Here is a 57,671-nt window from a genome sequence, read left to right as displayed (position 1 = left end):
GGGCGGTGCTGCTCCTGCTCACGCCGGTGGGCGCGGTCGTGCTGGGCGCGGTGGTGCTGGGGGAACGGCTGTCGCCACCGCAGCTGCTCGGCTGCGCCCTGGTGCTGGCCGGCGCGGTACTGGCTACTAGATCACCAGCAGCGTCTTCCCCTTGCCGCAGCGGGACTCCAGCGCGCGGTGCGCGTCCGCGGCGCGACTCAGCGGGAAGGTCTGCCCGATGACCGTGTGCACCGTGCCGCGGGCGGCCAGGCGCAGCATCCGTTCGATGCAGGCGCGGCGGCCGGGCTCGTACTCCCGCAGCTGCTCCAGGCCGTAGGCCGTCACCTCCCGCCGCACCTCGTCCACCGCGACCGGCGCGCCGCCGGCCCACCCGTAGTTCGAGTACCGGCCGCCCGTCACGACCAGCTTGGCCGCGGCCCGGCCCAGGTCGCCGCCGACTCCGTCGAACGCCACGTCCACCGGTCCCACCTGGTCGGTCCAGCCGGGCTCGCTGTAGTCGGCCACCGCGTCCGCGCCCAGCGCGCGCACCATCTCCAGCTTCTCCGCGCCCCGCGCCGCGCCGGTCACGTGCGCCCCCGCCGCGTGCGCGAGCTGCACCAGCAAGGTGCCGAGCCCGCCCGCGGCCGGCTGCACCAGCACCCGCTCACCTCGCCGCACCGCGGCCCGCTCGAACACCGCCAGCGCGGTGGATCCGTCGTGCAGCAACGCCACCGCCTCCCGCAACCCCACACCGGGCGGGACGCGGATCAGCTGCTCGGGCGTGGCCAGCACCTGCTCGGCGTACGCGCCGTCGACGTCGGCCAGCACCCACGCGCCGCACCACGACGGGTCCGCCCCCGCGCCGAGCTCCGTGACCTGCCCGGCGGCCCCCGCGCCGGGTACGTACGGCGGCGTCACCCCGAACAGGTGCCCGGCCTCGCCGCGGCGGATCGCCGTGTCGATCCACAGCACGCCGGCCACCTTCACCTCGACCACGACCTGCCCCGGCCCCGGGTGCGGATCCGGCACCGCCTTCACCCGCAGCACTTCGGGGCCGCCGAACCGCACCGCCTCGATCACGCGCATGCGGCCAGGCTGCAACCTCCACCGCGCTGGAGGTCAAGCGTGAGTAGCGTGGGCGGCATGGCGGACGAGATCGTGGTCGGGGTGGACGGTTCGGCGGCGGCGCTGGACGCCGTCCGATGGGCGGCGGGCGAGGCGGCGCTGCGGAAGCTGGCGCTGCGGCTGGTCTACGCGGCCGACGTCACCGGTGGCCGGTTCGACGGCGGGCTGCCGGTGCCGCAGAGCTTCTTCGACGAGCTGCAGCGCGCCGGGCAGCAGCTGCTCGCGGACGCGGCGGCCGTGGCGGGCGAGGTGACCGTGTCGACCGAGATGCCGCTGGAGCCGGCGGTGCCGCTGCTGCTGGAGTGCTCCCGGACGGCGCGGATGGTCGTGCTCGGCTCGTCCGGGCGGGGCGGGTTCAGCGGGATGCTGGCCGGGTCGACGGCCGTGTCGGTCAGCGCGCACGCGTCGTGCCCGGTCGCGGTGGTGCGTGGTCGCCCGGACGCCGCCGGCCCGGTCGTCGTGGGCGTCGACGGCAGCCCGACCAGCGAGGAAGCGCTGAAGGTGGCGTTCGACGAGGCCGCGTGGCGGGAGGTGCCGCTGGTGGCGGTCCACGCCTGGAGCGACGCCGACTACGGCGTCCCCCTGCCCGCCGCGGACCTCGACTGGGCCGAGGTGGAGCGCGAACAGCGACGCCTGCTGGCCGAACGCTTGGCGGGCAGGCAGGAGCGCTACCCGGACGTGCGCGTGGAGCGCGTCGTGGTGCGGGACCGCCCGCGGGACGAGCTGCTGGCCCGCAGCCGCGACGCGCAGCTGGTCGTCGTGGGCAGCCGCGGCCGCGGCGGGTTCCGGGGGCTGGTGCTGGGGTCGACGAGCCAGGCGCTCATCCACCACGCCGACTGCCCGGTGCTGGTGGTGCGGCCGCAAGCTGCTTGATCGCTGGTCGCGCGGCCGCGGGTAGTGGGGGTGCCTGCTGCGCGGGGGCTGAGCCCGGTAGCGGCGGGCGGTGCGGCCGGTACGCCCCACTGTGGGGGTGCCTGCGGCCGGTAGGCCCCGCTGTGCGGGACAACCGGGAGGGGGTGCGGCTGGGCGGCCGGTTCACCCCGCTTCGCGGGGCGGAGGTTGACCCGTTGGTGGGCCCGCTCGGGGCTGGTGCGGCGCGTGGCGGCCCCGCTGTGCGGGCTGCCGGGAGGTGGTGCGGCCGGCGGTGATGCCCCGCTGCGCGGGGCTTGAGTGCGGGAGGCGGCGCGTCCGCGTGGCCGGTGCGCCCCGCTGCGCGGGGCTGCGCACGGCGGTCGTCGCGCATACCATCCCGCTTCGCGGGGTGTGTCCCAGGGAATCCGCGCCCGCCGAGGGGTAGGGCCAGCCCCACCGGGGATTCGGTGGCCGGCACCGCTGACCGGCGCCCCGATCCGCGATGGGATCTAACCCATGACAACGCCTCTGGAAACCGCCGTCGCCGGCAGGCATCGGCCGCACGGGCAGCCCGCCGTCGAGCTTCGGGCCGTTTCCCGCACCTACGCCGCGGGCCAGCACGAGGTCCGCGCGCTCGACGGGGTCAGCGTCGCCTTCCCCGCCGGGTCCTGGACCGCCGTCATGGGGCCCTCCGGCTCCGGCAAGTCGACCCTCCTGCACTGCGCCGCCGGCCTGGAACGCGTCACCACCGGGCAGGTGTTCCTCGGCGGCGAGGACATCACCACCGCCGACGACGCCCACCTCACCGCGCTGCGCCGCAGCGAGATCGGCTTCGTCTTCCAGAGCTTCAACCTCATCGGCTCGCTCACCGCGGAGCAGAACGTCGCGCTCCCACTCCGGCTCGCCGGCACCCGGCCGTCCACGAAGGACGTTCGCGCGGTGCTCGCCGCCGTCGGGCTCGACGACCGCCGCCGGCACCGGCCCCGCGAACTGTCCGGCGGCCAGCAGCAGCGCGTCGCGATCGCCAGGGCCATGGTCACCCGCCCGCGCGTCCTCTTCGCCGACGAACCCACCGGCGCCCTCGACTCCACCGCGGCCCGCAAGGTCCTCGGCCTGCTGCGGGACCTCGTCACCGCGGGCCAGAGCATCGTCATGGTCACCCACGACCCGTCCGCCGCCGCCAGCGCCGACTCCGTGGTGTTCCTCCGCGACGGCCGCGTCGTCGACCACGCCGTCACCCCGACCGCCCGTGAGGTCGCGGACCGCCTCGCCCGGCTGGAGGCCTGACCGTGTTGCGACTGTCCTGGAACACCTTCACCGACCGCTGGCCGCTGTTCCTCGGCGCCATCCTCACCGTCTGCCTCGGCGTCGCGCTCGTCCAGTCGTCACTGCTGATCCTCGTCTCCGCCGCGACCGCGGGCGGCGAGGTCGTCGAGGCCGTCACCCTGCTCGGCCTGACCCTGGGCATCTCGGTGTTCCTCGCGGTGTTCATCGTCAGCTCCACCTTCGCCTTCACCGTCGCCCAGCGCCGCCGCGACCTGGCGCTGCTGCGGCTCGTCGGCGGCGGCCGCGGCCAGGTCCGCCGACTGCTGCTGTCGGAGGCCCTGCTGCTGGGCGTGCTCGGCACCGCCTTCGGCGTCCCGCTCGGCCTGCTGGTGATGCGGGTCCAGACCTGGCTGCTGCGCGAACTCGGCTTCGTCCCGTCCGCGTTCACCCCGCGCTGGCAGGACTGGATCCTCAGCGTGTCCGCGGGCATCGGGCTCGGTGTCGCGATCGCCGGGGTGCTCGCCGCGTCCCGGCGCGCCGCCAAGGTGCGCCCGCTGGAGGCCCTGCGCGAGACCGGCGCGGCGGCCCGCGTCATGACTGGCGTCCGCTGGTTCTTCGGCGTGCTGTTCCTGGCCGGGGCGGTCGCCATGGCGATCGTGTCCGCGTTCGCCCCGCCCGAGGGCGCCATCGCGCTGTCGATCAACACCGCGCTCGCCGCCGCGGTCGCCCTGACCGCGCTGAGCCCGCTGGTCGTGCCCGCCGCCGGGCGCCTGGCCGGGCTGGTCCTGCGCGGGCCGCTGGGACGGCTGGCCGAGGCGAACCTGCGCGACGGCGTCCGCCGCAGCGCCTCCACCGCCGCGCCGCTGATCGTGCTCGTCGCACTGCTGGTCGCCCAGGCGGGCACGCTCGCCACCATCGGCAAGGGTGCCGAAATCGAGCAGCGCGCCGACCTCCGCGGCGACCTCGTGGTCACCACCACCGGACCGTCCGATCTGGACGTTCCCGGCGTCGCCGCGGTGTCCCCGCAGACCCGGGTGCCGGTGTCGGTCGTCACCTACAGCGACGACGACACCGACACCGAACAGGGCTACGCGGCCGCGATCGACCCCGCCGCCTACGCCGCGACCCACGTGCGCGTTCCGGAGCAGGGATCGCTCGCCGACCTGACCGGGCCGGCCATCGCCGTCGCCGACGGGTTCCAGCCGCTCGGCAGCACCGTCACCGCCAGGATCGGCGACAGCGAGCTGGACCTGCGGGTCGTGGCCGTGCTGCCGGCGACGCTCGGCGGCGGCGCGGACTTCCTGCTGCCGCGCGAGATCGTGCCTGCCCCGGTGCTGGCCGCCACGCCCACCGAATCCATCGTGCGCCTGGCGCCCGGCGCGGACCCGAGCGCGCTCGCCGGCCGCGGCGAAGTGACCACAGTGGACGACTGGATCGCCGCCACCAGCGCGAAGCGGCAGGACACCAGCACCGGCATCATGACCGTGATCATGGGCCTGTCCGGGCTGTACGCGCTGATCGCGGTGGTCAACGCCGTGGTCATCGCCGCAGCCGACCGGCGCCGCGAGTTCGCCGTGGCCAGGGTGACCGGGCTGACCCGCGCGCAGGTGGTGCGGTCCGCGGTGCTGGAGTCCGGCGCGGTCACCGGCATCGGACTGGTGCTGGGCGGCCTGGCCGCGACCACGACCCTGATCGGGATCTCCGCCGCGGCGGGCCGGATCGCCGGGCAGAGCGTCCTCGTGGTGCCGTGGGCGCTGATCGCGATCGTGGTGCTGGGCGCGTTCGCGGTGGTCGGCGCGACCAGCGCGTGGACGGCGTTGTCCGCGACCCGGCCCAGCCCGGTGTCGCTCACCGGCGCGGCGGAGTGAGGTGCAGCCGCATCGGCAGCGACTGCCACGCGCGCAACGTGTTGTTCAGGTGGCGGGTGCCCGGGCCGAGCAGTTCGAACCGGCGCACCCGCTTCGCCAGCGCGGTCAGCAGCGCCTCGGCCTCCAGCCGGGCGACGTGCTGGCCCACGCACTGGTGCAGGCCCATCCCGAACCCGACGTGGCCGGACGGGTCGCGGCTCAGGTCGAAGACGTCCGGATCGGCCCAGCGGCGCGGATCCCGGTTCGCCGCGCCGAGGAACATCAGGATCTTGTGCCCGGCCGGGATGGTCACGTCCGCGACGCGGGTGTCCCGGGTGGCCGTGCGGAAGAACGTCTGCACCGGCGACTGCCAGCGCACCGCCTCGTCGAAGGCCGCCCGGGCCAGCCGGGGCTGCTCGCGCAGCCGATCCCACTGCCCCGGGTGGGTGGCGAAGGCGTAGAGCACGGCGGCCAGCCCGTGCACCGTCGTGTCCACGCCGGCCGTGAGCAGCGACCGGACCACCAGCGGCGCCTGTTCGTGGGTGATCTCGCCGCGGTCGGCGGCCGCCCAGATCGCCGCGCCGAACCCGTCGGCGGTGAGGCGGTCGCGGGCGCACTGCTCGTTCACCCACCCCGACCACCGCGGCATGTCCGCGGCCAGCGAGGTGACCAGCTCGTTGCGCGGGCCGAACGCGTTGAAGGCGAAGTTGCCGTAGGGCAACAAGTTCTCGCGCCCCTCGCGGCCGATCCCGACCGCGTCCGGGAACACCCGCAGCGGGAACGCCTCGGCGAGCGCGGGGACGACGTCCAGTTCGGTGTCCAGCGCACGCTCGACCAGGTCCTCGGCCGCGGCGAACCAGTCCTCCCGCAGTTTCCGCAGCGCGCGCGGCCCGAGGATGCCGGACAACACCCGGCGCGGGGCGTCGTGGCGCGGCGGGTCCGTCTCAAGCAGCAGACTGGGCGGCCGCCACGGCTCCTCGACGTGGAAGTCGGCCAGCCCGACCCCCGCGGCGGAGGAGAAGTCCTGCCAGTTCACCAGCGCGGCGTGCACGTGCTCGTAGCGGGCGAGGGCGTAGACGTCGTAGCGGCTCAGGCGCACGACCGGGCCGGCGTCGCGCAGCTTGGCGTGCAGGGGTTCCGGTTCGGCCAGGACCTCGGGCGCGAACGGGTCGGTGTCGTCGGTGATCACGGGAGTCTCCTCAGGTCACAGGTCGAGGACGAGGCGGTCGGTGCACGAGCGGGACACGCACACGAACATGACCTCGCCCGCGGCCCGCTCGTGGTCGGCGAGGATCGAGTCGCGGTGGTCCGGAACTCCGGCCAGGACACCGGTTTCGCAGGTGCCGCAGGTGCCCTGCCGGCACGACGACAGCACGTCCACGCCCGCGCCGCGCACCGCTTCCAGCACCGAGATCCCCGGCGTGACGGTGACGGTCGCGCCGGTCCGCCGCAGCTCGACCTCGAACGGCTCGTCCCGCGCCGGCGCCTGCTCGCGTGCCGTGAAGCGCTCGACGTGCAGCGAGAACGGCGGCCAGTCGCGGCAGGCGGATTCGACCGCGGCCAGCAGGGGAGCGGGCCCGCAGCAGTAGACCTTCGTGCCCGGGCGCGGGGTGCCGAGCCAGGACGCCAGGTCGAGCAGGCCGTGTTCGTCCTCGGGCACCAGGTGCACGCGGTCGCCGTACGCGGCGAGCTCGTCGGTGAAGGCCATCGACGCGCGGCGGCGACCGCCGTAGAGCAGGGTCCAGTCGGCGCCGAGCAGGTCGGCCTGGTGGATCATCGGCAGCAGCGGGGTGATGCCGATGCCGCCCGCGACGAACAGGTAGCGCCCGGACGGCACGAGCGGAAAGTTGTTGCGCGGCCCGCCGACGCCGACGCGGTCGCCGGGCCGCAGCCGGTCGTGCACGTAGGCCGAGCCGCCGCGACCCGCGGGCTCGCGCAGCACGCCGATGCGGTAGCTGTGCGCGTCCCACCGGTCGCCGCACAGCGAGTACTGCCGGGTCAGCCCGTTCGGCAGCACGAGGTCGATGTGCGCGCCGGGGGCCCAGTCCGGCAGCCGGCCGCCGTCCGGACGGGACAGGGTCAGCGCCACCACCCCCTCGGCGCGTGCTTCGCGGGCGGTGACCTCCAGGGTCACGACTTGGCTCACCGGACGCCTCCTTGCGCTGGGTTGCTGACACGCAGGATGCGGTTCCGCGGCGACGGGCGGCGACCGGGTTCTCAATGAATGAGAGGCGAGGGCGGCAGCGAGCGGGTGATGCCCCGCGCGGCGGCCATCAGGACGCCGGTGACCGCCCTGCTCTCGGCCGTGTTCGGCACGATGACCGACAGGGCCGCGACGACGCCGCCACGGGCATCCTTGACCGGCACCGCGACGCCGAGCGCTTCCTCGTGGATGTGGCCGGGGCACCAGGCGAAACCCTGCTTGCGGATGTCGGCGAGCGTGCTCCGCAGGCGGTCCGGGGTGGTGATCGTGTTCGCGGTGTAGGCCCGCAGCGGCCCGGCGAGCACGCGGTCGCGCAGGTCGGCGGGCCCGTGGGCGAGCAGGACGAGCCCGGAGGAGGACGCGTGCATCGGCAGCCGCCCGGCGATGCGGGTGTAGTTGATGACCGCCTTCGGCGCGGACAGGCGCTCCAGGAAGATCACCTCGTCGCCGTCGCGGACCCCGAGCTGCACGTGGTGCCCGACGACCGCGTGGACGTCCTCCATGAACGGCATCGCGGCGTCGCGCAGCGTGGCCGTGGGCGAGGCACGAAGGGCCAGCTCCCACAACCGCACGCCGATCCGCACCCGGCGGTCGTCGTCGCGGGTGAGCAGGCCGTGGCCGGTGAGCTCGGCGACCAGGCGGGACGCGGTCGCCAGGTGCAGCCCGGTCCGGCGGGCGATCTCGGAGACCTGCAGCACCGGCTCCTCCGGCGTGAAGGCCTCGAAGATCCGCACCGCGCGGGAGAGGACGGATTCACCGGTCGGCTGCCTGGCCACGGCCCGAGTGTGCCACGGATCCGCGGCCAACCCGGCCCACCTGCCGGGACGCGATTGACCGGCCCGCGCCGGCGTGGCTTGCTGGGATCATGACGCGGTCCCTCACCCGGGTCGACCGGCCGGACGGCGCGGTCGAGCTGCACATCGTGGTCCACGGCGATCCGGACCGCATCGGCGCCGTGATCGGCGAAGCGCTCGGCGCGCTGGAACCCGCGCCGGAACCGGCACTGCGCATCGACACCACGTCGCGCCGTGTCCGCTCGCACGGCGCCGAGGTCGAGCTGACCCGGCTCGAATACGAGCTGCTGCTGTTCCTGGCGCGCCATCCCGGCCGGGTCTTCGACCGCGCGGCCCTCACCGAGCACGTGTGGCGACTGCCCGGGCCGAGCCGCGGCCGCACGATCGACGTGCACGTCCGCAAGCTCCGCAGCAAGATCGACCGGTTTTCGATCACCACCGTGCGTGGCGTCGGCTACCGGTTCGACGGCCGCGCCGACATCACCTGAGGACGCGCCCCACCTCCGGCGGCGGCGCCTTGAACTCCAGCCACCGGCTGTCCGTCACCGCCGCGACCGTGTGCCGCACCCCGCGCGGGTGCACCAGCGTGTCCCCGGCGCCGAGCCGCGCCTCCCGCCCGTCCACTGAGCCGGTCAGCTCACCGGACAGCACGTAGATGAAGCTGTCGTGGTCGTGGAAGTGCTCGGGCGAAGCCACCCCGGCGGGGTACTCCAGTTCGAGCAGCAGCCCGCGCTCGGTGTTCTGCAGGACACGGAAGCGGCCGGAACCGCCGAGGAGCGGGAGTCCCTCGACGGAGGTCAGTGGCTGGAAGTCGGTCACCGGGGCAGCCTGACCGCCGATCACCTGTCCTGTCAACGTTTCCCCAAGCGGTGAAAGAAACTCCGGCCTGCTCAGCGGAACCGGTTCCGCGATCCGGGAGCACATTGACCCACCCGATCGTGGGAGGAAGCATTTTCGGTGAAACCCCCGAAAAAATGGGAGAAGATCCGTGTCGCTTTCCGCAACGGACGTTCTCGCGCGCCCGGAGGAGGCAACCGGGACGCGGCCGCGTCCGGCCCGGAGACGCCGCCTGCCCGACCTGCGCCGCTGGATCAGTCCACTCGCGCTGCTCGCCCTGTGGCAGCTCGCGTCCTCGACGGGCGTGCTGTCCCCGGACAAACTGAGTTCACCGTGGACGGTCCTGCAGGCCGGTGTCGAGACCGCGCGGTCCGGCGAACTGGGTGAGGCGTTCGCCGTGTCGATCGTGCGCGTCGGCCTCGGCTTCGCGTTCGGTGCCGGCGTCGCGCTGGTGCTGGGCGTGGTCGCGGGCCTGTCCCGCTGGGGCGGGGTGCTCATCGACCCGCCGGTGCAGATGCTGCGCACCCTGCCGTTCCTGGGCCTGATCCCGCTGTTCATCCTGTGGTTCGGCATCGGCGAGGAACCGAAGATCGTCCTGGTCGCGCTGGGTGTCGCCTTTCCGCTCTACCTCAACATCTACTCCGGCATCCGCAACGTCGACGACCACCTCGTCGAGGCCACCACAGCGCTCGGCTACACCCGCTGGGAACGGCTGGTCCACGTGGTGCTGCCGTCCGCGGTGCCGCAGACGCTGGTGGGGCTGCGGCAGGCGCTCGGCGTCGCGTGGCTCGCGCTGATCGTCGGCGAGACCGTGAACGCCGACGCGGGCCTTGGCTACCTCATCAACAACGCGCGCGAGTTCCTGCGCACCGACGTGATCGTGGTCGGCCTGATCGTCTACGCCGCGCTCGGCCTGATCACCGACGCGCTGGTCCGCCTGATCGAACGGAGGGCGCTGCGGTGGCGCGGGAACTGATCGCCAGGGTGCACGGCCTGACCAAGCGCTTCGGCGAGCGCGCCGTGCTGTCCGATGTGGACCTCGAGATCGGGCGCGGCGAGTTCGTCGCCCTGCTCGGCCGCAGCGGCTCGGGCAAGTCGACGCTGCTGCGGATCCTCGCCGGGCTGGACACCGCCATCGAGGGCGAGGCCAGGGTCGAGGGCGCGGTGTCCGTGGCGTTCCAGCAACCGCGGCTGCTGCCGTGGCGGCGGGTGTGGCGCAACGTCGTCCTCGGCCTGCGCGACCGCGGCCGCGACCGGGCGCTGGCCGAACGCGCATTGGCCGAGGTGCGACTCGCCGACCACGCCGACGCCTGGCCGCGCACCCTCTCCGGCGGTGAGGCGCAACGGGTCTCGCTCGCCAGGGCGCTGGTGCGGGAACCGGACCTGCTGCTGCTCGACGAGCCGTTCGGCGCGCTGGACGCGCTGACCCGGCTGGCGATGCACCGGCTCGTCGAGGACCTGTGGCGCGAGCACCGGCCGGGCGTGCTGCTCGTGACCCACGACGTGGACGAGGCGCTGCTGCTCGCCGACCGCGTCCTCGTGCTGGGGGAGGGGCGGATCATCGCCGAGCACGTCCTGGACCACCCGCGGCCCCGAGCCGTCTCCGACCACATCGACGTTCGCGCCAGAGTGCTGGCCGATCTGGGAGTGACCGACCATGCGATTGTCTAGAATCCTCGCCGCCGTCACGGCGCTCGCGCTGAGCCTCACCGCGTGCGGTGGCGGGAGCGAGCCGTCGTCCAGCCCGTCCGTCCCGCCGCCGGTCAGCGCGGCCGACCTGGCGAAGGTGACGTTGAAGGTGGGCGACCAGAAGGGCGGGTCGCAGGCCCTGCTCAAGTCCGCCGGCCTGCTGAACGACCTGCCGTACAAGATCGAGTGGTCCACCTTCACCTCCGGGCCGCCGCTGCTGGAGGCCGCCTCGGCCGGCGCGATCGACATCGGCGGCGTCGGCAACACGCCGCCGATCTTCGCCGCCGCCGCGAAGGCGAAGATCTCGATCGTCAGCTCCGCGCAGGGCAACGTCGCCAGCGACGCCCTCTTGGTGACCGCCGACTCGCCCCTGCGGACCGTCGCCGACCTCAAGGGCAAGACCATCGGCGTGGCGAAGGGCAGCTCGGCGCACGGCCAGATCCTGCTGACCCTGGCCAGGAACGGACTGTCCACGAAGGACGTGAAGCTGTCCTTCCTGCAGCCCGCCGACGCCTACGGCGCGTTCACCCAGCATCAGATCGACGCGTGGGCGGTCTGGGACCCCTACACCTCGCAGGCCAAGCTGGAGGCCAACGCCCGCGTGCTGGCCGACGGCACCGGCGTCGCCAACGGCTACACCTTCCAGGTCGCCGGGCACAACGCGCTGTCCGACGCCGGCAAGAACGCCGCGATCCGCGACTACGTCGTGCGGATCGCCAAGGCGCAGCAGTGGGCCGACACCCACCGCGAGCAGTGGGCCCAGGCCTGGTCCGCGGAGACCGGGCTGAAGCCGGAGGTCACGCTCGCGGCCGTGCAGAGCGGCCCGGACCTGCCCGTGCCGCTCGACGACAAGGTGATCGCCTCCGAGCAGGAGCTCGCCGACGCGTTCGCCGACGACAAGGTGCTGCCCGGCAAAATCGATTTCGCGGAATTCACCGATACCCGGTTCGCCGCCGACCTGGCCGCCGCGAGGGGATGACGATGACGATCACACCACACTGGTTCCTGCCCACCACCGGCGACGGCCGGACCATCGTGGAACGGTTCCACGCCAACCGGTCCCTCGGGCCGGTGGCACAGCGCGAACCCACCATCGACTACCTGGCGCAGGTCGCCCGCGCCGCCGAGCAGCTCGGCTTCGAGGGCGTCCTCACCCCGACCGGCACCTGGTGCGAGGACGCCTGGCTGACCACGGCGGCGCTGATCCGCGAGACCAAGCGGCTCAAGTACCTCGTCGCGTTCCGCCCCGGCGTCATCTCGCCGACCCTGGCCGCCCAGATGGCCGCCACCTACCAGCGGATCTCCGGCGGGCGGCTGCTGCTCAACATCGTCACCGGCGGCGATTCGATCGAGCAGAAGCGGTTCGGCGACTTCCACGACCACGACCAGCGCTACGCCCGCACCGACGAGTTCCTCACCATCGCGCGCGGGGTGTGGAGCGGCGAGCCGTTCGACTTCACCGGCGAGCACCTCTCGGTCGAGGGCGCGACGGTGCTCGCCCCGCCGGACCCGGTGCCGCCGCTGTACTTCGGCGGCTCGTCCCCGGCCGCGCTGCCGGTCGCGGCCAGGCACGCCGACGTCTACCTGACCTGGGGCGAGCCGCCCGCGCAGGTCGCGGACAAGATCCGGCGCGTCCGGGAGCTGGCCGAGGCGCAGGGGCGGACGATCCGGTTCGGCATCCGGCTGCACACCCTGTCCCGGGACAGCTCGGCCGAGGCGTGGGCGGAGGCGCAGAAGCTGCTCGACGCGCTGAGCCCGGAGCAGGTGGCGAAGGCGCAGGCGCAGCTGGCCGCAAGCGAGTCCGAGGGGCAGCGGCGGATGGTCGCCCTGCACGGCGGCGGCCTGGACCGCGGCGTGCGCGGGCTGGAGATCCACCCGAACCTGTGGGCCGGAATCGGCCTGGTCCGCGGCGGCGCGGGCACGGCGCTGGTGGGCAGCCACGGCGAGGTCGCCGACCTCATCGAGGAGTACCACTCGCTCGGCATCGAGGAGTTCGTGTTGTCCGGGTACCCGCACCTGGAGGAGGCGTACTGGTTCGCCGAGGGCGTGCTGCCCGAGCTGGCGCACCGCGGTCTGCTGCGCGGCACCCGCGACCAGCGAACCGCACTGCGTGAGGAGCGGCACGTCGCCGCTCAGTGAATCCAGGGCCGCGCGATAAACAGGTGAGCCGATTCCCTCCACCCGGCAGGATGGTCCGGGTGGAGGGAATCGACGCGCTCGTGGACGAGACCGGGTTCTCCGGCGTCGTCCGGGTGGACTCCGGTGGCCACACGTTCGCCCGCGCCTACGGCTTCGCGCACCGCGGGCTTGAGGTGCCCAACACCGTCGGCACCCGGTTCGCCCTGGCCAGCGGCACCAAGGGGCTGACAGCGCTGACCATCGCCGCGCTCGCCGAGCGCGGTGTCCTCGGCCTGGACACCACCGCCCGGTCGCTGCTCGGCGACGACCTGCCGTTGATCGGCGACGAGGTCACCGTCGAACACCTGCTCGCCCACCGCTCGGGCATCGGCGACTACTGCGACGAGGACGTCGACCGGCCCATCACCGACCACATCCTGCCCGTGCCGGTGCACGAGCTGGCCGCCACCGAGGACTACCTGCGCGTCCTGGACGGGCATCCGCCGAAGTTCCCGCCCGGGGAGCGGTTCTCCTACTGCAACAGCGGTTACGTGGTGCTCGCCCTCCTCGCGGAGCGGGCCGCGGGCCGCCCGTTCGCCGGCCTGGTGCACGACCTGGTGTGCGTGCCCGCGGGCATGACGGACACGGCGTTCCTCCGCTCCGACGAGCCCGCGGCCGGGGTCGCCCTCGGCTACGTCGGCGAGCGGCGGACCAACGTGTTCCACCTGCCCGTGCTCGGCAGCGGCGACGGCGGGATCTACGCCACCGCCGCCGACGTCCACGCGTTCTGGACGGCGTTGTTCGCGGGGCGGATCGTGCCGCTGTCGCGGGTGCGCCAGATGACCGCGCCCCGCAGCGACGTCCCGGAGGAGGGCCTGCGGTACGGGCTCGGGTTCTGGCTCGACGGCGACGCGGTCCGCCTGGAGGGCTACGACGCAGGCGTGTCGTTCCGGACCGTCCACAGTGGCGCGACGACCTGGACGGTGCTGTCCAACACCTCCGACGGCGCGTGGCCGCTCGCCCGCCGGATCGCCGAGCTCACCGCGTGACCAGCGCCCGGAGGAAGAACGCCAGGTTCGCCGGACGCTCCGCCAGGCGGCGCACGAAGTAGCCGTACCACTCGTCGCCGTAGGGCAGGTAGACCCGCACCGCGTGGTCGCGTGCGAGCCGCCGCTGCTCGGCGTCCCGGACGCCGTACAGCATCTGGAACTCCCAGTCCGGCCGGTCCTTCCCCAGTTCCGCGGCGATCGCGATCATCCGCGGATCGTGGGTGGCGACCATCGGATGCCCCGTGCCGTCCATCAGCACCCGCAGGCAGCGCACGTACGACCGGTCCACTTCGGACTTGTCTTGAAATGCGACGGACGCGGGCTCGGCGTACGCGCCCTTGCACAGCCGGACCCGCGAGCCCGCGTACGCCAGGTCCCGGCAGTCCTGCTCGGTGCGCCGGAGGTAGGCCTGCAGGACCGCGCCGACCCACGGGAAGTCCACCCGCAGCTCCCGCAGCACGCCGAGGGTGGCGTCGGTCGTGGTGTGGTCCTCCATGTCCAGCGTGACCGTGGTGCCCGCGGCCGCCGCGGCCGCGCAGATGCGGCGCGCGTTGTCCAGGGCGACGCGGTCCCCGTCGGGCAGGCGCAGCCCGACGGCGGACAGCTTCACCGACACCTCGGCGTCCGCCGCCAGACCGTGGTCGGCCAGCAGCGTCAGCAGCTCGGCGTAGGCCTTCACCGTCGCGGCGGCCATCGACGGGTCGGTGGTGTCCTCGCCGAGGTGGTCGAGCGTGACCGCCCGGCCGCTGCCGATCAGGCCAGCGGTCACGGCCAGTGCGTCGTCCACAGTGGATCCGGCGACGAACCGGCGGACCACGGGGCGGGTCAGCGGGGTCCGCTCGACGAGGGACCGGCAGGCCGGCGACCCGGCCGCGGCGAGCAAAGCGGTGCGCAGCACGGCGGTCCTCCTCAGCCCTGGTGCGGGTAGCCGGCGGTGGTCGGCGGCACGAAGGTCTCCTTGATGGAGCGCGGGCTCACCCAGCGGAGCAGGTTGTGGATCGACCCGGCCTTGTCGTTGGTGCCCGACGCCCGCCCACCGCCGAAGGGCTGCTGCCCGACGACCGCGCCGGTCGGCTTGTCGTTGACGTAGAAGTTGCCCGCGGCGAACCGCAGTTCCTCGGTGGCGTGGGCGATCGCGGCCCGGTCGGTCGCGATGATCGACCCGGTCAGCCCGTACGGCGCGACGCTCTCCAGCTGGCGCAGCACGGTGTCGTAAGAGGCGTCGTCGTAGACGTGCACCGCGAGTACCGGCCCGAAGTACTCGGTGGTGAACACCTCGTGCTCCGGGTGGTCCGAGGCGAGCACGGTCGGGCGCACGAAGAAGCCCTCGCTGTCGTCGGCGGTGCCGCCGGCGAGGACCTCCAGCCGGTCGTCGGCGCGGGCGCGGTCCAGCACCCCGGACAGCCGGTCGAACGCGCGCCGGTCGATCACCGCGCCGAGGAAGTTGCGCAGGTCGGTCACGTCGCCCATGGGCAGCGACTCGACCTCGGCCAGGAAGTCGTCCCGCATCCGCGTCCACAGCGAGCGCGGGACGTACGCCCGTGAGGCGGCGGAACACTTCTGGCCCTGGTACTCGAACGCGCCGCGGACGAGCGCGGTGCGCAGCACGTCGATGTCGGCGGACGGGTGGGCGAGCACGAAGTCCTTGCCGCCGGTCTCGCCGACGATCCGAGGGTAGGTGCGGTAGTTCGCGATGTTCGCGCCGACCTGCGACCACAGGTGCTGGAAGGTCCGGGTGGAGCCGGTGAAGTGGATGCCGGCCAGATCGGGCGAAGCCAGCGCGACCTCGGAGACGGCCAGGCCGTCACCGGGCAGCAGGTTGATCACACCCGGCGGCAGGCCGGCTTCTTCGAGCAGCCGCATCGTCAGGTGCGCGGCGAAGCTCTGCGTGGGGGAGGGTTTCCACAGCACGACGTTGCCCATCAGCGCGGGCGCGGTGGGCAGGTTGCCCGCGATCGCGGTGAAGTTGAACGGGGTGATCGCGTAGACGAACCCCTCCAGCGGCCGGTGGTCGGTGCGGTTCCAGACGCCGGGGGAGCTGGCGGGCTGCTCGGCCAGCAGGCGGCGGGCGAAGGCCACGTTGAAGCGCCAGAAGTCGGCCAGCTCGCAGGCGGCGTCGATCTCGGCCTGGTGCACGGTCTTGGACTGGCCGAGCATGGTGGCGGCGTTCAGCTTCGCGCGCCAGGGGCCGGTGAGCAGATCGGCCGCGCGGAGCAGGATCGCGGCGCGGTCGTCGAAGGACAGCTTCCGCCACGCCGGGGCGGCCTCGCGGGCGGCGGCCAGCGCGTCGCGGGTGTCCTGCTGGGTCGCGGAACCGAGGACGCCCAGCACGGCGCGGTGGTTGTGCGGCTGTACGACGTCGATCCGCGGCCCGCCGCCCATCCGCTGCTCGCCGCCGATCGTCGCGGTCAGCTCGAGCGGCTCCTTCGTCAGCTGGGCGAGCGCCGCCTGCACTTCGGCTCGCTCCGGGCTGCCCGGCGCGTACTGCAGGACCGGCTCGTTGGCCGGGGTGGGCACGGTCGTCACGGCATCCACGGCAGCTCCTCCTCGGTGTCGGACGTCTCAACGGTAGGAACGCCGTGGTCGCGGAAGGTTGTGAGTTCGGCCAGTTTCGCGACTACTGTTTGTCCGGTGGCACAACTGCGACAGGTGCTGATCGCGCTCGGCGATCCGCTGGTCGAGGTGGAGGTCGCGCCGGACGGCCTGGACGGCGAGGTCGGCGACGTCGTGGTGCTGGAACCCGACGACGACCCGGAGCTGCGGCGCGGCGACCTGGCGCTGGTGATCGGGGCGCGCGGGCGGGCGGCGGTGCCGTTGATCCGCGCGGCCGGCCGCCGGGGCGCGGCGGCGGTGGCGGTCAAGGTGGAGTCCGAGTCGGCGTTGCCACTGCTGCGGTCCGCGGCGACCGACGCCGGGGTCGCGTTGCTGGCCGTCGCGGCCGACGTGCGGTGGGAGCAGCTCGCGACGCTGGTGCGCGGGGTGCTGGAGGCCGCCCGCGGCGCGGCGGACGAGGACGCGGGGGAGACGCTCGGCGACCTGTTCTCGCTGGCCCAGACGATCGCGGCGCTGACAGGCGGGATCGTCAGCATCGAGGACACCGCGAGCCGGGTGCTGGCGTACTCGCGGTCCGACGACGAGGTGGACGAGCTGCGGCGGCTGTCGATCCTGGGCAGGCAGGGGCCCGCGCCGTACCTGAAGATGCTGCACGAGTGGGGCGTCTACCAGCGGTTGCGGGCGACGGAGGAGGTCGTGCGCATCGAGGAGCGGCCGGATCTGGGCATCCGCACGCGGCTGGCGATCGGGGTGCACGCGGGCGGGCGGCCGCTCGGGTCGATCTGGGTGCAGGAGGGAGCGGCGCCGCTGGCCGCCAGGGCGGAGCAGGCCCTGATCGGCGCGGCTCGGGTTGCCGCGCTGCACCTGGTCCGGCGGCGCAGCGCGGCGGGCACACGGTTCCGGGAGAACCTGCTGGCCGGGATGCTCGACGGGCGCAGCGACCCGGTGTCGGTGGCCCGGCAGATCGGGGCCGACCCGGCGAAGCCGGCCGCCGTGGTCGCCTTCGCGCCGCGGGAGGCCGAGCCGGTGGACCGGTCGGAGCTGGAGCTGCGGCGGTCCGCGCTGGCGGCGGTGATCTCGGTGCACGCCGCGGCCTACCGGCGCAGCGCGATGGTGACCCAGCTCGGCGACCGGACGTACGCGTTCCTGCCCGACCTGCCCGCGGGGGTGTCGCTGCTGGACCTGACGCGGGAAATGGTGGCGTCGGCGGAGATCCCGGTGCGGGCGGCGGTCGGCCGGGTGGTTGCGGTGGCGGACGTGGGGGTGTCGCGGCAGGAGGCGGACCGGGTGCTGGACGCGATGGCGCGCGGACTGGACCTGGAGGTGGCGACGCTGGCGGACGTCCGGTCGCAGGTCCTGGTCAGCGAGACGCTCGCGATGCTGGCCGAGCAGCCGCGCCTGCGTGACCCGCGGCTGACGGCGTTGCGCGCGGAGCACCCGGACCTGGCGTCCTCGCTGCTGGCGTACCTGGACACCCTGGGCGACGTCCGTTCCGCGGCGCGCGCACTGAACGTGCACCCGAACACGGTGCGCTACCGCGTCCGCCGGGCGGCGGAGGTCGCCGGGATCGACTTGGCGGACCCGTTGGAGCGGCTGTTCGCGTCGCTGCAGCTGAGGCTGCCGCCCGGTGTCTAAGCTGGCGCGATGACCGAGCTGCCGCCCGCCGTCCAGCAGGTGTTCGACGCCACCAACCGTGGTGACAGCGAAGCGTTCCTGGACGCCTTCACCGAGGACGGCCAGGTCGACGACTGGGGCCGCACCTTCACCGGCCGCGCGGAGATCGCGGGCTGGAACGACCGCGAGAACATCGGCGTGCAGGCGCACTTCGAGGTGCGGGACGCCCGTACGACCGGCGACACGACGACGGTGACGCTCCAGGTGAGCGGCAACGGCTTCAACGGACCCGGCACGTTCGAGTTCCTTCTGCGGGACGACCACGTGGCGCGCATGCGGATCCGCTGACTCCCGGGCGAGGGGGACGGCCCGGCCGCTGCCCTCGGGCGTATAACGACCAATACGGTGCCGATCTGGGTGGACGGCAGCCCGGCTGAGTGCCGACAGCGCCGCGCCGCGCGGATGTACTCCAGTACTGCCGTCGCGAATGGCCTGCACGGGCACCGTTCAAGCCAGACCGGCCGCCCTCGGAGCCGACAGCGCCGCCCGGCGCCGCACCGGAACAGCGCTCGTGCCTCGGCGAGTGGGAACAACGCGCTGCGGCTGGTAAGCGCTGGGCGTCAGCGGTAGGGGGCCACGGAGCGGGTGGCCGTCAGCGCCGCGCTGTGCGGCGGTGCTGTCTCCGCACCGGGAAAGCGCTCACCCCTCGCCGAGTGGGAACAGCCCGCCGCGGCCGGAAGGCGCCTACGAACCTCAGCGGTAGCGGCCGGCCGAGCGGATGGCGGCCAGCACCGCCGTCAGGCTCGGCAGCCAGCGCTGCTGCGGGTCGGGCGGCACGATCCACCGCGCGAGGTCGGCGGGGCCGTGGGTGCCCGGCATCGGGATCGAGGTGCCCGCCGTCAGCACCCGCACGTCGCGGGGGAGGAACTCGGCGTCGCTGCCCAGGATGTCTGCCTCGACCAGGAAGATGACCACCGAACCGTGCTTGGTGGGCACGCTCAGCGCGGGCCCGCGGCAGCCCTGGCGCGCCAGGTTCTCCAGCACCTGCTCGGCGCGCGCCCGCGGCACGGCGACCGCGCCGATGCCCGCCCCGATCACGAAGTTGAGGGTGCCGTTCTGCCAGTGGACCGGCCAGCCGAACGTGCGGCGGTAGTCCACGGGCGTGCTGGTCGGACGCTTGGTGCCCAGGTCGTGATCGACGCTCATGACGAGCCCCCTTCCCGGTGAGGCGGGGCACCAAAGCGGCAGTGCCCGGATCGGCGGTGGATGACTGTGATGCTAATGGCACTGCGTGCCCTTAGCAAGCCCGGCCTGTTAGTTTCGTCCTCATGTCCGACGAGTCCCGGTCCGCGCCGCGACCGCGGGTGGGCAGGACCACCGCGGGGCGCAGGCGGCTGCGGCACGCCCTCACCGTGGCGGCGATCGAGAAGTTCTCCGAGCAGGGGTACGACGCCACCACGGTCGACGAGATCGCCTCGGCCGCCGGTGTCGGCCGGCGCACCTTCTTCCGGTACTTCCGGTCGAAGGAAGACGCGATCTTCCCGAACCACGAGGAGGTCCTCGGCCGCATCGAGCAGCTCTTCGCCACCGCGGACGAGCGGCAGAACCCTCTCGAGGTGGCGTGCGCCGGCGTCGGCCTGGTGCTCGACTCCTACCTCGCCGACCCGGACGTCTCGGTCAAGCGCTTCGCCCTCACCCGCACCGTGCCTTCGTTGCGGGACAAGGAGGTCGCGAGCGTCGACCGCTACCAGCGCGTGCTCGCGACGTTCCTGCGCGCGCGGTTCCAGGCGGCCGGCGACCCGCTGTGGGACCTGCGTGGCTCGGTCGCCGCGGCGGCGGTCGCGGCGGCCCACAACCACGTCCTGCGCCGCTGGCTGCGCAGCGGCGGCGCCGAGGACGCCCACGCGCACGCGAAGGAGGCGTTCGCGCTGGTGATCGACGCCTTCGCCGACACCGCCGCCCCCCGCGCGGACCGCGACGACGAGTCGGTGGTCGCCGTGCTCAAGACCTCCGCCCCGCTGTCCGAAGTGGTCCGGCAGATCAGCCAGGCGCTGCGCTCCGCCGACTGAAACGGCACGGTGAAACGGCACGGGGTGCCACTCCCGCCGGAGTGGCACCCCGTGCCATTAGTGCTGGTGGTCGACGGTCACTCCTCCGGAGCGAGCCAGAGCACCCCGGACGGCGGCAGTTGCAGCACCGCCGACGCCGGCTGGCCGTGCCACGGCTCCAGCTCGGCCTCGACCGCCCCGTAGTTGCCCACCCCGGAGCCGCCGTAGATCTCCGCGTCGGTGTTCACGACCTCACGCCACCGGCCCGCGGCGGGCAACCCGACCCGGTAGTCGTGGTGCGGCATCCCGGCGAAGTTCGCCACGCACGCCAGCCGCGAGCCGTCCTCGCCGATGCGCAGGAAGCTCAGCACGTTGCCGCCCGAGTCGTTCGCGTCGATCCAGGCGAAGCCCTCCGGCGTGGTGTCCGCGCTGAACAACGCCGGCGACGACGTGTACGTGGAGTTCAGGTCCCGCATCAGCTTCTGGATCCCGCCGTGCAGCGGCTGTTCCAGCAGATGCCAGTCCAGCGACCGCTCCTCCGACCACTCCTGCTCCTGGCCGAACTCGCCGCCCATGAACAGCAGCTGCTTGCCGGGGTGCGCCCACATGAACGCCAGCAGCGACCGGACCCCGGCGGCCTTGTTCCAGTCGTCGCCGGGCATGCGGCCCCACAGCGAGCCCTTGCCGTGCACGACCTCGTCGTGCGACAGCGGCAGCACGAAGTTCTCGCTCCACGCGTACACCAGCGAGAACGTCATCTCGTTGTGGTGGTAGGACCGGTGCACCGGATCGTGCGCCAGGTAGTGCAGCGTGTCGTGCATCCAGCCCATGTTCCACTTGAACCCGAACCCGAGCCCGCCCAGGTGCGTCGGCCGCGTCACACCCGGCCACGCCGTCGACTCCTCGGCGATCATCACCACGCCCGGGTGTCGCTTGTAGACGGTCGCGTTCAGCTCCTGCAGGAACCGCACCGCATCCAGGTTCTCCCGCCCGCCGTACTGGTTGGGCACCCACTGGCCCTCCGGCCGCGAGTAGTCCAGGTACAGCATCGAGGCCACCGCGTCCACGCGCAGACCGTCCAGGTGGTACTCCTCCAGCCAGAACAGCGCGTTCGCGACCAGGAAGTTGCGCACCTCGTTGCGGCCGAAGTCGAACACGTACGTGCCCCAGTCCAGCTGCTCGCCGCGGCGCGGGTCGGCGTGCTCGTACAGCGGGGTGCCGTCGAAGCGCGCCAGCGCCCAGTTGTCCTTGGGGAAGTGAGCGGGCACCCAGTCCACGATCACGCCGATGCCGCGCTGGTGCAGCCGGTCCACGAAGTACCGGAAGTCGTCCGGGTGGCCGAACCGCGCCGTCGGCGCGTAGTAGGAGGTGACCTGGTAGCCCCACGACCCGCCGAACGGGTGCTCGGCGATCGGCAGCAGCTCGACGTGCGTGAAACCCATGTCCTGCACGTAGTCGGCCAGCTCCTCGGCCAGCTCGCGGTAGCCCAGCCCGGGCCGCCACGAACCGAGGTGCACCTCGTAGACGCTCATCGGCGCGTTGGCCCAGTTCGTGGCGTTGCGCTTGGCCAGCCACTCCTCGTCGGACCACTCGTAGGCCGACGCGGTGACCACCGACGCGGTCGCGGGCGGTTTCTCCGTCGCGAACGCCATCGGGTCGGCCTTCTCGTGCCACTGCCCGTCGGCGCCGAGGACGCGGAACTTGTAGTGCGTCCCGATCTCCACGCCCGGGATGAACACCTCCCACACCCCGGACGAGCCGAGCGAGCGCATCGGGTGCGACCGGCCGTCCCACCCGTTGAAGTCGCCGATCACCCGCACCCCCCGCGCGGTCGGCGCCCACACCGCGAACGACGTGCCGGTGACGACCCCGCTCGGCGTCTCGTAGGACCGCGGGTGCGCGCCCAGCACGTCCCACAGCCGCTCGTGCCTGCCCTCGCCGATCAGGTGCTGGTCCAGCTCGCCCACCGTGGGCAGCCACCGGTACGGGTCGTCGAGCGTGCACACCTGCCCGTCGTAGTCGACCTCCAGCCGGTAGTCGCCGGGGTGCTCGGGCACCGTTCCGGCGAACAGGCCGTCCACGACCCGTTCCAGGTCGAACTTGTGGTCGGCGGCGACCACGCTCACCCGGCGCGCACCGGGCCGCAGCGCCCGCACCACCACCGCGTCGCCCACGGTGTGCACACCGAGGACCGAGTGCGGGTCGTGGTGCGAGCCGGCCAGCAGCCGGTCGATGTCGCCGGGCGGCGGGGCCGCCTCGGGCAGTTCGGCTGGGACCGCGTTCACGGTTGTTCGCCTCCTGCGGTGATCCGTGCGATGGATGCCAGCGGCACGGTCAGCCATTCCGGCCGGTTGGCGTGTTCGTAGGCCACCTCGTAGACGGCCTTGTCGAGCTCGAACGCGCGCAGCAGGTCGCCGTGCGCCCGCGGGTCGCCCACTGTTTCCGGCGCCGCCTTGGCGTAGCCGTCGCAGAAGGCCGACCGGTTGCGCCGCGCCCACTCCAGCGCCCGTTCGGTGAGCCGCGGATCGTCCTCGTCGTGGCCGATCAGCATCTGGTGCGCCGCGTAGTCGAACGAGCGCAGCATCCCGGCGACATCCCGCAGCGGCGAGCGCAGCGCCACCCGTTCGGCCGCCGGCGCGGCCGGCTCGCCCTCGAAGTCGATCAGCAGCCACCCGGTGACGCAACGCAGTACCTGTCCCAGGTGCAGGTCACCGTGGATGTACTGCATGGACACCGGTCCGTGTGCCTCCCGCAGCTTCTCGAAGGCGGCGCGCAGCGCCGGGGCGTGCTCGGCCAGTTGCGGCACCGCGCGGCTCACGGTGTCCAGCCGGTCCCGCATCGCCTTGACCGTGCGGTCGAACTCGCCCTCGTCGGCGATCTCGTCGCCGAGGGCCCGCCGCAGGTCGCTGTGCACGGAGGCGACAGCCTGGCCGAGCCGCTGCGCCTCCCCGGCGAAATCGCCGCCCACCTCGTCGGGGGGCAGCTCGGGATCGGCCATGAGGTCGCGGACGCTGGTGGTGGCCATGGCCCAGCCGTCCACCGCGTCGGACACGAACTTCTGCAGCATCCCGATCGTGACCGGCTCCCCGTCGAGTTCGCCGGTGATCGAGCCGAGCAGGTCGGCGATGTGCTTGCTGCCCACGTCGTGCAGCGCCCGGTGCAGGCGCAGGTCCGGGTTCTCGCCCGGGGTGAGCTTGCGGAACAGCTTGAGGATGTAGTGGTGACCGAACACCAGCGAGGTGTTGCTCTGCTCCGCGCCCACCGGCCGGGCCCGCAGCCCGCCACGCAGCTCGGCGCCCGGTTCGCGCGCGAACCGCAGCGAGCCGATCCGCGCGTCCCCGGCGATCAGGTCGAGCAGCTTGCTCGTCAGGTCGGCGTCGCCGGTGGCCTCGTAGCAGGGCAGGCCCTTCTCGGTGCCGATCCAGCTCGACCCGAGGTACTCCGGCAGGTGGGCCTGGCTCCCGATGAGGAGCTGGTACGGCTCGCGCCGGTCGTCCTGCTCCACCTCGACGACGAGGTGGAGCAGGAGCGGGTCGCCGGCCATCAGGACCGTCGTGCTCAGCGGGCGCACCGCGGTGATCGGGCGGTCCTTCCCGGCGAACCACCGCTGCGTGGGCAGCCACTCCGGCAGTTCGGTCACCAGCGCGCCGACCAGCTCACGGGGATCGGTCAAGTCACTCACCTCGCCTCGCCTTCGCGTCCGCGTCCAGCAGCTGGAACCAGTAGAAGCCGTGCCCAGGCAACGTCAGCAGATAAGGCAGTTCCCCGATGTCGGGGAATTGAACACCGCCGGTGAGCTCCAGGGGCGTGTAACCGTGATGCTCCGACAGGTCCAGCTCGACCGGTTGCGGGAATCGCGACAGATTGTTCACACACAGGACGATGTCGAGCCGCCCGTCCGGCCGGATCCAGGTTCGCTTGTAGGCCAGCACGCTCGGGTTGGACCCGCCGAGCTCGACGAAGTCGCCCTCGGCGAACGCGTGGTGCTGCTTGCGGACCTCGATCATCCGCCGCGTCCAGTTGAGCAGCGACGACGCGCTGTCCCGCTGGGCCTCGACGTTGATCGCCTGGTACCCGTAGACCGGGTCCATGATCACCGGCAGGTAGATCCGGCCCGGGTCGCAACCCGAGAAACCGGCGTTGCGATCGGGCGTCCACTGCATGGGTGTGCGCACCGCGTCGCGGTCACCCAGCCAGATGTTGTCGCCCATTCCGATCTCGTCACCGTAGTACAGAACGGGTGACCCGGGCAGCGAAAGCAGCAAAGCCGTGAACAACTCGAGCTGGTTGCGGTCGTTCTCCAGCAGCGGCGCGAGTCGGCGGCGGATGCCGATGTTCGCCTTCATCCGCGGGTCCTTGGCGTACTCCGCGTACATGTAGTCGCGCTCTTCGTCGCTGACCATCTCCAGCGTCAGCTCGTCGTGGTTGCGCAGGAAGATGCCCCACTGCGCGCCGTCCGGGATCTTCGGCGTCTGCGCCAGGATCTCCGAGATCGGGAAGCGGGACTCGCGGCGCACGGCCATGAAGATGCGCGGCATCAGCGGGAAGTGGAACGCCATGTGGCACTCGTCGCCGCCGGTGGCCGGGTCGCCGAAGTACTCGACCACGTCGGAGGGCCACTGGTTGGCCTCGGCCAGCAGTACCCGGCCCGGGTACTCGTCGTCGACGACCTTGCGGCAGCGCTTGAGGAACTCGTGCGTGCGCGGCAGGTTCTCGCAGTTGGTGCCCTCCTGTTCGAACAGGTAGGGGACCGCGTCCAGGCGGAAGCCGTCGATGCCCAGGTCCAGCCAGAACCGCAGGACGTCGAGCATGGCCTCCTGCACGTCCGGGTTCTCGTAGTTGAGGTCGGGCTGGTGGGAGAAGAAGCGGTGCCAGTAGAACTGGCCGCGCACCGGGTCGTACGTCCAGTTCGACGTTTCGGTGTCCACGAAGATGATGCGCGCATCGGCGTAGCGCGAGTCGTCGTCGCTCCAGACGTAGTAGTCGCCGTAGGGCCCGTCGGGGTCGGACCGCGACTGCTGGAACCACGGGTGCACGTCCGAGGTGTGGTTGAGGACGAGGTCGGTGATCACGCGAATGCCGCGCTTGTGGGCCTCGTCGAGGAGGTAGACGAAGTCCTCGACCGTGCCGAACTCCGGCAGCACCGCGCGGAAGTCGCTGATGTCGTAACCGCCGTCGCGCAGCGGCGAGGCGTAGAAGGGCGGCAGCCAGAGGCAGTCGACGCCGAGCCACTCGATGTAGTCCAGCCGGTTCGCGAGCCCGCGCAGGTCGCCGGTGCCGTCGCCGTTGGAGTCGGCGAAGGCGCGCACCAGCACCTCGTAGAAGACCGCGCCCTTGTACCACTGCGGGTTGTCCGGCGCCTGTTTCGCGGACTTGAAGTCGTCGGCCTGCGGCTCGACGAGCATCCCGTCGGGGGTCATCGCCTCACCGGTGTGCGGGATGCCCTCCAGACCGAGCGCCGCGTCGGGCCGGGCGTCTTCGTCCATGAACTCCACCTCTCCCCACCTCATCCGGGTGCGTTCGACTACCCCGGCGCCGGTCGGTGCGCGGGGTTCTCCGTGGAAAACTGTGTTGTGTCGGGGCCGGCCTCAGTCGCGGCCGGCCAGGCGGCGCTGTACGCCGACGACGTGCGCGACCGAACGCCAGGGTTCGAGCCGCACGTAGTTCGCCTGGCCCCAGTCCCAGGTCTCGCCGGTGACCTCGTCGTGCGCGATCAGCCGCTCGTGCCAGTCGAAACCGAGCGCGGCCAGGTCGAGCCAGAGGGTCCCCTCCTGGGCCTGGTGCGGATCCAGGGTCACCACCACGACGACGGTGTCGCCCGTCGCCGGATCCTGCTTGGAATAGGCCAGCAGCGCCGGGTTGTCCACGTGGTGGAACCGCAGCGTGCGCATCTGCTGCAGCGCGGGGTGGGCGCGGCGCACCGCGTTGAGCTTCGTCAGCCACGGCTCGAGTGAGCGGCCCTCCGCCAGCGCCTGGTCGAAGTCCCGCGGGCGCAGTTCGTACTTCTCCGAGTGGAGGTACTCCTCGCTGCCCTCGCGCACCGGCTCGTGCTCGTACAGCTCGAAACCGGAGTAGACGCCCCAGGTCGGCGACAGCGTCGCGGCGAGCGCGGCGCGCAGCGCGAACATGGCCGGGCCGCCCTTCTGCAGCGACTCGTGCAGGATGTCCGGCGTGTTGACGAACAGGTTCGGCCTGCCGACGTCCCAGTGCTCGACCAGGTCGACGCCGAACTCGATCAGCTCCTCCTTCGTCGTGCGCCAGGTGAAGTAGGTGTAGGACTGGGTGAAGCCGAGCTTGGCCAGGCCCCACAGGCGGGCCGGGCGCGTGAAGGCCTCGGACAGGAACAGCACGTCCGGGTGCGCGTCCTTCACGGTCTTGATCAGCCAGGCCCAGAAGTCCGGCGGCTTGGTGTGCGGGTTGTCGACGCGGAAGATGCGGACCCCGTGCGAAGCCCAGTGCAGCACGACCCGCAGCACCTCGGCGTAGATGCCCTCCGGGTCGTTGTCGAAGTTGATCGGGTAGATGTCCTGGTACTTCTTCGGCGGGTTCTCGGCGTAGGCGATGCTGCCGTCCGGGCGCGTGGTGAAGAACTCCGGGTTCTTCAGCACCCACGGGTGGTCCGGGGCGGCCTGCAGCGCCAGGTCGAGGGCGACCTCCAGGCCCAGCTCGGTGGCGCGGGCGACGAAGTCGTCGAAGTCGTCGATGGTGCCCAGCTGCGGGTGGACCGCGTCGTGGCCGCCTTCGTCCGAGCCGATGGCCCACGGCGAGCCGACGTCGGTCTCGTCCGGGGTGAGGGTGTTGTTGCGCCCCTTGCGGTTCACGCGGCCGATGGGGTGGATCGGCGGCAGGTAGACGACGTCGAAACCCATGCGCGCGATGCGGTCCAGTGCCTTGGCCGCGGTCTGGAAGGTGCCGTGCACGGGGCGGCCTTGCTCGTCCCAGCCGCCGGTGGAGCGGGGGAAGAACTCGTACCAGGACCCGAACGCGGCGCGCTCCCGGTCGACCCAGATGCGCATCGGCTTGCCCTTGGTGACCAGCTCGCGCACCGGGTACTCGTGCATGATCCGGTCCACGTCGACGGACAGCGCGGGGCCGACGCGCTCGGCGAGGTAGCGGTCGGTGTCGCGCAGGGCGTGCGCGGCGCTGGCGAGCAGGGCGCGCTCGCGGCGGCGGTCCGGGCGGCGCGAGACGCGGTCCAGCAGGCGGGCGCCGGTCTCCAGGTCGTTGGCCAGTTCGGTGGCGTCCTGCCCGGCGGCCACCTTGACCTTGACGGCGTGCTTCCAGGTGGACCAGGGGTCGCTCCACGCGTCGACGCGGAAGGTCCACAGGCCCTCGGCGTCCGGGACGATGACCGCGCCGAAGCGGTCCAGACCAGTGCCTTGCTCGGCCATCCGGGTGCGGCGGGAGATCCGGTCGTGCGGGCCGCGCCAGGACACCGTGGCGGCGACCGCGTCGTGACCCTCCCGCCAGACCGTCGCCGAGATCGGAACGTGTTCCCCCACCACCGCTTTCGCCGGGTAGTGGCCACAGCTGACCGCTGGGGTCACGTCGTCGATGCCGAGCCGGCCGGTCATCGGCAGCGCCCCTCTCACCGTTGTTGTCGAATATGCAGCCCCACCCGACGGCCCGGTGGGGACGTACAGGTCTTCGGAAGGAGGTACCCAGCTGCGAACGTGCGCAAACTACCGCCTCGGGTGTCACTCTCCGTCGGCGGGCCACGTGTGTCCAGTGTGGTCATCGACTGGTAACCCACGCGTCACGGCGTGGTTCGCTTCGGCGCCTTCCACCGCGCACTTTCGACCCCTCAACGGCGTTCAGGCAAGTCGGGTAACACCAACGGGCGTCAGCTCGGAAGGGCTTGCCGTGTCTGGGATCGGGATGCCCCGTCGTACCCGCCGGTAACCCTGGGGGCGCCGGTTTGGTTGCGGTGGAAGTGGCGGGGTTCGGGCGATGATCGTTTGGCGGGGGAGGGGTTCGGATGGTGGTGGTCGGCGGCGGGTGGTGGGTGCCGGGGGTGGGTGGTGGTGCCGGTGGTGGTCACGCTCCGCGCTGGCTGGAAGGTGGTCGGCGGGCCCGTGCTGCTTTGGGTGGAAGGTGTTCGTGGGACCCGTGCTGCTTTGGGTGGAAGGTGTTCCTGGGCCCCGTGTTGCTCTGGGTGGAAGGTGGTCGCTGGGCCCCGTGTGGCTCTGGGTGGAAGGTCTTCACTGGGGCCGGCGCTGCTCCGGGGAACGGGGTTCTCGCTGCGGCCTGTGCCCGCGTCCACCTCTTCACCGCGAGTGCAGTGCAGCGCCGTGCCGCGCCCGCGAAGCGGGAGCGCGGCGGCCGGCGTCTGCCGCGCCGGCCGCCGCCGCGCGCGTCGCCGCGTGGGCGCTCGGTCCCGCTTCGCGGGCGCGGCGGCAGCTGCCACCGGGCGTTGCCGGCCGGGCGTGCTCCGGCTGGGAAGCGTGCCACCGTTGCGCGGGCGAGCTCGCGTTGCTGGGCGGGGGTGCTTCTGCTGCGGAAGCGCTCCACCGTTGCGCGGGCCTGGTCCTGCATCGCGGACGCCGCGCCGTTGTCGCCGGGCGGGCGGCTCCGGCTGGGAAGCGCACCATTGGTGCGGGCGTGCTCGGGTTGCCAGGCGGGGTGCTTCCGCTGGGGAAGCGCTCTGCCGTTGCGCGGCCGTGCTCCTGCTTCGCGAGCGCCGCGCGCTTGCCACAGCGCTGTTGCCGCCGGCCGGGTGTGCTCCCGCTGCGGACGAGCGCCACCGCTGGGCGGTGTGCTCCCGCTTCACGGGCACGGCGTCGTTGCCGCCGTGCGCGTTGCCCGGCGGGGGTCCTTCCGCTGCGGAAGCGCGCTGCGGGTGCGTGGTGCGGGGCGGCACGCCGTTGCCTCCGGGCGCGTTGCCGGGCGCGCGTGCTCCGGCTGCGAAGCGCGTCAGCACCGCTGTGCGGGCACCGCGCCGATTGCCGCCGGGCGCGTTGCCGGGCGAAGCGGGCCACCGCCGCTGCGCGGGCACCGTGCTGGTTGTCGCCGGGCGCGCCGCTGGGCGGGGGTGGTTGTGCTGCGCGGGTGTCGCTGCGCGGGCACCGCGCCGATTGCCGCCGGGCGCGTTGCCGGGCGAAGCGGGCCACCGCCGCTGCGCGGACCGCGCTGGTTGTCGCCGGGCGCGCCGCTGGGCGGGGGTGGTTGTGCTGCGCGGGTGTCGCTGCGCGGGCACCGCGCTGGTTGCTGCCGGGCGCGTTGCCGGGCGAAGCGGGCCACCGCCGCTGCGCGGACCGCGCTGGTTGTCGCCGGGCGCGTCGCTGGGCGGGGGTGGTTGTGCTGCGCGCGGCGTCGCTGCGTGGGCGGGGTTGCGCTGCGCGCCGCGGGGCCCTGCCGCCGTATGTGCTCTACCTGGGCGTGATGTCCCGTGGGGCGCGGAGCAGCAGCAGCGCCCTCGCGGGGAGGGTCAGCCTGCTGCCGGGCGTGAGGGCGCCCGGGTTGGCGGGGCTGCCGTCCGGCGTCGTGGTGTCCAGGGTCGGCTTCAGGGTTTCGCCGAACTCCGGGCCGGGCAGGGTGACCTTCACCGGCTCGTCCCCGGAGTGCAGGATCAGCAGCCACGAGTGGTCGGCGATCAGTTCGCCCTCCCGGGTGCGGGACTGGCTGTTCGACCCGTCGATCCACATCATCAGCGTGCGGCGGCCCCCGTCGAACCAGTCCTCCTCCGTCATCTCCTCGCCGTCGGGGCGGAACCAGATCAGGTCGGGGCGCCCGGTGGGCGTCGTGCGGCCTTCGAAGAACTCCGGCTGCCTCAGGGCCGGGCTCGCGGCCCGCAGGTGCACCAGCCGGCGCGTGAAGGCCAGCATCGCGGTCGCGTCCGGGTCGCCGGACCAGTCCAGCCACGACGTCTCGTCGTCCAGGCAGTACGCGTTGTTGTTGCCGCCCTGGGTGCGCCACAGCTCGTCACCCGCGACGAGCATCGGGGTGCCCGTCGACAACAGCAGCGTCGCGAGCAGGTTCCGCGCCTGCCTGGCCCGCAGCTCCCGGATCTCCGGATCGTCGGTCTCGCCCTCGGCGCCGTGGTTCCAGGAGCGGTTGTCGTTCGTGCCGTCGCGGTTGTCCTCGCCGTTGGCCTCGTTGTGCTTTTCGTTGTAGGACACCAGATCCCGCAACGTGAAGCCGTCGTGCGCGGTGATGAAGTTGACCGACTGCCACGGGCGGCGCAGGTTGTGGTCGTACAGGTCCGACGACCCGGACAGCCGGAACGCCAGGTCGTCCACCCCCACCGCGCCGCGCCAGAAGTCACGCACCGTGTCGCGGTAGCGGCCGTTCCACTCCGCCCACTGCGCCCCGAAGTCGCCGACGCGGTAGCCGTGCCCGGTCACGTCCCACGGCTCGGCGATCAGTTTGCACCCGGACAGCACCGGGTCGGTGGTGATCGCGGTGAGCAGCGCCGAGTCCCGGTCGAACGCGCCGCCGCCTGGCCTGCCGAGCGTGCTGGCCAGGTCGAACCGGAACCCGTCGACACCCATCTCGGTCGCCCAGTACCGCAGCGAGTCGGTGACCAGGCGGATCACCGTCGGCGAGCGCGGCTCCAGGGTGTTGCCGCAGCCGGTCAGGTCGATGACGTTGCCGCGGCCGGCGTGCAGGTAGTAGGCCGGGGCGTCCAGGCCGCGGAACGACAGGGTGGGCCCGTCCAGGCCGCCCTCGCAGGTGTGGTTGAAGACCACGTCGAGGATGACCTCGATGTTGGCCGCGTGCAGGGCGGCGACCATGGTGCGGAACTCGGCGACCTCACGCCCCGGCTCGCTCGCGTACCCGGCGTGCGGCGCGAAGTAGCCCAGCGGCGAGTACCCCCAGTAGTTCTTCCGCCCGGTGCGCACCAGGTAGGGCTCCTCGGTGAACCAGTGCACCGGCAGCAACTCCACCGCGGTCACCCCGAGCCGCACCAGGTGCTCGATCGCCGCCGGGTGGGCCAGGCCCAGGTAGGTGCCGCGCAGGTTCGCCGGGATCTCCGGGTTGCGCTGCGTGAAGCCCTTCACGTGCATCTCGTAGATGACGGACTCCTCGAACGGCACCTCGGGCTTGGCGCCGGTGTCCGGGCCGCCGTGCGAGGTGACCACCGACAGCGGCACGCTGCCCAGCGAGTCGACCTTGGAGCGGCGGTGGTGCATCGGATCGCCCGCGTGGCCGAGCGCGGCGGAAAGGTCGGTGAGGGCGCCGGTGATGCGCGTGGCGTACGGGTCGACGAGGATCTTGTCCGGGTTGCAGCGCAGGCCGCGCGACGGGTCGTACGGGCCGTGCACCCGGTAGCCGTACTTCTGGCCCGACGTCACACCCGGCACCAGGCCGTGCCACACGCCGAAGGTGCGCTCGGTGAGCTCCACGCGGCGTTCGGAGCCGTCCTCGCTGATCAGGCACACCTCGACGGCGTCGGCGACGGTCGAGGTGACGGCGAACCGGACGCCCCCGCCCTCCGGGTGCGCGCCCAGGGGGAAGGGGCGCCCGGCGAGGACGAGGTTGTCGGTGGCAGGTCGGGTGGCCATGCTCCGATTCTCCCAGCACCCACCGACAGTTTGGTCACCGCCGAACGGTGTCGATCAGGCCGGGGTGCCGGGCGGGTGGTGACGGCGGGTGGCCGCGGCGGAGGTGTGCGGGGTTGTTCGCGCTGGTCGGTGCCTTCTGCGCGGAGGGACGGGTGGGGGTGGATGGGGCCGGTCGCGGGGGTGGTGAGGGTTTGGTCACCGCCGCACGGGGGCGATGGCGACCAAGTCCGCGGACGTCCGGTGACCTGGCGTGATCAGCTGAGGGTGTCGATCAGGACGAACGTGTCCGGGGGCAGCTGGGCGGCCGTGGCGTCGCCCCAGGAGAGCAGCACCTTGCCCGCCGGGTCGCCCAGGTCGGCGGCCTCGGGGCCGAAGTTGCACACCAGCCGCAGGGCGCCGCGGTCGAGGACCAGCAGCGGGCCGTCCGCGCGCACCTCGAACCGGTCCAGCCGCGGGTCCGCCAGCTCCGGCCGGGACCGGCGCAGCGCGATCAGCGACCGGTACAGGTCGAGCATCTCGCGGTGTCCCTCCTTGGCCGGCTCGGACCAGTCCAGCCGCGAGCGCTCCACGGTCGCCGGGTCCATCGGGTCCGGCACCTCGGCCTCACCCCAGCCGTGGCGGGCGAACTCGCGGCGGCGGCCCGTCCGCACGGCCTCGGCCAGCTCCGGGTCCGGGAACGACGCGAAGAACTGCCACGGCGTGCGCGCCGCCCACTCCTCGCCCATGAACACCATCGGCGTGTACGGCGAGCAGAACACGATCGCCGCGCCGCAGGCCAGGCGTCCCGGCGACACCGAAGCGGACAACCGGTCGCCGGTGGCCCGGTTGCCGATCTGGTCGTGGTTCTGCAGGTAGATCAGGAACCGGTGCCCGGGCAGCGTCCGCGTGTCGACCGGCCGCCCGTGCGTCCGCTCCCGGAACGACGACCACGTGCCGGCGTGGAAGAACGCCTGCCGCAGCGTCTTCTCCAGCGCCCCGGGCGCGCCGAAGTCGGCGTAGTACCCGCTGGTCTCCCCGGACAGCGTCACGTGCAGCGCGTGGTGCAGGTCGTCGCACCACTGGGCGTGCAGCCCGTACCCGCCGCCCTCGCGGGCGGTGACCAGCCGCGGGTCGTTGAGGTCCGACTCGGCGATCAATGTCAGCGGCCGCCGCACCGCCGCCGACAGCGCCTCCACCTCCACCGCCAGCTCCTCCAGCAGGTGCGTGGCCCGCCGGTCGCTCAGCGCGTGCACCGCGTCCAGCCGCAGCGCGTCGACGTGGAAGTCCCGCAGCCAGCCGAGCGCGTTGTCCAGCACGTACCGGCGGACCTCGTCGGACCCCTCGCCGTCCAGGTTCAGGCCGGGGCCCCAGTCGTTGCTGCCCGCGAAGTAGGGGCCGAACCGGTCCAGGTACGCCCCCGACGGCCCGAGGTGGTTGTAGACGACGTCGAGCACCACGGCCAGGCCGCGCGCGTGGCAGGCGTCGACGAACCGCTTGAACCCGTCCGGCCCGCCGTAGGGCTCGTGCGCCGCGCCCCACAGCACCCCGTCGTAGCCCCAGCCGTCGGTGCCGTCGAAGGAGTTGACCGGCAGCACCTCGACGAACGTGACGCCCAGGTCGACGAGATGGTCCAGCCGGCCGATCGCCGCGTCGAACGTGCCCTCCGGGGTGAACGTGCCGATGTGCAGCTCGTAGAGCGCGCCGCCGGGCAGCGCCCGCCCTGTCCACGACCCGTCGGTCCAGTCGAACGCGGAGTGGTCGTAGATCCGGGACGGCCCATGCACGCCGTGGGGCTGCCAGGACGACCGCGGATCGGGAAGCGCCTTCTCGTCGTCGTCGAGCACGAAGGCGTAGTCGGCGCCCGGCGGCGCCGGCACGTCGGAGAACCACCAGCCGCCGCCACCAGCCGTCATCTCGTGATCGGCGCCGCCCGTGCGCACGCGCACCCGCGAGACGGCGGGCGCCCACACCCGGAAGGTCATGACTCTCCTCGCACCAGCAGCGCGACCGGATAACGCGCCAGCATCTCCGACAGCTCACCGGTGACCGCCGCGCCGGTGATCGCGTCCGTCCACTCACCGGCGGGCAGCGGCAGCACCGTGCCGCGCCAGCCGCCGCCCTCGGCCAGCCCCACCGGCAGCCGGGTGGCCACCGTGATCAGCCCGGTGCGCTCGAAGGCCACCACGTGCGCGGCGGCCGGGCCCTCGGCGTGCAGGCGGCGGTAGCCGGTGAACAGCTCCGGGGAGTCGCGGCGCAGGGTCAGCGCCCGGTGCACGACGAGCAGCTTCGCCGCGCCGGAGGAGTCGACCGGCGGCAGCCACCCGCCCTCGATCTCCTCCAGCAGCGCGGCGCGCAGCGCGTAGTCCACCGGCCGCCGGTTGTCCGGGTCGACCAGCGAGAAGTCCCACAGCTCGGTGCCCTGGTAGACGTCCGGCACGCCGGGCGCGGTGAGCTGGATCAGCTTCTGCGCCAAGGAGTTCGACCATCCCGGTTCGCGCACCCGCGCCACGAACGCCTCGACCTCGGCCGCCAGGTCCGCGTCGCCGAGGACCTCGTCCGGCCACGCCGCGACCGCCCGCTCGAACTCCTCGTCGTGGTCGGTCCAGGTGGTGCGGAGCTTGCTTTCCTTGGCCGCCTTGTCCAGGTAGTCCCGCAGCCGCTCCGGGGTGATCGGCCAGGCGCCCACCAGCGTCTGCCAGGCCAGCAGGTTCAGCGACGGCTCGTCGATGCCGTGCCGGGCGGTCCACCGCCGGACCGCGGCGGCGAACTCGCCGGGCACCTCCGACAGCACCGCCAGCCGCGCCCGCACGTCCTCGGACCGCTTCGTGTCGTGCGTGGTCAGCGTCGTCATCGCGCCGGGCCAGCCTGCCTCACGAGCGGCGGCCATCGCGTGGAAGGCGTCCCCGGAGGCGCCGAAGTCGTTGGGGGAGCCGCCGACCTCGTTGAGCGCGGCGAACCGCGTGTAGCGGTAGAAGGTGGTGTCCTCGGTGCCCTTGGCGACCACCATGCCGGAGGTCTGCTGGATGCGGGTGGCCAGCTCGCCGTGCGGGTCCTCGCGCACCTGGAAGTCCAGCGCGTCGATCGCCTCGGTCAGGTCGGGGCGCGCGGCGCGGGCGGCGGCGATCGCGGCCGCCCAGTTCGCCTCGCCCTCGGGCAGGTAGGACCGGTACACCGGGAACGCGACCATCGTCTCGGCCACCGCCCCCTGCGCCGCCTCCGGCTCGACGCCGCGCACCAGCGCGGCGATCCGGTGCACCTCGGCCACCAGGATCCGGTCGGTCACCAGCCGCCGGGCCCTGTCCTCGACCTCGTGGTAGTCCACCGGCTGGCCCAGCGACCGCGCCAGCTCGGTCAGCGGCGCCTCGGCGTCCGGGTCGACGAACAGCCCGGTGATCTCGCGCAGCGCGTCGTAGCCGGTGGTGCCGTCGACCGGCCAGCTCTGCGGCAGGTCCTCGCCCGGGTGCAGGATCTTCTCCACCACCAGCCACGCCTCCGGCGCGCCCGCACGCAGCATCCGCATGTAGCCGCCGGGGTCGGCCAGGCCGTCCGGGTGGTCCACGCGCAGGCCCGTGACCTCGCCCTCGGCGACCCAGCGCAGCACCTCGCCGTGGGTGGCGCGGAAGACGTCGGGCAGCTCGACCCGCACCGCGGCGAGCGTGGTGATGTCGAAGAAGCGGCGGTAGTTCAGCTCCGCGTTGCCCCGGCGCCAGCCCACCAGCTCGTAGTGCTGCCGCGCGTGCACCTCCTGCGGGCTGCCCTCGCCGGTGCCCGGCGCGATCGGGAACCGGTGCTCGTAGTAGACCAGCTCGTCGCCGTCGATCCGCAGCTCCGCCACGTCGGCGTCGTCGCCGAGGACGGGCAGCAGCACCCTGCCGCGCCGCCAGTCGATGTCGAAGTAGTCGGCGTGCGCCGAGCCGGGGCCGTGCCGCAGCACGTCCCACCACCACGGGTTCGCCTTCGCGACCTCGACCGCCATGTGGTTGGGCACGATGTCCACGACGAACCCGAGCCCCGCGTCCCGCAGCCGCTTCGCCAGATCCCGCCGCGCGTCCTCGCCGCCCAGCTCCGGCCGCGCCCGCGTCGGGTCGACCACGTCGTAGCCGTGGGTGGACCCGGGCGTCGCGTCCAGCACCGGCGAGGCGTACAGGGCGCCGACGCCGAGCCTGCGCAGGTACGGAATGCGGTCGGCGGCGTCGGCGAAGGTGAACTCCGGGCGCAGCTGCACCCGGTAGGTGGCGGACGGTCTCATGCGTCCACCCGCTGCAGCACCACGAGCGAACGGGCAGGCAGGTTCATCGTGCCGCCCGCGGCCACCGGCTCACCCGGCTCCTCCGCGACGGTCCCGGCCTCGGTGTCGACCACCACCGCCCAGCCCGCTCCGTAGTCGGCGTTCGGCAGGGTCAGCTCGATGTCCTCGTAGTGCGCGTTGAACGCCAGCAGGAACGAGTCGTCGGTGACCTTCATGCCGCGCGGGTCGAGGTCGTTGATGCCCTCGCCGTTGAGGAACGCGACGATGGCCTTGCCGAAGCCGTCGTCCCAGTTCTGCTCCTTCATCTCCTCGCCGGAGGGGGTGAACCAGGCGATGTCGCGCAGCTCCTCGCCCTTGCCGATCGGTTTGCCCGCGAAGAAGCGGCGGCGCCGGAACACCGGGTGCTTCTTGCGGAACGCGGCGAGCGCGGCGGTGAACTCGACCTGGTCGGCGTTGGCCTTCGCGAGCGACCAGTCCATCCAGGAGATCTCGTTGTCCTGGCAGTAGACGTTGTTGTTGCCCCGCTGGGTGCGGCCCATCTCGTCGCCGTGCAGCAGCATCGGCACGCCCTGCGACAGCAGCAGTGTGGCGAGCATGTTGCGGCGCTGCTTGGCCCGCAGCGCCAGCACCTCCTCGTCGTCGGTCTCGCCCTCGACACCGCAGTTCCACGAGCGGTTGTCGTCGGCGCCGTCCCGCCCGTCCTCGCCGTTGGCCTCGTTGTGCTTGTTGTTGTAGGACACCAGGTCCTGCAGCGTGAAGCCGTCGTGCGCGGTGACGAAGTTGATCGAGGCGTACGGGCGGCGGCCGTCGTCCTGGTACAGGTCGGACGATCCGGTGAGCCGGGAGGCGAACTCGCCGAGCGTGGCGGGCTCGCCGCGCCAGAAGTCCCGCACGGTGTCCCGGAACTGACCGTTCCACTCCGTCCACAGTGGAGGGAAGTTGCCGACCTGGTAGCCGCCCGGCCCGACGTCCCACGGCTCGGCGATCAGCTTGACCCGGCTCACCGTCGGGTCCTGCTGCACCAGGTCGAAGAACGTGGACAGCCGGTCGACGTCGTAGAACTCGCGGGCCAGGGTGGCGGCGAGGTCGAAGCGGAACCCGTCGACGTGCATCTCGGTGACCCAGTACCGCAGCGAGTCCATGATGAGCTGCAGCGTGTGCGGGTTGCGCACGTTCAGCGAGTTGCCGGTGCCCGTGTAGTCCATGTAGTACTGCGGCTCGTCCTCGACCAGCCGGTAGTAGGCCTGGTTGTCGATGCCGCGCATGGACAGGGTGGGGCCGAGGTGGTTGCCCTCGGCGGTGTGGTTGTAGACGACGTCGAGGATGACCTCGATGCCTGCTTCGTGCAGGGCCTTGACCATGCCCTTGAACTCCTGCACCTGGCCGGCCTGCTCGGGCAGCGCCGCGTAGCCCTCGTGCGGGGCGAAGAAGCCGATCGTGTTGTAGCCCCAGTAGTTGCGCAGGCCCTTCTCGGCCAGACCGTGGTCGGTGATGAACTGGTGCACCGGCATCAGCTCGATCGCCGTGACGCCGAGCTTGGTGAGGTGGTCGATCACCGCCGGGTGCGCGAGCCCGGCGTAGGTGCCGCGCAGCCGCGGGGGCACCTCCGGGTGGTTCATCGTGAGGCCGCGGACGTGTGCCTCGTAGATCACCGTCTCGTTGTAGGGCGTGCGCGGCGGCCGGTCGTCACCCCAGTCGAAGAACGGGTTGACCACCACCGCGTGCGGCACGTGCGCCGCCGAATCCGCGTCGTTGCGCTCGTCGGGCGAGCCGAACGGGTAGGCGAACAACGCCTCGTCCCAGTCGACGTGACCGGCGATCGCCTTGGCGTACGGGTCGATCAGCAGCTTGTTCGGGTTGCAGCGCAGGCCGCGCGACGGGTCGTACGCGCCGTGCACGCGGTAGCCGTAGCGCTGGCCGGGGCCGACGCCGAGCAGGTACCCGTGGTGGACGAACCCGTCGACCTCGGTCAGGCGGTGCCGCTCCTCGGTGCCGTCCTCGTTGACCAGGCACAGCTCGACGTGATCCGCGACCTCCGAGAAGACGGCGAAGTTGGTGCCCACACCGTCGTAGGTGGCACCCAGCGGGTAGGGCAATCCGGGCCAGGGCGGCACAGGTTCTCCTCTTTGCGTTCGCGAGCCGTGTTCCGACGTGTGCCCAATCTAGCGGTCTTCAAGCACTTCGCCCGGTGAACGGGCGCGCGGCGCGCAATTCCTTCACGAAGTGGCGCAGTCGTGCGTCCGCGAAGAACTCCTCCACGGTGACGGGCAAGGGAATCCGCCAGTTCGGGTACTCGTCCGTCGTGCCGGGCAGGTTGGGCTGCCGCACCTCGCCGACCACGTCGGCTGGCGCGGTCAGCAGCAGCCGCGACGCGGCGGACGCGAGCAGGGTGTGCAGCGCAGCCACCGGGTCGTCGTCCGGGATGCCCTGCGCCCGCGCGAACGCGAGCAGGTCGGCGCGCTCGGTCTCCGCGGCGGCCCGTTCCTCCTCCGCCGGCCCGTCGAGCAGTCCCAGTTCGGCCCGCACGCGCACGTGCTCGCCGGCGAGCCAGCCGGCGACGGTCGGCAGGTCGTGCGTGGTGATGCTCGCCATCGCGTCGGCGTCCCACTCCGCGGGCGGGACGAACGGGTGGCCGGGCGAGTCGTAGTCGCGCTGGAACCACAGCACCGCGGAGCTGAGCACCCCGCGCTCGTGCAGGGTCTTGGTCACCGCGGCCTCGACCGTGCCCAGGTCCTCGCCCACGACGACCGCGCCCGCGCGGTGCGCCTCCAGCGCCAGGATGCCGAGCATCGCCTCGGCGTCGTAGTGCACGTAGGTGCCGCGTGACGGCGGCTCGCCCGGCGGGATCCACCACAGCCGCCACAACCCGGCGACGTGGTCGATCCGGATGCCGTCGGCGTGCCGCAGGACGCCGCGGATGACATCGCGGAACGGCGCGTAACCGAGTTCGGCGAGCCGGTCCGGGCGGAACGGCGGCAGGTTCCAGTCCTGGCCCTGCTGGCTGAAGGCGTCCGGTGGCGCGCCAACGGTCACCTGCGCGGCGAACGCGTCGCCCAGCGCCCAGGTGTCCGCGCCGCCCGGGTGCACGCCGACCGGAAGGTCGTGCACGATGCCCACCGGCATCGCGGCGGCCGCCTCGCGGGCGTGGCCGAGCTGGTCCTCGCACAGCTGCTGCAGCCAGCCGTGGAAGGCGATCCGGTCGGCCAGCTCGGCGCGGGCTGCGGCGACCTCCGGGCCGTGCGGGTCGCGCAGCGGCACCGGCCACTCGCGCCAGTCCGGGCCGTGCCGTTCGGCCAGCGCGCAGAAGGTCGCGAAGTCGTGCACGGCGTCGTCCAGCGGCGCGGGCTCGTGCAGCGGCCACAGCAGTTCCAGCGCGGCCAGCTTGGCGCTCCAGACCGCGTCGTAGTCGATCAGGTCCGCGTTGTCCGGCCGCAGGGCCAGCACCCGGGCACGCAGGTCCTCGCCGGCGCGCGCGAACTCGGGCGTGTCGGTGATCCGGAGGTAGAGCGGGTTGGCGTAGCGGCGGCTGGCCGGCGAGTAGGGGGAGCGTTCGACCGGGTGAACCGGGCTGATCGCCTGCACCGGATTGACCAGCAGCACGCCCGCGTCCAGCTCGGCGGCCGAGCGGCGCGCGAACTCCGCGAGGTCGCCGAAGTCCCCGGCGCCCCACGACCGCTCCGAACGCAGCGCGTAGAGCTGCAACATCCAGCCCCAGGCCGGGGGCACCTCGGGCAGGCGGTGCGGCACGACGGCGAGCACCACGTCCTGCTCGGCGGTCTCGACGCGGTGCCAGCCCAGCGGCAGATCGGCGGGAAGCATCCGGCCGATCTCCCGGCGGGTGCCGTCCTCCAAATGCAGGACAGCGGGCCCGCCCGCGTCGTGTTCGGTACCTTCTCGCAGCACGAGCGTCGGGGGCAGCACCGTGGCCGCCCGGCGTTCGCGGACCGCGGCCAGCTCGCGGCGGATCGCGTCCGGCCCGGAGGCGTCCACCCCGAACTGGGCGAGAACGGCGACGACGACGTCCGGCTCGACCTCGACCTCGCGTTGTTCGGCGTTCTCGTACCGGGTGGCCACTCCGTAAGCGTGCGCGAGGGCGGTCAGGTCGGCTTCCACCCGTTCAGGATCCAGGTCCCGGCCGGGGGCCGCCACACGACGAGAAGAGGAGAACGCATGGGGCGCTGGGCCGATCACGCGATCTGGTGGCACGTCTACCCGCTCGGCTTCACCGGCGCGCCCGGCGGGGCGCTCCCGGCAGGCAGCGAGGCGCAGCACCGGCTCCGGCGGCTGGAGAACTGGCTCGACTACGCCGTTGAACTGGGCTGTTCCGGTCTGATGCTGGGCCCGGTGTTCGCGTCCGAGACCCACGGCTACGACACGGTCGACCACTTCCGGATCGACCCGCGGCTGGGCGACGACGCCGATTTCGACCGCCTCGTCGCGGCCGCCCACAGCCGCGGGCTGCGGATCGTGCTGGACGGTGTTTTCAACCACGTTTCGCGCGCCTTCGGGCATCCGGAGTGGTTCCGCCGCGACGGCGCCGACTACGCGGTGTTCGAGGGGCACGCGCACCTGGTGGCGCTGGACCACGCCCAGCCGGCGGTCGCGGACTACGTGGGCCGGGTGCTGGACCACTGGCTCGGCCGCGGAGTGTCCGGGTGGCGGCTGGACGCGGCGTACGCGGTGCGGCCGGAGTTCTGGGCGCGGGTGCTGCCCGGGGTGCGGCGGCGGCACCCGGACGCGTGGTTCGCCGGCGAGGTGCTGCACGGCGACTACGCGTCCTACGTGGCACGCGGCGGGCTGGACACGGTGACGCAGTACGAGCTGTGGAAGGCGATCTGGAGCTCGCTGCACGACGGGAACTTCTTCGAGCTGTCCTGGGCGCTGAAGCGGCACGACGAGCTGATGGGGTCGTTCGTGCCACAGACCTTCGTCGGCAACCACGACGTCACGCGGCTGGCGAGCCGCCTGACCGACGAGCGGCACCTGGCGCACGCGCTGGCGGTGCTGTTCACCGTCGGCGGCGTGCCCAGCGTCTACTACGGCGACGAGCAGGCCTTCCGCGGCGTCAAGGAGGAACGGGAGGGCGGCGACGACGAGATCCGCCCGGAGTTCCCGGCCGACGCCGGGCAGCTCGCGCCCTACGGCTGGCCGGTGTACCGCCTGCACCAGCGGCTGATCGGCCTGCGGCGGCGGAACGCGTGGCTGGTGCGGGCGCGGACGGAGGTCGAGCACCTGACGAACCGGGCGATGGCGTTCCGCTCCCGCTCCGGCGACGACGAGATCCTGACGCTGCTGAACACCAGCGACGACGCGTACCGGTTCCCGGTGGACATCGACGGGCTGCGGGTGCTCGACTCGTCGTCACCGGACGGGAAGGCGCCGCTGCCCACGCTGCCGCCGCACGGCTGGGCGGTGCTGGGCCGGGCGTCTCAGTAGAAGATCGGGCCCGGCGTGCCGCCGCCGGCCGGGATCGGGTCGCCGGTGATCGCGGCGCTGCGCGGGGAGGCGAGAAACGTGACGACGTCGGCGACCTCGGCCGCGGTGACCATCCGGCCGATCGCGCTGCCGCGGCCGAGCAGCGCCTCCGCTTCCGCCACGGTCACGCCCCGGGCGCGCGCGACGCCCTCGACCATCGCCGGGGTGCGTTCGGTGACGGTCAGCCCGGGGTGCACGACCGTCACGTTGATCCCGTGCGGGCCGAGTTCGTCGGCGAGGTTCTTGGTCAGGGCGGCCACGCTCACGTTGCGGATCGAGCCGAACGGGCTGCCGGTGCGGCGCGCGTTGAGGCCGGAGACGTTCACGATCCGCCCCCAGCCGCGCTCGGCCATGTGCGGCGCGACGGCGCGCGCGAACCGCAGGTAGCCGAGCACCTTCGTCTCGATCTCGGTCCGCAGGTCGTCGTCCTCGAGCGCGGCCAGCGCGGTGGGTTTCGTGGGGTCGGCCGGTTGTGCCGCGGAGTTGACCAGGATGTCCACCCCGCCGAACTCCGCGACGGTGCGCGCGACCGCGGCGCGCACGGCCTCGTCGTCGGTCACGTCCGCGGGGACGGAAAGCGTGTTCCCGCCGATCCGGGCGCGTGCTTCCGCGAGCGCCCGCGCGTCGCGGGCGACGATCGCCACGTCGGCGCCTTCGGCGGTCAGCGCCTGCGCGACCGCGAACCCGATGCCCCGGCTGCCGCCGGTGACGATGGCCTTCTTCCCGCCCAGCCGGAGATCCATTCCGGGATTGAACCAGAGCCGCTGCCCGACCGAGCGTGGCGCTATCCGGGCACGCCAGGTCGGGCGAGGCGTTGTCCGGTGGCCGCGCTCAGGCGCGGCCGTCAAGCGGAGCGCGGCCGCTTCCAGGGCAACGTCGGCTCGGCCGCGCTGCTGCGCGGCGGGCGGGCACGCGGCGGGGGCGGTCCCGAAGGGGCGCTCAGGCGGTCTCCTCCGGGCGGCGCCGCTCGATCATGGTGTCCGGGGCCGACTCCGGCACCTCGGTGCGCAGGTCGGAGTCCCGCAGCACCTCGCGTGCCTGCGCCTCCGGATCGGCGCTGCCGGCGTGTTCCTCTTCCGGCAGCAGGGTCGAGCGCGTCTCCGCGCGGTCGTCCACCGCGTTGCGCTCGTCGAACACCCGCGGCCGGTCGAGGTCGTGCTCGGCGCGGACGCGGTTCTCCTCGGCGGGCGACATCTCGGTGGCGCCCAGATCCAGTGGTTCCTCGTTGCGCGGTGTCACGCGGGTGGGCTACCCGATCACCGGGGCCGCCACACCCCGCGCGGCCCGGCGCCCGGGCCGCGCGGGGTCGGGTCAGCGGATCCGCTGCTCGGTGGCGGCCTGCGCGGCCTCGGTGATCTGCACGGTGGCGAGGACGTTGTCCTGCCCGGGGTCCTGCGTGCACTGGGAGTCGAAGGTGCCGAGGCCGGTGTCGGAGCCGTCGGCCTTCTTCGGGTGCAGGGTCAGCAGCAGGTCGCCGACCGACACGGTCGCCCCGCCGGGCTGGGCGAAGGTCAGCGACGGCGTGGTGCCGGTCGCGGTGACGTCGAAGGCGCCGGAGGCGGGGATCGCGGTCGGCGGGATCGTGGTCGGGACGGTGACCGGCAGGGTCGCCTCGGGGGCGGCGACCGTGGCGGAGGCCTGCGCCGTGCCCTCCACCGTCTTGGCGCCGACCAGGTTCAGGCCGGACGTGGCGGTCGAGGACACGGTGGCGACGGCCTCGATGCCGAACTCGGGCGTGGGCTGGCCGACGGTCGCGGTGGCCGGGATGTCGGCGTTGATCACGACGCTGATCGGCTGGTTGCCGATGAGCGGGAACGGACAGGTGTAGGTCAGCGTCAGCGTGGCCGGATCGGCGGCGCTGGTGCCCGCTCCGGCGAGCAGGCCGGCGGCGGCGGACACCGCCAGTACCGATCCGGAGACGATTCCGCCGACGATTCTCTTCCGATTCATGCACATCTCCATTGATAATCGCAGAAAAGGATTACTGATGAGTAATGTAATGACGGGAAATTGCTCCGGCAAGGTTGTCCGGAAAACTTGTCACCGGTTGCATGGGTTTCCGCGGGGAAGTTGGCATCTCCATCGAAAGATGCCTGGAGCTGCGGATTTACCAGTGGCACTCACCAGGCTGACAAGTATCGATTCGCTCCGCTGGCACCCCGCTCACAAGTTTTGACACCCCATTCACAAGATCACTACGGTTCCGTTGTGACCCAAACACTCGCGTCCCTGCCGCAGTTCCTGGCGACCTGGGCGCGCCGGGACCCGGACGCCCGCGCGGTGTCCGACGGCACCCGCTCGCTCACCTGGGACGAGCTGGACCGGCGCGTGACGTCGGTGGCCGCGTGGCTGCGGCGGTTCAGCTTCGACGGCGTGCGCGCCGCGATCCTGGCCGACGAGGGCGTGGACTGGGTCGTCGGCTTCCTCGCCACCCTGCGCGCCGGGCTGGTCGCGGTGCCCGCCTTCGCGCCGGGGCGCGACGACGCCTGGCTCGCCGCGACGATCATCGACGCCGCGCCGGAGATCGTGCTGACGACCGGGGACAAGCTGCTCGACGTCCGCGCGCTCCTGGACGCCGCCGGTGTGCAGGTGTGGCGGATCGTCGCGATCGACACTGTGCCCGGTGACCTGTTCGACCTGGACGAGCCGGATCCCGCCGACATCGCCTGCCTGTGCTACACCTCCGACTCCGTGGGGGTGGTGATCACCCACGCCGGGCTCGTCGACAGCGCCGCGCACACCGCCGGGGCGCTGCGCCTCGGCGACCGGGCGGCGGTGGTCGTCAACTGGCTGCCGCTGTGCCAGATGGGGCTGCCGTTCGCGGTCGCCGCGCCGGTGTTCGCCGGGTGCCCGTCGGTGCACCTGCCGGCCGACCGCGTGCGGGAGCGGCCGGAGATCTGGCTGCGCGCGCTAGCGGCCAATCCGGGCGCGGTGACGGCGGCGGCGAACTCGTTCCTGGCGCGCTGCCCAGTGCCCGACGCGCTGGACCTCGGCGGTGTCCGGGCGGTGCTCGACGTGGGTGAACCGGCGCGGCACCGGGCGGTGCTGCCCGGGTCCGGCCTGCGTCCGGACGCGCACCGGGCCGCCTACGGGCTGCTGGAGGCGACCGGGCTGGTGTCCATCGGGGACGGTCCGGTGTCGAGCGGGCGGCCCGGCCGCGCCGTCGCGATCGTCGACCCGGTCACGCGCCGTTCGCTGCCTGCCGGCGCGGTGGGGGAGATCTGGGTGACCGGACCGACGGTGGCGCGTGGGTACTGGCGGCGGCCGGCGGCGTCGGCGGAGACGTTCTGCGCGCTGCTGCGGGACGAGACCGACGCGGGGGAGCCGGGCTGGTGGCTGCGGACCGGGGACGTGGGCTTCCTGTCTGGCGGCGAGCTGACCGTACTGGGGCGGCTGGAGAACCGGTTGCCCGCCGGGGAGGCGGCGGTCCAGGCGGAAGCGGTGGAGGCGACGATCGAACGGGTCGTGCCCGAACTGCTGCCCGGCTCGACGGTCGTGTTCGCGGTCGAGGACGAGGTCGTGGTGCTCGCCGAGGCGCCCGGCCCACTGACCTGCGCGGGTGCCGTCGAGCAGGCCGTCGCGGACGGATACCGCCTGCGCGTGCGAGACGTGCACGTGGGGCTTCCGGGAAGCCTGCCGCGGACCGTCGCGGGCAAACCCGCGCGTGCCGCCTGCCGGGAGGCGTATCTGGCTAGCGCGCCGGCCGTTTCCTAGGGCGCGGCCTCCAGGACGAAGAACAGGAACGCGGTCTTCGTCGACAGCGATTCGAAATCGCCGGGAAAGAGTTCGCGGGCGGCCGGGTCGGGCTGCGGCTCCACGAGGGCGGTGAGGCGGAACCCGGCGTCGGTGAAGGCGCCGGTCATCGCGTGCAGCGAGTGGCGCCAGAACCGCATCGAAAGGGTTTGCCCGCCGAACGTCCACTCGAACGAATAGCTGGTGGTCGCGAAGTAGTCGGGCCGGGGCTCCTGGATCGTGTAGGCGACGAACGGGTGGTCCACCGACGCGATCAGGCGGCCACCGGGGCGGAGCACGCGCCGCAGCTCGGCCAGCGCCGGTGCCCAGTCCTCCAGGTAGTGCAGCACCAGGGAGGCGACCACGTCGTCGAACGCGCCGTCGGCGAACGGCAGGGGATCGTTCAGGTCCGCCAGGCGGAGCGGCACGTCGTCGCCGAGACGCCGCCTGGCCAGCGCGAGCATCCCGGCGCCGGCGTCGATGCCGGTGACCTCCGCGCCGCGGTCGCGCAGCGCGGCGGTGAGTGGTCCGGCGCCGCAGCCCGCGTCCAGGATCCGGCGGCCGGCCACGTCCCCGGCGAGGGACAGCATCGCGGGCCGCTCGTAGTACGCGTTCAGCAGGCTGTTCTCGTTCTCGGCGGCGTAGGCTCCGGCGAAGCTGTCGTAGTCGTTCACCCGGTTCATGCGGCGGGCGTCAGCAGTTCCGTCGCGCGCAGCGCGATTTCCAGCCGCAGCCGGTGTTCCGGGTCGTTCAGCCGCTCGCCGAACAGTTCTTCGATCCGCCGCATCCGGTAGCGCACCGTCTGCGGGTGCACGCCCAGCCGCTCGGCCATCTCCGGCGCGCTCCCGCTGGACTGCAGCCACGCCAGCAGCGTCTGCCCGAGCCGCGCGCGCTGCTTGTCCGTCAGTCCGTGCAGCGGCGCGAGGCACGCGTCCCGCAGCTGTCCGATCAGGAACTCGTCCGCCAGCAGCCACAGCGTGGCCAGGTGGTCGTCGGCGTGCAGCACCGGCTCCCGCGGGAGGATGCGGCGCACGCTCAGGTCCATCGTCCGGCGCGCCCAGCGCAGCGACACCGCCGCCTCCGCCAGCGGCACCCGCGGCCCGATCGCGACCCGCCAGCCGCGCAGTGCGGCCTCCAGGCCCTCCGGCGGCGCGGCCGCGAGCAGGCACGGCTGCGGGCTCTCCAGATCCGCCAGCACCCCGGCCGGCAGCGCGGGCGGCGGCAGCCGGTGCTGGTCGCGCCGCGGCTCCAGCGCCATCGCGACCACCTTGTCCGGCACGTGCCACCCGGCGGCCGCGGCCAGCCCCTCGACCGCCTGCGGCGCCGGAGCGGGCTCGGACAGGACCAGGCCGAGCAGCTGCCTGCGCTGCCTGGCCCGGGTGCCGGCCGCGCGGGCCTGCGCGGCGCGATAGCCCTGCACGGACAACGCGGAAATCTCGTCCACATAGGCCAGCACCGCTTCGGCGCCGGTGTAGAGGAGATCGGACGGCAGCCCCTTCGCCTGGCCGACCTTGGCGATGTAGCGCCACGCGGCCAGCCCGCCGACGCGGTAGGCGGTCTGGATCTGGTCCAGCGGACGCCCCTCGCTGTACTCGATGCGGCCGAGGTGCCGGAACACGCCGATCCAGTTGTCCTGGGACACCGCGGGGTTGCCGATGTTGTCCAGGCACTGCCCGACCGCCTCGCGCACCCCGCGCACGATGACCTCGCCGAACGGCCCCTCCAGCGGGCGGGCGTACTCCGGCACCGTCCGCTGGATCTCGGCCAGGATGACCCGCGTCAGCGCGTCCGCGTGCGGGCGGAACACCGCGGCCAGCTCGCGCGGCAGCGACGCCCACAGCGTGCTCGCGCGCCCCTGCCCCGGAGCCTCACCGGGCGGGCGGCGCGGGTGTGGCGGCCGCGGCGGCGCGGTGCGTCCGGGCCGGACCTCGGCATCGATCGTCATGTCAACCCCTGCTCGGGAAACCGCAGCGCTGCGGTGGGTGGAGATCTTCGCGGCCGGCCCCGTGCGCGTGGCCCGCTCGCGGAGCCAACATGGCATCACCCGGGTCGCGTTGGCAAGAACCGTTGACACACTCCGAATTCCTGCGCCACCCGTTCGGGTGACGAGTGTCGAGACGGGTGACACCCGGACGAGGGCTCATTCGCGCGTGCCTCACAAAGTCCCCTCCTCGGCGCCGAGTTGCCTGCGCAGCACCAGGTGCAGCCCGAACCGCGTGTCCGCGTCGTCCAGCCGGTCGCCGAACAGCTCGCGCAACTGGTGCAGCCGCGCCCGCACGGTCTGCGGGTGCACCTGCAGGCGGCGCGCGATCTCCGGCGCGCCGCCCCGGGTTTCCAGCCACGCGAGCAGGGTTTCGCCCAGCCGGGCGCGTTGCCTGCCGCTCACCGAGTCCAGCGGGGCCAGGTACTTCGCCTGCAGCCGGTCGGCGAGGAAGTCCTGCGAGCGCAACCAGATCGCGTCGAGGTGCTCGGCGCACCACACGACGTCCCCGGGCAGGGCGAGCCCGCGCCGGGCCAGCCGGTGCGCGGCCGGGGCCAGTACGAGCGGAACCGGCGGCGACACCGCGGCGCGCGCGGGTTTTTCCCAGTTGCCAGACAGGATCCCGACCGTCCGTTGCGGACTGGGCGTGATCAGGCAGGGGCGGTCGCCGTCCAGATCGGCGAGGACCTCGTCGTCCAGCAGGCCGGCCGGCAGGTTCTCGGCGTGTTCGAGGGCGATCACGGCGACCCGTTCGGGCAATGGCCATTCCGCGTCCTCGGCCGGGCCCGCGAGACTCGGCTGCGGCTCGGCGAGGATCAGCGTGGCCAGGCGGCGCCGGCGCTCCTCGGCTCCGGACGGCTGCCGCGCCTCCTGGAACCCTTCCAGTGCCGTCGCGGACAGCTCGTCGACGAACGCGAAGATCGCTTCGGCCGCGGTGGTGAGGGTCTGCGGGCCGGCGCCGAGATCACGCAGCACCGGGGTGAGGTACTGCCAGGCCACCCGGCCGCCGATGCGCACCGCGGCTTGCAGGGCGTCGAGCGTGCGGCCCTCGTCGAACTCGCGCCGCCCGCGGCGCCGGAACTGGCGGACCCACTCGCTGTGGTCGGGGTGCGGGTTGCCGATGCACCGGAAGCAGTGCCGCACCGCCACCTCGATGCCCTCGGCCAGCGCGCGGCCGAACCGGCCCTCCGGTGGCCCGGAGTACTCCGGCACCTCCCGCCGCACCTCGCGGACGATCGCCTCGGCGAGCGGCCGGGTGTGCGGCTCCAGCGCCACCGCGAGCCGTCTCGGTGCGGCCGCCAGGGCCTGCGCACTGCGGTAGTCCGGCACTTCCGCCCCCTTGACGCGCCGCAACAAAACCTGAAGCCGACTCGCGTTCTTGCTGGTCAGCGACCCGGCCGGACGATGCTACCGCCTGGTAGCCAGAGCGGACAGTAACCCTCGGCACTCGATCGGCGACAAACCGGGCGTCGAGGGGAGCTGTGCATGACCAAGCGGCTGGTGATCTGCTGCGACGGGACCTGGAACACGCCGGACCAGCCGGCGCCGACCAACGTGTCGCGGGTCGCGCTGGCGGTCGCGCCCGCCGACGGGGCCGGGCGCGAGCAGCGGATGTTCTACCACCCCGGGGTCGGGACGCGACGCGGCGAGCGCCTGTGGGGCGGGGCGTTCGGGTTCGGGCTGTCCCGCAACGTGCGCGAGGCCTACCGGTTCCTGGTCCGGACCTTCGAGCCGGGTGACGAGCTGTTCCTGTTCGGGTTCAGCCGCGGCGCCTACACCGCGCGCAGCCTCGCCGGCCTGGTGCGCAACTGCGGGATCCTGCGGCCCGAGCACGAGGACCGGATCGGCGAGGCGTACGCGCTCTACCGCGCCCGCGGGTCGAAGACGCACCCGCGCTCGGCCGCGGCGGAGCTGTTCCGCCGGTCGTACTCGCGCGAAACGCGGATCCGGTTCCTCGGCGTGTGGGACACCGTCGGGTCGCTCGGCATCCCGTTGTCCGGGCTGCGGCTGGTCAACCTCGTCAACCGGCGCTGGCAGTTCCACGACACGGAGCTGAGCTCCAGCGTCGAGGCGGCGTACCACGCGCTGGCGATCGACGAGCACCGCCCGCCGTTCCGGCCCGCGCTGTGGCGGCCGCGCGCGGGCACGATCGGGCAGCGCGTCGAGCAGGTCTGGTTCGCCGGGGTGCATTCCGACGTCGGCGGCGGCTACCCGGACCGGGCACTGGCCGACATCAGTCTGCTGTGGATGGTCGAGCGGGCGCGGGCGCACGGGCTGGCCTTCGAACCGGGCGCGTTCGCGGCCGCGGAACTGGACCCGCTCGGCCGGGCGCACGAGTCGCGCACGGGGTTCTACAAGCTGATACCCCGGCACGTGCGGCCGCTGGGCACGTCGTCGCACGAGTACGCGGCGTCGAGCGCCGTGGAGCGGCAAGCGATGGTCTCCGGGTACGCCCCGAACCTCGACGCGTACCTCTCCGAGGGCGGCGCGGTGCTCCCGGTCCGCAGCGACGAGGGAGAGCGCTTCCCGGCGGCCAGCCCGGAACCGGAACCCGCCTGAGCGCAGGACTCGCGCGTCCGGCTCCAGCGTCACCCGGTCCCGCAGCGCCCGGCCGGCCGCGCCGGGCTCGTCAGCCGCGGGTCAGGCCTTGCGCGGCGGCGCCGCGGCTGAGGACCACCTCGTCGGTCCGCGCGAGGGCTTCCGCGGCGCGCGCCCGGTCCAGGGCGGGGTCGTCGGCGGTGCGCAACCGGATCGGCGGGCCGAGGTCGATCACCGTGGGCACGTACTCGGCCCGGTCCACCGTCCAGCCGTCGCCGGCGCGGGTGAAGTGGAACCGGCCGATCAGGCCCTCCTCGGTGGTGCCGCGCGGTTCCGAGTGCCTGGCGATCGAATTGCCCAGCCCGTAGGCGACCCACTTGCCGCCGATCTTCTCCATCGGCTGCACGACGTGCGCATGGTGCCCGATGATCAGGTCCACCGCGGGGTCGGCCAGCACCCGCTGCGCGATCTGCCGCTGCGAGGCGGTCGGCTCGTGCTGGTACTCCGTGCCCCAGTGCAGGCTCGCGATCACCACCTGCGCCCCGGCCGCCCGCGTGGCCCGCGCTTCCGCCAGCACCGCGTCCGCGTCGAGGGTGTTCGACACCCACTGCTTGCCGCCGGGCAGCTTCTTGCCGTTGAACCCGAAGGTGTAGGACACGTGCCCGACCTTCACGCCGTGCACGTCCAGCACCAGCGGCGTGCGGGCCTCCTGCTCGGTGCGGGCGGAGCCGGTGTGCCGGATGCCGGCCTCGTCCAGTTCGTCGAGCGTCCGGTCCACGCCGTCGGTGCCGGTGTCGATCGTGTGGTTGGACGCGGTCGAGCAGTCGTCGTACCCGGTGTCGGCCAGCGCGTCGGCGATCTCCGGCGGCGCGCTGAACTCCGGGTAGCCCTGGAACGGGCCCTCGGCCGGCGCGAGCGGCGTCTCCAGGTGGCACACCGCGAGGTCCGCGGAGCTGATGTCGTCCCGGATCCCGGCCAGCAGCGGCCGGTAGTCGCGGGTCCCGCCGCCGTCCGCGACCGCCTGGTCGGTCAGCGCGGGGTGGATCAGCACGTCCCCGGTCGCCGCCACGGTGAAGCCCGGGCCGGCGGCCGCGGCGGCCGCGGGCGGTGCGTCCGGCTGCGGCGGGGCGTCTTCGTCCGGCGCGAAGCAGGCGGCGAGCAGCGCGCCCGCCGTCAAGCCCGCGAGAACCAGACGGATGCGCATGGTTCCCGATCCTGCCAGAGGGCCACTCCCGGTGCGGCTCCGCACCGAGAGTGGCCCCAAGATCACCCGGTCAGGCCTTCAGCGACCCCGACAGGGCGGTGGCGTCGCGACGGAGAGTCTCCGACGCGACCCGGTCCGGCACGTTCCACCGCTGGCCGGCGAGGACGCCGAACAGCCGCAGCGCCTCCTGCGCCGGCCGGACCCGGCCGGCCTTCGCGTGCGACTCGGCGAGGTCCAAGGTGCCGCGCAGCTGCACCGCACCCGCCTTGGTCACCCAGCCGGCGTCGCGGAACCGGTCGATCAGGGCGCGCATGTCACCGAACGACGTCCCGGTCGTGAAGTTCACGGCCTTGGTCGTGGTGAGCCCGGCCTGGTCGGTCACGGTCACCGACAGCTGGTGCGCCCCGAGCGGCAGCCGCCACAGCTCCAGCGGCTTGCCCGGCGTGACCGGCTGACCGTCCACTGTGGCCTGGAACCCGGCGACCCCGGAGGTGGCGTCGGTGGCGGTGACCACCGGTGTCAGCGCCGCGGAGTCCCCGAAGGCCTGTCCCTCGGTCACCCCGGCGACCGTCACCGCCGGCGCGGTCTTGTCGATCTTCACCGTGAGCGTGCCCGGCGCGGAGACGTTGCCGCCGTTGTCCGTCGCCCGGTACAGCACGGTCGTGGTGCCCTCGGCCGACAACGTGACCGGGTTGGCCGCGTTCGCCCAGGTGACGCCGTTGTCCACGGAGTACTGCCTGCTGGACACCGTGCCGTTGTCGGTCGCGGTCACGGCCAGCGTCACGTTGCCCGTGTACCAGCCGTTCGCCCCGGTCGGGGCCGACGGCGTCAGCGCGGCCGACACCGCGGGCGGCGTCTTGTCCGCGACCCCGGCGCCCTGGAAGGTGAAGGCGTCGACGTCGACCCCGCCGCTGGAGGTGACGAACAGCTTGCCCGCGCCCGAGGGCAGCCCGGTCAGCTGCGTGGTCACCGTCTGCCAGCCGTCGCCCGCCGGGACGTCGACCGTGGCGAACGGCGCCGCGTCGGCGGCGTTCCACCGCAGCTGCAACTGGCCGGCGCCGTGCGCCTTGGTCTGCACCCCGGTGATGCCGCTGAAGTTGACCGGGTCGTAGGCCAGCCAGTCGCCGGCGTCGAAACCGGTGACCGAGCGCAGCCCGGACGCGCTCGCGTCGTCGGTGATCGTCACGCCGCTGGTCTCGTCCGCGTGCTCGCCCTGCATGAGCTTCGGGTTCAGCACGGCCTGCGCCTCGCCGGTCGCGGGCGGCACGCCACCTGCGCCGTTGTCGGTGTAGGTCACGTTGAGCACGCCGAAGACGTTCTCGGTCTCACCGTGCCCGGCGTCGGTCGGCGTGGCCACGGCGCCGGTGCAGCCGGTGCCGCTGTTGACCGGGTGCCCGTGCTGGTTGTGGCCCAGACCGAAGGCCCACGCGACCCGGCTGCACACCGGGGTCGTGCCGTCCTCCGGATCGTTGACCGTCACCGCGTAGGGGATCGCGTCGCCCCAGTCGAAGAACCCGCCGTGCACCGGAGCGGTCAGGCCCACCGTGGGCGCGGTGTTGCCGGTGGTGACCTGCTCCGACGTCAGGCCGTGCTTGCCCGCCGGGTCGGTGACGCGCAGCCGTGCCTCGACCTGGCCGTTCTCGGTGTAGGTGTGGGTGGCCTGCGGTCCGGTGGCGTCGAACGTGCCGTCACCGTCGAAGTCCCACTCGTAGGTCAGCGCGCCGCCCTCGGGGTCGCTGGACGCGCTGCCGTCGAAGGCCACGGTCAGCGGCGCCTGCCCGGACGACGGGGTCGCCGTCATCCGCGCGGTCGGGGCCTTGTCGCCCGGCGCGAAGTCGATCCGGTACAGGCCGGCGTCCGGGTTCTGCCGGAAGAAGCCGTCGCCGTAGTCCAGGACGTAGAGCGAGCCGTCCGGACCGAACTCGAGGTCCATCGGGTTGTCCCAGATCGGCTGGCCCAGCGTGGACAACTCGGCGTTGGGCAGGAAGTTCTCCAGCTTCGTCACCGGCCCGTCCGGGCCGGACAGCGTGAACGCGGCGACGTAGTCCTGCGAGAACTCGCCGAAGAACGCCTTGCCGTCCCAGTACTCCGGGAACTTCGTCGGCGACGGGTTGTTCGCGTCGTAGTGGTAGACCGGGCCGCCCATCGGCGCCTGGCCGGTGCTGGAGCGGAACGCGGTCAGCTCGGGCCACGGCTGGTCGCTGTCCTTGTCGCCGTACCAGAGCGTGGCCGGGGTGGCCGGCGGCAGCTCGCGCAGCCCGGTGTTCCAGCGCGAGTCGTTGACCGGCGCGGCGCAGTCGAAGGCCGGGCCCGGGGTGAGCGTGGCGAAGTCGAAGTCCCGGTAGGGCTGGGTGTTGTCGGCCGTGCAGAACGGCCAGCCCGAGTTCATCGCCTTCGTCGTGGTCTGCCACTCGACGTAGCCCATCGGGCCGCGGTTCGGGTCGGCGGTGCCGGCGTCGGGGCCGTAGTCGCCCCACATCACCGCGCCGGTCGCCTTGTCGACCGTCATCCGGAACGGGTTGCGCAGGCCCATCACGAAGATCTCCGGCCGCGTCAGCGGCGTGCCGGGGGCGAACAGGTTGCCCTCGGGGATCGTGTAGGAGCCGTCCTCGTTGACGTGGATGCGCAGGATCTTGCCGCGCAGGTCGTTGGTGTTGCCCGAGCCGCGCCGCTCGTCGAGGCCGGGGTTGTAGCCGGGCGCGTCGTTGATCGGCGTGTAGCCGTTGACGTTCGGGCCCGAGGCGGGCGTGTTGCCGCCGGTCGACAGGTACAGGTTGCCCTGGGCGTCGAAGTCGACGTCACCGGCGACGTGGCAGCACTGGCCGCGGTTGGTCGTGACGCGGATGATCTCCTGCTCGGTGCTCAGGTCCAGCGCCTCGCCGGTCCACTTGAACCGCGACAGGACGTCGTAGCCCTCCCACTGCTTCCAGTACGAGTCGTCCGTGCCCGCGGGCAGCGTGTTCGGCGCGGAGCCGGCCGGGGTGTTCAGTTTGGGCGAGTAGTAGAGGTAGACCCAGTGGTTCTCGGCGAACCCGGGGTCCAGGGTCACCGTCTGCAGGCCCATCTCCGAGTTCTGGTAGACGGGGATGGTGTTGACGACCTTCGTCACGCCGGTCTTCGGGTCGGTCAGCCGCACCTCGCCGCTGCGCGCGGTGTGCAGGACGCGGTTGTCCGGCAGCACGGCCAGGTCGATGGGCTCGCCCACGTTCTTGGTGAGCGTGATCTTCTCGTAGTTCTCCCAGTGCAGGGCGGCGTCTTCGTCGTGGGCCGCGGCGGGCACGGCGAGGCCGAGCACCGGCAGGGCCGTCACCGCGGCGGCGGTGATCAACCGTCTGAGGGCAGGATGCATCGCGAGATCACTCCGGTGGGATTTCGACGGGGAGGGGGAGGGGTCAGCCGCGCAGGTTCTCCAGCGCCTGGTAGCTGCGCAGCGCCGCGGCGAACGAGCCGGGCGGGTTGGGCAGCGTGCTGGGCGCGGTGTCCTGCTCCCAGATGCCGTGGTAGCGGCCGCGTCCGTTGACCCGCTTGAGGAACCGGCGGTAGGGCAGGTCGCCCGCGCCGAACTCGACGATGTCGTAGCCGTTGGGGTTTTCCGGGTTCTCGTCGCCGTCCTTGAGGTGCAGCAACGGGTAGCGGTGCGGGGCACGGGTGATGTAGTCCGCGGGGTCGAAGCCGGGGAAGCGGTACTGGCCCACGTAGGCCCAGTACACGTCCATTTCGAGGTAGACCAGGCTCGGGTCGGTGTGCTCCAGGAAGACGTCGTAGAGACGGACCTCCGGCTGGTCGGTGGCGAAGGCGAACTCGCCCGCGTGGTTGTGCTGGTAGAACTTCAGGCCGCGGGCGCGTGCCGCGGCGCCGAACGTGTTGAACTCCTCGGCCGCCGCCCGGTAACCGTCCACTGTGTTCACGTTGCTCGGGGCGTTGGCGGTGCCGATGTGCTTGAGCCCGAGGATTTCCGCGTTGTCGAGTTCGCCCTGCAGGTTGGTGCGGAAGTTGTTGAGGCCGACGTGGCTGCCGACCGCCTTGAGCCCGAAGTCCTTCAGCAGCTGGGCGATCTCCGGCACGGTGATCTGCCGTCCGAGGATCGAGGTGCTCTGGGTGTAGCCCGCGAACTCGATTTCGCGGTAGCCGATGCGGGACAGCTCCTCGAACACGGCCCGGAACCCGAGCTGGGAGACCTTGTCGCGGACGCTGTAGAGCTGGATGCCGATCTGGTTCTGCGGGACGAGGCGGCCGCCGCCCTGGCTGGCGACGGCGGGCAGCGATCCGGCGAGCGCCGCGGCGCTGACCGCGACGGTCGCCCCCGCCGCGGAGCGCAGGAAACCGCGGCGGTTGAACGACGAGTGGGACACGGATTTCTCCTTCAGCCGAGTGTGAACCGACCCCCTTGCCACGTGCGCCGGTCAACGTAGGCAACTTCCGCCGAAAGTGTCCAGAGTTTCGGATTTCCCGGAACAAAGTTCGGCCGCGTCTGCTCAAAAGGGGCGGCGGCGGGTCTACAGTCGGGGCACGCGCGAGCAGCGAGGAGGCTGGTGCCCCCATGACCACCAGCGGTTTTCCCCCGTCGGCCGAGACCCGTGAGCAGGCCGGGCTGCTCGCCCTGCTGCGGGACGAGGGCCCGATGGCGCGGGTCGAACTGGGTGAACGGCTCGGCGTGCCCCGGGCCCGGCTGGCCGCCGAGATCACCCGGCTGGCCGAAGGCGGGCTCGTGGAATCCGGCGGTCCGGCGGCGAGCCGCGGCGGGCGCCGGTCGACGCTCGTGCGCCTGGCAGACGACTTGCGGTTCCTCGGCGTGGACATCGGGGCGACCTCGGTCGGCGTCGCGGTGACCGATGGGCGTTGCGAGGTGCTGGCGCACGCGGTGGAGGACTGCGACGTGCGCCGCGGGCCGGTGCCGGTGCTCGACCGGGTCGAGCAGCTGGCGGCGAAGGTGCTGCAGGACGCCCCCGGGCGGCTCGCGGGCGCCGGGATCGGGCTGCCCGGGCCGGTGAGCTTCCGCGACGGGATGCCGGTCGCGCCGCCGATCATGCCCGGCTGGGACCGCTTTCCCGTGCGTGACCGGCTCGCCGGGCACTGGGGCTGCGCGGTGACGGTCGACAACGACGTGAACGTGATGGCGCTGGGGGAGCGGCACGCGGGGGTGGCCAGGTCGCTCGACGACCTGATCTTCGTGAAGGTGGGGACCGGCATCGGCGGCGGAATCGTCGTCGGCGGCCGGGTGTACCGCGGGGTGGCCGGCACGGCGGGCGACATCGGGCACATCAAGCTCGACGACTACGGCCCGGCGTGCGCCTGCGGGGAGGCCGGGTGCCTGGAGGCGTACTTCGGCGGGGCGGCGCTGGCGCGGGACGCGCAGACGCTGGCGCGCAGCGGACGGTCGCCGTACCTCGCCGAGCTGCTGGCGGACCGGCCCGTGCTGACCGCGCGGGACGTGGCGGAGGCTGCCCAGGCCGGTGACTTCGCGGCGGTGACGCTGGTCCGCGAGGGCGGGCGGCGGCTGGGGCAGGTGATCGCGTCGCTGGTGAGCTTCCTGAACCCGGGGATGGTCGTGATCGGCGGCGGCGTGTCCCGGCTGGGGCACACACTGCTGGCCGAGGTGCGGTCGTCGGTCTACCGGCGGTCGCTGCCGCTGGCGACCGGGAACCTGCCGATCGTGCTCTCGGAGCTCGGCGACCAGGCCGGTGTGATCGGGGCCGCCTGGCTGGCCTCCGACCACGCCTTCAGCGTGCCGGCCTGACCTCGGTGCGGGTGGTGCGAGTGGCGTGAGGCGGTCGCGGGTGGCTCGGCCTGGCGCGGTTTCGTGCGTGTCCGTCACGGTGTGGGCACGCTTCGCAGCCACGGCCTCGCGACTCCCACTGAACGGAAGCATGTCATCAATCGTGCACACTTTCGGCAGTCCGGTTCAAAAGTAACGATCTGACTGTTACTCCTTTTGCCGGATTGTGGCAGAAGTACCCCGCCAGTCAGAGTAGGCGGCGTACGCCAGAGCACTGAGACGGCAGCACTGAGACCGGCCAGTTTCCCAACGAAGTGGAGCGTCCGCGGTGCCCCAACCTTCTGACCGGCCGACGGATCGCGCCGGTGTCCGCAGGGCGAACCTCGCCCTGCTCGTCCGGCTTCTGCGCCGCCACGGGGGGCTTTCCCGCGCGCAACTGGCGACCCTGAGCGGCCTCAGCAAGGCCACCGTCTCCGGCCTCGTCGCCGAGCTGGAGATCCGCGAGCTCGTCCAGGCGGGCGGCCGCCACGAGGGCGGCCAGGGCAGGCCCGGCCAGCTCGTCGAACTCCGGCCGCGCGGCCACTGGGGCATCGGGCTCGAGGTGGACGAGGACCACGTCGGCGTGACGGTCCTCGACCTCGCCGGCACCGCCACCACCCGCCGCCGCGCCGCGTGCGACGTGCGGGCCCTCGGGGCGGCGCGCGCCCTCGACGAACTGGCCGCCCTCGTCCTCGCCGCGCGGTCCGAAGTGGACGACGTCGCGGGCATCGCGGTGGCGGTGCCCGGCCTGGTCGACACCGCGGCCGGCGCCGTCCGCCTCGCGCCCGGCCTCCGGTGGCGCGGCGTCGCCCTCGCCGACGGGCTCGCCGCCCGCACCGGGTTCCCCCTCGACCGCATCGTCGTCGGCAACGACGCCAACTTCGCCGCGCTCGCCGAAGCCGACGACGGCGCCGCCCGCGGCTGCTCCGACGTCGTGTTCCTGCACGGCGGCATGGGCGTCGGCGCCGGGCTGATCACCGGCGGCGGCCTGATCGGCGGCGCGGCGGGCGAGGTCGGGCACCTGTCGCTGGAACCCACCGGCCGTCCCTGCGTCTGCGGCCGCCGCGGCTGCTGGCAGACCGCCGTCGGCATCGACCCGTTCCTGCACTCGCTGGCCGGCCCCGGCGACCTGGTCCACGACCCGTCCCTCGACCTGGCCCAGCGCACCGCGATCGTGCGACGGCGCGCGCAGGACGGCGACCGCCGTGTCCTCGGCGCGCTCGTGCAGCTCGGCGCCGCCCTCGGCCACGGCGTCGCGGTCCTGGCCGACGTGCTCGACC

44 protein-coding genes (1 of these 44 running past the window's edge) are annotated in these 57,671 nt (G+C 72.9%); 18 read left to right on the top strand and 26 right to left on the bottom strand.

Going from position 1 to position 57,671, the window contains the following annotated elements; all coding sequences use genetic code 11:
- Window positions 1-221 carry the 3' end of a DMT family transporter gene (locus ACCP09_RS09520; RefSeq protein WP_433745056.1) on the top strand. It extends 697 nt beyond the left edge of the window, so only the last 221 of its 918 coding nucleotides appear in the window; its start codon lies beyond the left edge, outside the window; its stop codon occupies window positions 219-221.
- Here ACCP09_RS09520 and ACCP09_RS09515 read toward each other — a convergent pair.
- Window positions 127-1,065, bottom strand: a complete 939-nt coding sequence (locus ACCP09_RS09515) for a zinc-binding dehydrogenase (RefSeq protein WP_433745053.1) — start codon at window positions 1,063-1,065, stop codon at window positions 127-129. The two genes, ACCP09_RS09520 and ACCP09_RS09515, sit on opposite strands and share 95 nt — an antisense overlap.
- A 57-nt stretch (window positions 1,066-1,122) precedes the next feature.
- Here ACCP09_RS09515 and ACCP09_RS09510 point away from each other — a divergent pair, with 57 nt between their 5' ends.
- The 3 genes from ACCP09_RS09510 (at window position 1,123) to ACCP09_RS09500 (ending at window position 5,090) form a co-directional block, all read left to right on the top strand.
- On the top strand, window positions 1,123-1,977 hold the full coding sequence (locus tag ACCP09_RS09510; protein WP_433745050.1) for a universal stress protein: 855 nt from the start codon (window positions 1,123-1,125) through the stop codon (window positions 1,975-1,977).
- Window positions 1,978-2,472: 495 nt separating this feature from the next.
- Window positions 2,473-3,243, top strand: a complete 771-nt coding sequence (locus ACCP09_RS09505) for an ABC transporter ATP-binding protein (RefSeq protein ID WP_027930609.1) — start codon at window positions 2,473-2,475, stop codon at window positions 3,241-3,243.
- Window positions 3,244-3,245: 2 nt separating this feature from the next.
- Window positions 3,246-5,090 (top strand): FtsX-like permease family protein, encoded by a 1,845-nt coding sequence (locus ACCP09_RS09500; RefSeq protein ID WP_433745046.1) that lies wholly within the window; start codon window positions 3,246-3,248, stop codon window positions 5,088-5,090.
- Here ACCP09_RS09500 and ACCP09_RS09495 read toward each other — a convergent pair.
- The 3 genes from ACCP09_RS09495 to ACCP09_RS09485 all read right to left on the bottom strand — a co-directional run bounded on the left by ACCP09_RS09495 (window position 5,071) and on the right by ACCP09_RS09485 (window position 8,048).
- On the bottom strand, window positions 5,071-6,258 hold the full coding sequence (locus ACCP09_RS09495) for a cytochrome P450 (protein ID WP_433745043.1): 1,188 nt from the start codon (window positions 6,256-6,258) through the stop codon (window positions 5,071-5,073). The genes ACCP09_RS09500 and ACCP09_RS09495 overlap by 20 nt on opposite strands.
- 15 nt (window positions 6,259-6,273) lie before the next feature.
- On the bottom strand, window positions 6,274-7,203 hold the full coding sequence (locus tag ACCP09_RS09490; RefSeq protein ID WP_433745137.1) for a PDR/VanB family oxidoreductase: 930 nt from the start codon (window positions 7,201-7,203) through the stop codon (window positions 6,274-6,276).
- Between the two features lie 83 nt (window positions 7,204-7,286).
- On the bottom strand, window positions 7,287-8,048 hold the full coding sequence (locus ACCP09_RS09485) for an IclR family transcriptional regulator (RefSeq protein WP_433745040.1): 762 nt from the start codon (window positions 8,046-8,048) through the stop codon (window positions 7,287-7,289).
- A gap of 89 nt (window positions 8,049-8,137) precedes the next feature.
- Here ACCP09_RS09485 and ACCP09_RS09480 point away from each other — a divergent pair, with 89 nt between their 5' ends.
- On the top strand, window positions 8,138-8,554 hold the full coding sequence (locus ACCP09_RS09480) for a winged helix-turn-helix domain-containing protein (RefSeq protein WP_027930604.1): 417 nt from the start codon (window positions 8,138-8,140) through the stop codon (window positions 8,552-8,554).
- On the opposite strand, the gene ACCP09_RS09475 is transcribed toward ACCP09_RS09480, so the two are convergent.
- Window positions 8,547-8,885, bottom strand: coding sequence for a cupin domain-containing protein (locus ACCP09_RS09475; RefSeq protein ID WP_020420599.1), 339 nt, complete (start codon window positions 8,883-8,885; stop codon window positions 8,547-8,549). The genes ACCP09_RS09480 and ACCP09_RS09475 overlap by 8 nt on opposite strands.
- Window positions 8,886-9,054: 169 nt before the next feature.
- Here ACCP09_RS09475 and ACCP09_RS09470 point away from each other — a divergent pair, with 169 nt between their 5' ends.
- From ACCP09_RS09470 to ACCP09_RS09450, 5 genes are read left to right on the top strand one after another with little or no spacing between them, the layout of a single operon-like run.
- Window positions 9,055-9,879 (top strand): ABC transporter permease, encoded by an 825-nt coding sequence (locus ACCP09_RS09470; protein WP_027930602.1) that lies wholly within the window; start codon window positions 9,055-9,057, stop codon window positions 9,877-9,879.
- A complete protein-coding gene (locus ACCP09_RS09465) occupies window positions 9,864-10,574 on the top strand; it encodes an ABC transporter ATP-binding protein (RefSeq protein WP_027930601.1) in 711 nt (236 codons plus the stop codon). The genes ACCP09_RS09470 and ACCP09_RS09465 overlap by 16 nt, the downstream gene beginning before the upstream one ends.
- Complete coding sequence (locus ACCP09_RS09460) at window positions 10,561-11,571, top strand: ABC transporter substrate-binding protein (RefSeq protein WP_433745035.1); 1,011 nt, start codon at window positions 10,561-10,563, stop codon at window positions 11,569-11,571. Before ACCP09_RS09465 ends, ACCP09_RS09460 begins: the two co-directional genes overlap by 14 nt.
- Before the next feature lie 2 nt (window positions 11,572-11,573).
- Window positions 11,574-12,731, top strand: coding sequence for an LLM class flavin-dependent oxidoreductase (locus ACCP09_RS09455; protein WP_037322516.1), 1,158 nt, complete (start codon window positions 11,574-11,576; stop codon window positions 12,729-12,731).
- 59 nt (window positions 12,732-12,790) lie between these two features.
- On the top strand, window positions 12,791-13,759 hold the full coding sequence (locus tag ACCP09_RS09450; RefSeq protein WP_433745031.1) for a serine hydrolase domain-containing protein: 969 nt from the start codon (window positions 12,791-12,793) through the stop codon (window positions 13,757-13,759).
- Here the strand turns inward: ACCP09_RS09450 and ACCP09_RS09445 are convergent.
- Entirely contained in the window at window positions 13,749-14,657 is a 909-nt protein-coding gene (locus tag ACCP09_RS09445) for a proline dehydrogenase family protein (protein ID WP_433745028.1), read from the bottom strand. The genes ACCP09_RS09450 and ACCP09_RS09445 overlap by 11 nt on opposite strands.
- Before the next feature lie 11 nt (window positions 14,658-14,668).
- The gene (gene pruA / locus ACCP09_RS09440) at window positions 14,669-16,294 is read right to left on the bottom strand and encodes an L-glutamate gamma-semialdehyde dehydrogenase (RefSeq protein ID WP_433745025.1); all 1,626 of its coding nucleotides are present in this window, start codon (window positions 16,292-16,294) and stop codon (window positions 14,669-14,671) included.
- A gap of 96 nt (window positions 16,295-16,390) precedes the next feature.
- Here pruA and ACCP09_RS09435 point away from each other — a divergent pair, with 96 nt between their 5' ends.
- A complete protein-coding gene (locus tag ACCP09_RS09435) occupies window positions 16,391-17,947 on the top strand; it encodes a PucR family transcriptional regulator (RefSeq protein ID WP_027930595.1) in 1,557 nt (518 codons plus the stop codon).
- 9 nt (window positions 17,948-17,956) lie between these two features.
- Window positions 17,957-18,274 carry a nuclear transport factor 2 family protein gene (locus tag ACCP09_RS09430; RefSeq protein ID WP_027930594.1) on the top strand — a complete coding sequence of 106 codons (318 nt, stop codon included), beginning with the start codon at window positions 17,957-17,959 and terminating at the stop codon, window positions 18,272-18,274.
- A gap of 405 nt (window positions 18,275-18,679) precedes the next feature.
- Here the strand turns inward: ACCP09_RS09430 and ACCP09_RS09425 are convergent, their stop codons facing one another.
- Window positions 18,680-19,132, bottom strand: coding sequence for a hypothetical protein (locus tag ACCP09_RS09425; protein ID WP_027930593.1), 453 nt, complete (start codon window positions 19,130-19,132; stop codon window positions 18,680-18,682).
- 122 nt (window positions 19,133-19,254) lie between these two features.
- Between ACCP09_RS09425 and ACCP09_RS09420 the strand changes: the two genes are divergently transcribed.
- Window positions 19,255-19,995, top strand: a complete 741-nt coding sequence (locus tag ACCP09_RS09420; RefSeq protein WP_027936241.1) for a TetR family transcriptional regulator — start codon at window positions 19,255-19,257, stop codon at window positions 19,993-19,995.
- 77 nt (window positions 19,996-20,072) lie between these two features.
- On the opposite strand, the gene glgB is transcribed toward ACCP09_RS09420, so the two are convergent.
- From glgB to malQ, 9 genes are all read right to left on the bottom strand, one after another.
- Complete coding sequence (gene glgB / locus ACCP09_RS09415; protein ID WP_027930591.1) at window positions 20,073-22,259, bottom strand: 1,4-alpha-glucan branching protein GlgB; 2,187 nt, start codon at window positions 22,257-22,259, stop codon at window positions 20,073-20,075.
- Window positions 22,256-23,647 carry a maltokinase N-terminal cap-like domain-containing protein gene (locus ACCP09_RS09410; protein ID WP_027930590.1) on the bottom strand — a complete coding sequence of 464 codons (1,392 nt, stop codon included), beginning with the start codon at window positions 23,645-23,647 and terminating at the stop codon, window positions 22,256-22,258. Before ACCP09_RS09410 ends, glgB begins: the two co-directional genes overlap by 4 nt.
- 1 nt (window position 23,648) lies before the next feature.
- Window positions 23,649-25,460, bottom strand: coding sequence for a maltose alpha-D-glucosyltransferase (gene treS, locus ACCP09_RS09405; RefSeq protein ID WP_027930589.1), 1,812 nt, complete (start codon window positions 25,458-25,460; stop codon window positions 23,649-23,651).
- 102 nt (window positions 25,461-25,562) lie between these two features.
- Window positions 25,563-27,548, bottom strand: a complete 1,986-nt coding sequence (locus tag ACCP09_RS09400; protein WP_433745017.1) for a maltotransferase domain-containing protein — start codon at window positions 27,546-27,548, stop codon at window positions 25,563-25,565.
- Window positions 27,549-29,342: 1,794 nt separating this feature from the next.
- Window positions 29,343-31,478, bottom strand: coding sequence for a glycogen debranching protein GlgX (glgX, locus tag ACCP09_RS09395; RefSeq protein ID WP_123682563.1), 2,136 nt, complete (start codon window positions 31,476-31,478; stop codon window positions 29,343-29,345).
- A gap of 254 nt (window positions 31,479-31,732) precedes the next feature.
- Complete coding sequence (gene treZ / locus ACCP09_RS09390) at window positions 31,733-33,439, bottom strand: malto-oligosyltrehalose trehalohydrolase (protein ID WP_433745013.1); 1,707 nt, start codon at window positions 33,437-33,439, stop codon at window positions 31,733-31,735.
- Window positions 33,436-35,706 carry a malto-oligosyltrehalose synthase gene (gene treY / locus ACCP09_RS09385; RefSeq protein WP_433745010.1) on the bottom strand — a complete coding sequence of 757 codons (2,271 nt, stop codon included), beginning with the start codon at window positions 35,704-35,706 and terminating at the stop codon, window positions 33,436-33,438. Before treY ends, treZ begins: the two co-directional genes overlap by 4 nt.
- On the bottom strand, window positions 35,703-37,820 hold the full coding sequence (gene glgX / locus ACCP09_RS09380) for a glycogen debranching protein GlgX (protein WP_027930584.1): 2,118 nt from the start codon (window positions 37,818-37,820) through the stop codon (window positions 35,703-35,705). Before glgX (ACCP09_RS09380) ends, treY begins: the two co-directional genes overlap by 4 nt.
- Window positions 37,821-37,878: 58 nt before the next feature.
- Window positions 37,879-39,819, bottom strand: a complete 1,941-nt coding sequence (malQ, locus tag ACCP09_RS09375) for a 4-alpha-glucanotransferase (protein WP_027930583.1) — start codon at window positions 39,817-39,819, stop codon at window positions 37,879-37,881.
- Window positions 39,820-39,876: 57 nt separating this feature from the next.
- Between malQ and ACCP09_RS09370 the strand changes: the two genes are divergently transcribed.
- Window positions 39,877-41,142, top strand: a complete 1,266-nt coding sequence (locus tag ACCP09_RS09370; RefSeq protein WP_433745006.1) for an alpha-amylase family protein — start codon at window positions 39,877-39,879, stop codon at window positions 41,140-41,142.
- Here the strand turns inward: ACCP09_RS09370 and ACCP09_RS09365 are convergent.
- From ACCP09_RS09365 to ACCP09_RS09355, 3 genes are all read right to left on the bottom strand, one after another.
- On the bottom strand, window positions 41,136-41,924 hold the full coding sequence (locus ACCP09_RS09365; protein ID WP_378335590.1) for an SDR family NAD(P)-dependent oxidoreductase: 789 nt from the start codon (window positions 41,922-41,924) through the stop codon (window positions 41,136-41,138). The genes ACCP09_RS09370 and ACCP09_RS09365 overlap by 7 nt on opposite strands.
- Before the next feature lie 196 nt (window positions 41,925-42,120).
- Window positions 42,121-42,420, bottom strand: a complete 300-nt coding sequence (locus ACCP09_RS09360; protein WP_017982079.1) for a hypothetical protein — start codon at window positions 42,418-42,420, stop codon at window positions 42,121-42,123.
- 72 nt (window positions 42,421-42,492) lie between these two features.
- Window positions 42,493-43,131: a DUF6801 domain-containing protein gene (locus ACCP09_RS09355; protein ID WP_433745002.1), complete on the bottom strand. Its 639-nt coding sequence runs from the start codon at window positions 43,129-43,131 to the stop codon at window positions 42,493-42,495.
- A gap of 258 nt (window positions 43,132-43,389) precedes the next feature.
- Here ACCP09_RS09355 and ACCP09_RS09350 point away from each other — a divergent pair, with 258 nt between their 5' ends.
- Window positions 43,390-44,895: an AMP-binding protein gene (locus ACCP09_RS09350; protein ID WP_433744999.1), complete on the top strand. Its 1,506-nt coding sequence runs from the start codon at window positions 43,390-43,392 to the stop codon at window positions 44,893-44,895.
- On the opposite strand, the gene ACCP09_RS09345 is transcribed toward ACCP09_RS09350, so the two are convergent.
- The 3 genes from ACCP09_RS09345 to ACCP09_RS09335 form a co-directional block, all read right to left on the bottom strand.
- On the bottom strand, window positions 44,892-45,596 hold the full coding sequence (locus ACCP09_RS09345; RefSeq protein ID WP_433744996.1) for a class I SAM-dependent methyltransferase: 705 nt from the start codon (window positions 45,594-45,596) through the stop codon (window positions 44,892-44,894). The genes ACCP09_RS09350 and ACCP09_RS09345 overlap by 4 nt on opposite strands.
- Entirely contained in the window at window positions 45,593-46,858 is a 1,266-nt protein-coding gene (locus tag ACCP09_RS09340) for a PucR family transcriptional regulator (RefSeq protein WP_433744993.1), read from the bottom strand. Before ACCP09_RS09340 ends, ACCP09_RS09345 begins: the two co-directional genes overlap by 4 nt.
- A 210-nt stretch (window positions 46,859-47,068) precedes the next feature.
- Window positions 47,069-48,223, bottom strand: coding sequence for a helix-turn-helix domain-containing protein (locus ACCP09_RS09335; RefSeq protein WP_433744990.1), 1,155 nt, complete (start codon window positions 48,221-48,223; stop codon window positions 47,069-47,071).
- 156 nt (window positions 48,224-48,379) lie between these two features.
- Between ACCP09_RS09335 and ACCP09_RS09330 the strand changes: the two genes are divergently transcribed.
- Window positions 48,380-49,453 carry a DUF2235 domain-containing protein gene (locus tag ACCP09_RS09330; RefSeq protein ID WP_433744987.1) on the top strand — a complete coding sequence of 358 codons (1,074 nt, stop codon included), beginning with the start codon at window positions 48,380-48,382 and terminating at the stop codon, window positions 49,451-49,453.
- Window positions 49,454-49,523: 70 nt separating this feature from the next.
- On the opposite strand, the gene ACCP09_RS09325 is transcribed toward ACCP09_RS09330, so the two are convergent.
- The 3 genes from ACCP09_RS09325 to ACCP09_RS09315 all read right to left on the bottom strand — a co-directional run bounded on the left by ACCP09_RS09325 (window position 49,524) and on the right by ACCP09_RS09315 (window position 54,988).
- The gene (locus tag ACCP09_RS09325) at window positions 49,524-50,636 is read right to left on the bottom strand and encodes a CapA family protein (protein ID WP_123682554.1); all 1,113 of its coding nucleotides are present in this window, start codon (window positions 50,634-50,636) and stop codon (window positions 49,524-49,526) included.
- Window positions 50,637-50,706: 70 nt separating this feature from the next.
- Window positions 50,707-53,964: a PQQ-dependent sugar dehydrogenase gene (locus ACCP09_RS09320; protein ID WP_433744984.1), complete on the bottom strand. Its 3,258-nt coding sequence runs from the start codon at window positions 53,962-53,964 to the stop codon at window positions 50,707-50,709.
- Between the two features lie 64 nt (window positions 53,965-54,028).
- Window positions 54,029-54,988 (bottom strand): sugar phosphate isomerase/epimerase family protein, encoded by a 960-nt coding sequence (locus ACCP09_RS09315; protein WP_027930575.1) that lies wholly within the window; start codon window positions 54,986-54,988, stop codon window positions 54,029-54,031.
- A gap of 188 nt (window positions 54,989-55,176) precedes the next feature.
- Here ACCP09_RS09315 and ACCP09_RS09310 point away from each other — a divergent pair, with 188 nt between their 5' ends.
- A complete protein-coding gene (locus ACCP09_RS09310) occupies window positions 55,177-56,373 on the top strand; it encodes an ROK family transcriptional regulator (protein WP_027930574.1) in 1,197 nt (398 codons plus the stop codon).
- Between the two features lie 307 nt (window positions 56,374-56,680).
- A partial coding sequence (locus ACCP09_RS09305; RefSeq protein ID WP_433744980.1) for an ROK family protein occupies window positions 56,681-57,671 on the top strand: 991 nt, incomplete at its 3' end.

The organism is Amycolatopsis sp. 3B14 (genome assembly GCF_050958625.1).
Classification (GTDB): Bacteria; Actinomycetota; Actinomycetes; order Mycobacteriales; family Pseudonocardiaceae; genus Amycolatopsis_E; species Amycolatopsis_E thermoflava.
The sequence above is the reverse complement of the archived record's forward strand: the minus strand, read 5'-3'. Positions and strand labels throughout refer to the sequence as shown.

Coding starts and splice junctions, on each gene's coding strand:
- ACCP09_RS09430 (WP_027930594.1), top strand. CDS start 17,957: ATGACCGAGCTGCCGCCCGCCGTCCAGCAGGTGTTCGACGCCACCAAC.
- ACCP09_RS09340 (WP_433744993.1), bottom strand. CDS start 46,858: ATGACGATCGATGCCGAGGTCCGGCCCGGACGCACCGCGCCGCCGCGG.
- glgX (WP_123682563.1), bottom strand. CDS start 31,478: ATGGCCACCCGACCTGCCACCGACAACCTCGTCCTCGCCGGGCGCCCC.
- ACCP09_RS09460 (WP_433745035.1), top strand. CDS start 10,561: ATGCGATTGTCTAGAATCCTCGCCGCCGTCACGGCGCTCGCGCTGAGC.
- treS (WP_027930589.1), bottom strand. CDS start 25,460: ATGGACGAAGACGCCCGGCCCGACGCGGCGCTCGGTCTGGAGGGCATC.
- ACCP09_RS09365 (WP_378335590.1), bottom strand. CDS start 41,924: ATGGATCTCCGGCTGGGCGGGAAGAAGGCCATCGTCACCGGCGGCAGC.
- ACCP09_RS09345 (WP_433744996.1), bottom strand. CDS start 45,596: ATGAACCGGGTGAACGACTACGACAGCTTCGCCGGAGCCTACGCCGCC.
- ACCP09_RS09505 (WP_027930609.1), top strand. CDS start 2,473: ATGACAACGCCTCTGGAAACCGCCGTCGCCGGCAGGCATCGGCCGCAC.
- treZ (WP_433745013.1), bottom strand. CDS start 33,439: ATGACCTTCCGGGTGTGGGCGCCCGCCGTCTCGCGGGTGCGCGTGCGC.
- ACCP09_RS09425 (WP_027930593.1), bottom strand. CDS start 19,132: ATGAGCGTCGATCACGACCTGGGCACCAAGCGTCCGACCAGCACGCCC.
- ACCP09_RS09420 (WP_027936241.1), top strand. CDS start 19,255: ATGTCCGACGAGTCCCGGTCCGCGCCGCGACCGCGGGTGGGCAGGACC.
- ACCP09_RS09455 (WP_037322516.1), top strand. CDS start 11,574: ATGACGATCACACCACACTGGTTCCTGCCCACCACCGGCGACGGCCGG.
- ACCP09_RS09310 (WP_027930574.1), top strand. CDS start 55,177: ATGACCACCAGCGGTTTTCCCCCGTCGGCCGAGACCCGTGAGCAGGCC.
- ACCP09_RS09370 (WP_433745006.1), top strand. CDS start 39,877: ATGGGGCGCTGGGCCGATCACGCGATCTGGTGGCACGTCTACCCGCTC.
- treY (WP_433745010.1), bottom strand. CDS start 35,706: ATGAGACCGTCCGCCACCTACCGGGTGCAGCTGCGCCCGGAGTTCACC.
- ACCP09_RS09325 (WP_123682554.1), bottom strand. CDS start 50,636: ATGCGCATCCGTCTGGTTCTCGCGGGCTTGACGGCGGGCGCGCTGCTC.
- ACCP09_RS09515 (WP_433745053.1), bottom strand. CDS start 1,065: ATGCGCGTGATCGAGGCGGTGCGGTTCGGCGGCCCCGAAGTGCTGCGG.
- ACCP09_RS09355 (WP_433745002.1), bottom strand. CDS start 43,131: ATGAATCGGAAGAGAATCGTCGGCGGAATCGTCTCCGGATCGGTACTG.
- ACCP09_RS09330 (WP_433744987.1), top strand. CDS start 48,380: ATGACCAAGCGGCTGGTGATCTGCTGCGACGGGACCTGGAACACGCCG.
- ACCP09_RS09510 (WP_433745050.1), top strand. CDS start 1,123: ATGGCGGACGAGATCGTGGTCGGGGTGGACGGTTCGGCGGCGGCGCTG.
- ACCP09_RS09480 (WP_027930604.1), top strand. CDS start 8,138: ATGACGCGGTCCCTCACCCGGGTCGACCGGCCGGACGGCGCGGTCGAG.
- ACCP09_RS09400 (WP_433745017.1), bottom strand. CDS start 27,548: ATGACCGGCCGGCTCGGCATCGACGACGTGACCCCAGCGGTCAGCTGT.